Below are 57,671 nucleotides of genomic sequence, written 5' to 3' on the forward strand. Positions count from 1 at the left end.
TTTTTTCGTACCAGCCGAGATTAATCAGGTTGTTACCGGTCAGGCGACCGACCAGAAATTCCATCGAGATATAGTTAACGTGGCGGGTGATTTTTTTGCTTTTACTGCTGACCGGCTCGTTTTGCGGGGGAATTTGTTCCGCAACGGCGGCGCTGACCGCATGCCACCACTGGTGCCGGGTCATATCTGAAGCTGAAGTGAGTCCGAACGCTTGCCACTGGCGGGTGAGCGCCGCCAAAAAAACATCCTGCTTGAACGTGATCTTCGACATAGGGCAGTCTCTTTTCAGTCTGAGGGGACGGAATGCTTCCGTGAGAAAAAGTGTGATCGCGATATCTATGTATAAACCCTATGCTGGAAAAATGCTCACTGCGGGGATGAGGAAAAATGCATGAAATCATGTCGAAGGGATGGGGCGTTGCCATTAAAACCCCCTCCCCGCCTCCCCCTTCGCAGGGGGAGGCGCAAAAACTCGATCGGCTCCCTCCCCTGCGAAGGGGAGGGTTGGGGTGGGGTTTTAATGGCATCTCAATAGCGATTATTTCTGCCCGTAATACGCATCCGGCCCGTGTTTGCGACTGAAATGCTTGTGCAGCAAATAATCGTCCATCGGAGTTTGGTCACGCCGGATTGAACCGGTGATCCACGCCATTTTCGCGACTTCTTCCAGCACCACCGCGTTGTGTACCGCCTGTTCCGGCGTGATTCCCCAGCAGAACGGGCCATGCTGGGCGACCAGAATACCCGGCATATGCAGCGGATCGATGCCGGTCAGCGACGCGGCGATAACTTTGCCGGTTTCCAGTTCGTACTCTCCGCTGACTTCCTGACGCGATAAAGGCCGGGTGCAGGGAATGGCACCGGCAAAATAATCCGCGTGTGTGGTGCCGAGTGGCGGGATGGCGACGCCGGCCTGCGCCCATGACGTCGCATAGGTCGAATGGGTGTGCACGATACCGCCAAGCTGCGGGAAACGGGCGTAAAGTTCGAGATGCGTGGCGGTATCTGAAGAGGGTTTGTAATGCCCTTCCACGACGTCGCCTTGCAGGTTCAGCACGACCATATCGCTGACCTGCATTTTCTCGTATTCCACGCCGCTCGGTTTGATCACAACAATACCGCGCTCGCGATCAATACCGCTGACATTCCCCCACGTGAAGGTCACCAGACCAAAAGCGGGCAGCGCCATGTTGGCTTCAAATACGCGTTGTTTCAGTGCATCCGTCATCGGGTTTCCTCCATGTTAAGCCCGGCTTTCTGCATTTTATCGACCACCCAGGCGCGGGCGTTGCGCACTTCCTGCATCGGATCGGCGGCGGTTTCGCTCCACATTTCGATCAGGTACGGCCCGCGATAACCGCTTTTTTGCAGCGTGGCAAAGCAACGCTCGAACTCCACCACGCCGCTGCCAAACGGCACGTTTTTAAATACGCCGGGCTGCGTGTCTTTAACATGCACAGCGACGATATGCCCTGCGCCGCTTGCCAGTTCCATCTGCACGTCGTTATCCCATGCCGATAAATTGCCGATATCCGGATAAAGCTGGAACCACGGATTGTTCAGGTAATGACTGTAACCCAGCGCTTTGCTGATCGAATTCATCAGCGGGTAATCCATGATTTCCATCGCCAGCGTGACCTGCGCACGACTGGCCATTTCGACGGACTCCTGCAAGCCATCGCGAAAACGCTCGCGGGTATTTTCATTGGCCTGCTGGTAATACACGTCATAACCGGCAAGCTGGATCACGCGAATGCCGAGATCCTGCGCCAGCACGATGGCCTTGCGCATGATTTCCAGACCCTGATTGCGGGTTTCATCATCTTCTGCACCAAGCGGGAACCGCCGGTGTGCGCTCAGGCACATGGACGGAATGCGGATGCCGGTGCGTGATATTGCATCAACTACCCGCAAACGTTGCTCGCGTGACCAGTCCAGCCGCGCCAGCCGGTTGTCGGTTTCATCCACCGACATTTCAACGAAATCGAAGCCCAGCTCTTTCGCCAGTGTCAGGCGCATCAGCCAGTCTTCGCCCGCAGGCAGGGCTTTTTCATAGATACCGAGTGGAACGGCTTTATGCATCATTCGGTGTTCCTTAGCCCCAGAGCTGGCGAATGGATTTTTTGAACTGACGTGCTGCGTCAACCGGATCTTTGGCATCGCGGATACTGCGCCCGGCGATAAAGACGTGCACCGGAATGTCTTTAAATAGCGGCAAATCTTCCAGCGCCAGTCCGCCGGTAATGGTCACTTTAAAGCCCATGGCTGAAAGGCGTTTAATCGCCGAGATATCAGCATCGCTCCACGCCACCCCGGCGGCCTGCGCGTCGCGGCTGCGGTGATAAACCACCTGCCCGATGCCTGCGTCGTGCCATTCCTGCGCCTGTTCCCACGTCCAGTAACCGGTCAGCTCAATCTGCACGTCGCCGTTAAATTCTTTCGCCACTTCCAGCGCACCTTTGGTGGTGTTGATGTCGGCACAGCAAATCACCGTCACCCAGTCAGCATGGGCTTCGAAACACATGCGCGAGAGGATTTTTCCGGCATCGGCGATTTTGGCATCGGCCAGCACAATTTTTTCCGGATACAGCGCCTTAAGGTCACGCACCGCGCGCACACCTTCTGCGACACACAAAATAGTGCCGACTTCGATAATGTCGACTTCGCTGGCGATCAGACGCGTGGTTTTGTAAGCGTCGTCCATCGACTGGTTATCCAGCGCCACCTGCAACATCGGTAATGAATGAGACATAATATATTCCTTCTCTGCTAACGAATTAATGAACCGCCGTGGCGGAGGTCAGGTCGATCAGATCCAGCACCTGTTGCGCCGTGGTGCAGGCACGCAGGCGGTCAAAATTGGCTTCATCATCAAACAGGTTCACCACCTGCATGATGCCGATTTCCTGATGCGCATTGGCATCCACCGCCGCCAGCGTGATGAGGATATCCACCGGATCGTTATCTTCATGATTGAACACCAGCGGTTTTTTCAGCGTCACCAGCGCAAAACCGGTTTTCAGCACACCTTCTTCCGGACGGCCATGCGGCATGGCAAGCCCGGGCGCGATCACGAAATACGGCCCGAAACGTTCGACGCCGTCCAGAATCGCCTGGTAATAACGCGGCTCTACCACTCCGGCTTCCACCAGCATATCGACGCCAATTTTCACTGCGTCCTGCCAGGTTTCTGCTTCTGCGTTGAGGCGAATCGAGTTGTTTTCAGCCAGCGAATCTCGCAGTTTCATACATCGCTCCTTACTTTTTCAGGTCTGCGGAAAAGTGCGCGTTAATCACGTCCATCACTTTCGGACCGAAGTCCGCCGCCGACAGCATGTTGCGCACGCCGACCACGTATTTGTTGCCGCTGACGGTGATTTCATCCGCCACGTGCGTGGAGGCGACAATAATGTCAGCCCCGCTCAGCTCGGATTTGTATTCCCCCACCGCGCAGCTATTCATGGTGTGATCCACGCCTTCCTGCGTCAGAAACTGGCCGATTTTCATCTTCATGATCATCGAACTGCCTTGCCCGCAACCGCATACCGCCAGAATTCGTACTGTCATGGGAACCTCTTTGTTTGGTGATAAATCATTTGTGAGAAGTCATTAGTGAACAGTCATTAGTGAGAAACAGACTGATTAAGCGCCTGTTTTTCAGCATCTTCTTCGGCCCGCAATGCGCGACCCGCGAAGAACATGTAGAGCAGCACAATCACCGCAATGACGCCCATAAAGGCCATACCGATGCTGAAGAAGCCCTGCATCATTGGCGGTGCCAGAATCGACCAGTCTGCCATGCCCATCCAGGCGCTCAGGCCGGTGAGTTTGATGGCCCAGACGCAGCCGAAGATTTCGATCATCCCCATCACCAGACAGATTTTCAGCGCCGCGCGCCAGCCGCCGAAGTGATTGGCAAACACGCCGATGGTGGCGTTAGAGAAGAACATCGGGATAAAGCCGGGGATGATCATGATGGAAGAGCCCATGCCAAACAGAATGGCGACGGCAATCAGCTGGCCGATGGTGCCCCACATAAAGCCCCAGACCACGGCGTTCGGCGCAAAGCTGTAGATAGCCGCGCAGTCGATGGCCAGCACGGCACCGGGGATCAGGCGTTGGGAGATGCCGTTAAAGGCTTCGGTCAGTTCAGCAACGAACATACGCACGCCCTGAATAATGATGAAAATCGCCACTGCAAACATCAGACCGGTTTGCAGGATGTAAATCGTCCAGTGGGTTTTTCCGGCCATTTGCTGCAGGGTGTCGAGGCCGAAGGAACACAGAATGATGCCGAAGAACACGGTCATCACGATGGCGGTAGACACGATATTGTCATGGAAAATATTCAGCCAGCCCGGCAGTTTGAGATCTTCAACACTGTCTTCTTTCTTGCCGAGATACGGCGCGATTTTATAAGCGATCCACGAGGCAAATTGCTGCTGGTGACCAATCGAGAAGCCGCTGTTTTCGGTCACGGCCTGCGTCGGTTTGTACATCATGTTCGAGGTAATGCCCCAGTACAGCGATACCAGAATTGCGGTTGACCAGATGGTGGTCCACATCGGATAGCCCATGATGAAGAAGAACACCGCAATCAGCCCCGCCTGCTGGAACATGATATGGCCGGTCAGCATGATGGTGCGAATGCCGGTAATGCGGCGAAATACCACCATCAGGATATTCAGCGCCAGGGCGATCAGCACCGCGTAACCGACCCAGCTATAGGCCTCGCCCATGCGCTCCACCGTGGCCATCATTGAGGCATAGGTATCTGATATTGCACCGTTAATGCCATACACTTCTGAAAGTTTTGCCACCACCGGTTTGAAGGTACCGGTCAGAATGCCGGACCCCGCCTGCAGTAACATAAAGCCGATAATGGTTTTGATGGTGCCCTTGATAATCACCGTCGCGCTCTTCCTGAGCAGGATGTAACCGAGCATGGTCACAATACCCAGCAGCAACGGCGCGTTAGTCATTACCTGATTAAAAAATACGGTGAAGATGGTGTAGAGGAATTCCATAAGACTCTCCGTCTGACCTTGTTTGATCTCTTCAACGCACTTGAACATAACCGCTGCGCTAAAAAGTGAGGGACAAACGCACTCTAATGCTCACATCGAATCAAATAAAGATTCGCAATGATTATTTGTGAGCAGTCTCGCAAGATATCGTCATCGGCAGAATGAGCTAACAAACTAAATCACTCTGTTTTTATGATAAATATCAGCCATATACTACAAAAAAAGGCATGTGAAAACCGCCTGAAATCCTCCCATCCTCCTTTGTCACCCCCTGCTTAATGCTAAAAATCGCTCGTTTATAATCATTGTCATTATGAATTTTCGATGATAACTTCTCACAAACAAATCACATGTAATCACCAAATGATTTATTGTGACTCTATTTCAAAGCCAACTCAGATGAGGGAATACTATGAGCAAAGTAGAAACAATCAGCCGCGAATCCTGGATCCTCAGCACTTTCCCGGAATGGGGCACCTGGTTAAACGAAGAGATCGAGCAGGAAAAGGTCGCGCCGGGCACCTTTGCCATGTGGTGGCTGGGCTGTACGGGGATCTGGCTGAAGTCTGAGGGCGGCGCGAATATTTGTGTCGATTTCTGGTGTGGCGTCGGCAAGCAAAATCACAGCAGCCCGCTGATGAAAACCGGCCACCAGATGCAGCGCATGGCCGGTGTAAAGAAGCTCCAGCCGAATCTGCGCACCACACCGTTTGTGCTCGATCCCTTTGCGATCAGGGAGATCGACGCGGTGTTATCCACCCACGATCATAACGATCATATCGATGTGAACGTGGCCGCCGCTGTCATGCAAAACTGTGCTGCTGACGTGCCCTTTATCGGCCCGCAAACCTGTGTGGATTTGTGGATGAGCTGGGGCGTGCCCGCCAGTCGTTGCATCGTGATGACGCCGGGCAAAGTGGTGAGGATCAAAGACGTGGAAATTCACGCACTGGATTCTTTCGACCGCACGGTGCTGATCACCCTGCCCGCAGACCAGAAAGCCGCAGGGGTATTGCCGGATATGATGGATCAGCGTGCGGTGAATTATCTGTTCAAAACGCCGGGCGGTAACCTGTATCACAGCGGCGATTCGCACTATTCCAACTACTACGCCAAACACGGTAACGAATATCAGATAGACGTGGCGCTCGGCTCTTATGGCGAAAACCCGCGTGGTGTGACCGATAAAATGACCAGCGTCGATATGCTGCGCATGGCGGAATCCCTCAACACCAAAGTCGTTATTCCGTTCCACCACGATATCTGGTCGAATTTCCAGGCCGATCCGCAGGAAATCCGCGTGCTGTGGGAGATGAAAAAAGATCGCCTGAAATACGGCTTCAAACCGTTTATCTGGCAGGTCGGCGGTAAATTCACGTATCCGGATGATAAGGGTAATTTCGAATATCATTATCCGCGTGGCTTTGACGACTGCTTTACTACCGAGACTGATCTGCCATTCAAGTCTTTCTTATAAAGTATGTTATGAACAGGCGGAGGCAACAGACTCCGCTTTTTTATAAACCATGTAATTGCCATTACTGCTCGTTTATAATCACGCGGTAATCACCTATTTACCTGCGGAGCCACCATGACTGAGCCACAACGCCACAATGCTATTCTCGATCTGCTGCAACGTCAGGGGCAGATTTCCGTCGCTGATGTGATTGATCAGTTTGATATTTCACCCGCTACGGCGCGTCGTGACATCACCAAGCTCAACGAACTGGGCAAATTGCGGAAAGTGCGCAATGGCGCTGAAGCCGTGAATCAGCCACGCCAGAACTGGACACCGCTGAATATCCATCAGACGCACAATCTCAACGAGAAAATGCGTATCGCCAAAGCGGCATCCGAACTGTGCCAGCCGGGTGAAAGCGTGGTGATTAACTGCGGTTCGACGGCGTTTCTGCTCGGCCGTGAAATGTGCGGAAAAGATATTCAGGTCATTACCAATTATCTGCCGCTGGCCAATTATCTGATTGAACAGGAGCACGACAGCGTGGTGATCATGGGCGGTCAGTACAATAAAAGTCAGTCAATTACGCTGGCACCACAAGACGGCGATGCCAGCCTGTATGCCGGGCACTGGATGTTCACCAGCGGCGCGGGGCTGACAGCCGATGGCCTGTACAAAACCGATATGCTGACCGCGATGGCCGAGCAGAAGATGTTGAATTATGTTGGGAATTTGGCGGTACTGGTCGACAGCAGCAAAATCGGCCAGCGCGCGGGCATGCTGTTCAGCCGCACCGAACAAATCGATGTGCTGATCACCGGCAAAGAAGCGAATGATGAAATCATCGGACAGTTACGTCAGAAAGGCGTGCAGGTGATCCTGGTTTAGCCTTTATCCCTGTATTTCGTCTGGTCTTAGTTGTGCAATTATTGGGTAGAATGGCGGCATAACCTTTTATGAGGCAAGACCAGAATGGAACAATTTGAAGCAATCAGCGTTGAACAAGCACATTCCCGCCTGACCTCAGGCGAAGCCGTGATGGTCGATATTCGTGACCCGCAAAGCTTCGGCGCAGCACATGCACCTGGCGCTTATCATCTGAGCAACGACAGCCTGCCTGCGTTTATCCAGCAGGCCGATGCCAAAACACCGGTACTGGTGATGTGCTATCACGGCATCAGCAGCCGCGGTGCCGCGCAATTTTTGATTTCTCAGGGTTTCGAATCGGTCTACAGCGTTGACGGCGGTTTCGAAGCCTGGTCGCAAACCTTCCCGCAAGATATCGAAGCCTGATCCCCCTTTATTGACGCCGGCGCACGCTATAGTCTTTATAACCAGGCTAATGAGTTTGCGCCGAAAATGTTCTTAAGCTGAAAAAGCTACCTTTCTCCAGTGTTGATATAATTTCCGCCTACTATCGACAGGATTACAAGATGAAACATCTGAACACTTCACGTTCTTTAGGGATGCGTACGCTCGCCGTTCATGGCGGACAGCAGCCCGATGCCCTGACCGGCGCGATTGCGACACCTATCACCGCCGCATCGGCATTTTCATACCCGGATTTTGACAGCGGCGCACGCCGTTTCAGTGGTGAAGAACCGGGTTATATTTACAGCCGTTTCGCCAATCCGACGGTGGCCGTTTTTGAACAGAAACTGGCGGCGCTCGAAGGCGCAGAAACCGCCGTTGCCTGCGCGAGTGGCATGGCAGCGATCAGCGCCACGTTGTTTGCCCTGCTGGTTCCCGGCGATGAAATCATTCATATCGGCACGCTGTATGGCGGCACTGAAGGCGTGGTGCGTAACCTGCTGCCACGTTATGGCATCAAACCGGTTCACGTTACCCATGTGAGCGAACTGGAAGCGGCATTCACAAAAAACACCAAAGTGGTGCTGGTGGAAACCCCGGCTAACCCGGGACTGGATATCGCCGATCTGGCTGAAGTCGCCCGTCTGTCGAAAGCCGCCGGTGCAGTCAGTGTGGCGGATAATACTTTTGCCACACCGTACCTGACGCGCCCGCTGGAACTGGGCATTGATATCGTTCTGCATTCCGCGACCAAATACATCAGCGGCCACGGCGATGCGACCGGTGGCGTAGTGGCCGGTTCGGCGGCATTAATCACGCCAATCCGCACCCTGAGTCTGAAGCAGTTCGGCGGCAACCTGAGCCCGTTCGAAGCCAGTTTGCTGATCCGCGGCCTGAAAACTCTGCCGCTGCGCGTCGAAGCCAGTTCGCTGAGCGCACAGGCGGTGGCGGAATTCCTCGACGGCCACAGCGCGGTAGACACCGTGTTCTATCCGGGGCTGAAACAGCATCCGGGATATGCCACCGCCTCAAAACAAATGAAACTGTTTGGCGGGATTATGGCCATTGAGCTGAAAGGCGGCCTCAACGCCGCACGGACGTTCCTCGATAAGCTGAGCATCATCACGCAGGCGGTATCGCTCGGCGACACCGATTCGCTGGCCTGCCATCCGGCATCGACAACGCACAGCGCCGTCGCGCCGGAAGTTCGCCGCCAGAGCGGTATCACCGACGGACTGGTGCGCATCAGCATCGGTATCGAAGATACCGAAGACCTGATTGCTGATCTGCAACAGGCGCTGGAAGGGCTTTAAAGGCTCGATTTTGCAACACCGTCATCCGGCGGTGTTGCAAAAGACTTCGATCCTCATCACATCACCATAATTTTCTATTCACAGATAACCGCACAGCATTCCTAAATTCCCCTCCTTTACCCGTCTGACGTTATAATCGACATCCCCCACGCTGGCAGATAAGGTATTGCCCTAAAATGACGGCAACAAATCAAACAATTAGGGAAACCGCTAAACGCTATGGTGCGCATTCTTAACCTGAACAACCCCCGCCTGGCTCAGGCTTTTGTCGATTACATGGCAACCCAGGGTTTTACGCTGACGATGAAACACGAAAGTCAGGAAGTACAGCTCTGGCTGGAAGATGAATCCCGTCTGGAAGAGGCCGAGAAGCAGGTGGCGCTGTTTGTGCGCGATCCCCTGCATCCGCGCTATCAGGAAGCCAGCTGGAAAACCGGCAAGGCACAGCCACATTTAAAGATGTCGCACACGCCCTTCCTGAAAACCCTGCGCAGCCGCGCCGGGCCGCTGACGATAGGCATGATTGTGCTGAGTCTCGCGGTGTTTATCCTGCAACAGATGGTCGGCGACGAACTGGTGATGAGCTGGCTCGCCTGGCCGGACAGTTCGCGCGTTTTCCAGTTATGGCGCTGGTTCACCCCGGCCCTGATGAATTTCTCCTTTATTGCCCTGCTGATTAATCTGGCATGGTGGTGGTATCTCGCCAGCCAGATTGAGATGCATCTGGGCAGCGGCAAACTGTTCACCGTGACACTCATTTCGGCCCTGATCAGCGGCTGGGGCCAGTCGATGGTCAGCGGTTCGTGGTTCGGCGGATTATCCGGTGTGGTGTACGCGCTGATGGGTTACGCCTGGCTGACCGGCCAGCTGAAACCGGAAAGTCGTCTGTATGTGCCCGGCGGATTACTGGTCATTTCGCTGATTTTTATGTTCATTGGCTATGCTACGGGCGGCGCGGCCGTGTCGAATGCCGCGCATGCGTTTGGTCTGGGTCTCGGCCTGGTCATGGCATTTGTTGACACGCGCACTCCGCGCAACAAAAAAAATAAGTAGGGGATTCGGGTGAAACAAACACAACGCCATGATGCGATTATCGATTTAGTCCGCCAGCAGGGGTATGTCAGCACCGAAGAGCTGGTGGAGCATTTTGCAGTCAGCCCGCAAACTATCCGCCGTGATCTGAATGATCTGGCGGAACAGAATAAAATTCACCGTCACCATGGCGGTGCAGCCTTGCCGTCCAGTTCGGTGAATGCGGCATACAATGACCGTAAAGTGATGTGGTCGGAAGCGAAAGCGCGTATCGCCGAACGAGTCGCCAGCCAGATCCCTGACGGTTCAACGCTGTTTATTGATATCGGCACCACGCCGGAAGCCGTGGCGCATGCGCTGCTTAACCATAAAAATCTGCGCATCGTGACCAACAACCTGAACGTCGCGACGCTGCTGACAGCCAAAGAGGATTTTCGTTTGTTCCTCGCAGGCGGTGAAGTGCGCGCCCGCGACGGCGGCATCATGGGCGAGGCAACGCTCGATTTCATCTCTCAGTTCCGCCTTGATTACGGCATTCTCGGCATCAGTGGCATCGATATGGACGGTTCGCTGCTCGAATTCGACTATCACGAAGCCCGTACCAAACGCGCGATTATCGAAAACTCCCGCTGCGTGATGCTGGTGACGGACCATTCCAAATTTGGCCGAAACGCGATGGTCAACCTTGGCAAAATGGATCTGATTCATTATCTGTTCACTGATAAACAGCCGCCGGACAGCGTGAAGCAGATCATCGACAAGTACGACGTGCATCTCGAACTGTGCTGATTTGCCTGCATTTAAGGAGCGCTGCGGCTGGCGCTCCTGCTTTTCCTCCCTCCGCCCTGCCCGGCAAAACGAACAATTTCGAAAAATTCCACGCGTAGCGGCGTTCGGTTTCGTCCCCGCCTTGCTATTTTGCTCGAAACCGACACAAAAATGTTACCTTCATCACGCATAATTGTTTTTATTTGGTTAACGCTTGGCTTGTTTGTCGATTCTCGATTACAATCGTGAGCGAAAACGAACATAAAAGAGCTATTGCGAACATCTGGAGGAAGATGACGTGGAAACCAAAGACTTGATCGTAATTGGTGGCGGTATTAATGGTACCGGCATCGCAGTCGACGCAGCTGGCCGCGGGCTGTCTGTTCTGCTGCTTGAAGCGCAAGACTTGGCCTGCGCGACCTCTTCGGCCAGTTCTAAACTGATCCACGGTGGCCTGCGCTATCTGGAACATTACGAATTCCGTCTGGTCAGCGAAGCGCTGGCTGAACGTGAAGTGCTGTTGAAAATGGCACCGCATATTGCATTCCCGATGCGTTTCCGTTTACCGCATCAGCCGCATTTGCGCCCGGCCTGGATGATCCGCGCCGGTTTGTTCCTGTACGACCATCTGGGCAAACGCACCAGCCTGCCGGCCAGTAAAGGTCTGAAATTCGGCAGCGAGTCCGTGCTGAAACCAGAACTGACCAAAGGTTTTGAATACTCGGATTGCTGGGTCGACGATGCGCGTTTAGTGGTCGTCAATGCACAGGAAGTGGAAGAACGTGGCGGCGAAGTTCGTACCCGCACCCGCGTGACCCGCGCATGGCGTGAGGACGGCATGTGGATGGTGGAAGCCGAAGATATCGACACCGGCAAAACCTTCACCTGGCGCGCCAAAGGTCTGGTGAACGCTACCGGTCCGTGGGTAAAACATTTCTTCGACGACGGCCTGAAGCTGAAATCGCCATACGGCATCCGTCTGATCAAAGGCAGCCATATTGTGGTGCCCCGTGCACACAATCAGCCGCAGGCCTACATTCTGCAAAACGAAGATCACCGCATTGTTTTCGTGATCCCGTGGATGGATGAATTCTCCATCATCGGCACCACCGACGTGGAATATCACGGCGATCCGAAAGACGTGAAAATCGACGATAAAGAAATCGGTTATCTGCTGAAAGTGTATAACGACCACTTTAAGAAACAGCTGACCACCGAAGACATCGTCTGGACTTATTCCGGCGTGCGCCCGCTGTGCGATGACGAATCAGATTCACCACAGGCGGTGACCCGCGATTACACGCTCGACGTTCACGATCAGGATGGCAAAGCGCCGCTGCTTTCTGTATTCGGCGGCAAGCTGACCACCTACCGTAAACTGGCAGAACACGCGCTGGAAAAACTGGTGAAGTACTATCCGAAAGCCGGCCCGGCGTGGACCAAAACGGCCGTGCTGCCTGGCGGTAAACTGAACGGAGACCGTGATACCTACAGCGCCAATCTGCGTTCCCGCTTCAAATGGTTACCGGAATCACTGGCACGCCGTTATGCGCGTACGTACGGCAGCCAGACGGAGTTATTCCTGAATGACGCGACCAGTCTTGAATCGCTGGGCGAAGATTTCGGACACGGATTCTACGAAGCTGAACTGCGTTATCTGGTGGAAAAAGAGTGGGTTTCACAGCTTGATGATGCCATCTGGCGTCGTACCAAACTCGGTATGTGGCTGGATAAAACCCAGCAACAGCGCGTCGCCGAGTGGCTGGAAACGCACAAACAGCAGAAGAAACATCTGTCGCTGGCGTCTTGATTTAGTTAGCTCCTCCCCCTGCGAAGGGGGAGGCCGGGAGGGGGTTTAACAGACAAAACAAGTGCTTATGCACACTTAACATCTTGTTTTTGACCTTAATACCCCACCCCAACCCTCCCCTTCGCAGGGGAGGGAGCCACTCCTCTACAACTTCACCGGCTTAATGTTCCAGATCTCATCGGCGTATTCCTGAATGGTACGGTCCGAGGAGAAATAGCCCATGTTGGCGATGTTATGCAGCGTGCGGCGCGTCCATTCTTCCGGCAGTTTATACAGCTCATCGACTTTATCCTGCGTATCGACATAACTGCGGTAATCCGCCAGCACCTGATAGTGATCGCCGAGATTGACCAGCGTATCGAACAGGTTGGTGTAGCGCTTCGGCTCGCCTGGGCTGAAGACTCCGGTGGCGATTTGCGTCAGCACCTGATGCAGCTCAGCGTCCTGCTCGAAGTAAGTATGCGGGTTGTAGCCTTTGCGGCGTAATTCCTCGACCTGCGGCGTGGTATTGCCAAAGATAAAGATATTCTTCTCGCCCACGTGTTCGAGCATTTCAACGTTGGCACCGTCAAGCGTCCCGATAGTCAGCGCGCCATTGAGAGCAAATTTCATGTTACTGGTGCCGGAGGCTTCGGTACCCGCCAGAGAGATTTGCTCGGAAAGATCCGCCGCCGGAATGATCAGTTGCGCCAGGCTAACACTGTAGTTCGGAATGAAAACGATCTTCAGCTTGTTGCCAATACGCGGATCGTTGTTGATCACCGCCGCCACATCGTTGATCAGCCGGATGATCTGCTTCGCCGCATAATACGCCGAGGCCGCTTTACCGGCGAAAATCACTGTGCGTGGCACCCATTCGGCATCTGGCTCTTCGAGAATGCGGTTATAACGGGTGATGACGTGCAGCACATTCATTAGCTGACGTTTATATTCGTGGATACGCTTAATCTGCACGTCGAACAGGCTTTTCGGATCCACCACAATATTCAGCTTCTGGGCGATATACAGCGCCAGCCGCTTTTTGTTGTCCAGCTTGGCCTTGCGGATTGCTTGCAGGAAACTCAGGTAATCCAGATTCTGTTTCAGTTCCGCCAGCTGGCTGAGATCAGAACGCCAGGTCTGGCCGATGGCGTCATCAATTACCGCTGACAGCGGTTTGTTGGCCAGTGCCAGCCAGCGGCGCGGCGTCACGCCGTTGGTTTTATTACAGAAACGGTCCGGATAAATACGGGCGAAATCAGCAAACAACGACTGCACCATCAGCTCGGAATGCAGCTCAGACACACCGTTAACTTTGTGGCTGGCGATCACCGCAAGCCACGCCATCCGCACTTTGCGGCCGTTGCCTTCATCGATAATCGAGACACGCGACAGCAGGCCATTATCGTTGGGGATCTTTTCCGCCACTTCTTTCAGGAAGTGATCGTTAATCTGGAAAATAATCTCCAGATGACGCGGCAGGATTTTGCCGATCATGTCTACCGGCCAGGTTTCCAGCGCTTCGCTCATCAGCGTGTGGTTGGTGTAAGAGAACACGCTGCACACGGTTTGCCACGCGGCTTGCCACTCGAATTTATGCTCGTCGATTAACAGGCGCATCAGCTCAGGGATGGACAATACCGGGTGCGTGTCGTTGAGGTGGATGGCGATTTTATCGGCCAGATTGTCGTAAGTATGGTGCGTGGTGTAATGCCGGTTGAGAATATCCTGCACGGTCGCCGACACCAGAAAATATTCCTGACGCAACCGCAGCTCGCGGCCAGAATAAGTTGAGTCATCGGGATACAACACGCGGGACACGTTCTCAGAATGGTTTTTATCTTCCACCGCCGCGAAGTAATCGCCCTGATTAAATTTCCCCAGATTGATTTCGTTACTGGCCTGCGCGCCCCACAAGCGCAGCGTGTTGGTCGCGTCGGTGTCGTAGCCGGGAATGACCTGATCATAGGCGCAGGCGATGACCTCCTCGGTTTCCAGCCAGCGGGTTTTGATGCCTTCATGTTGCACCCGTCCGCCGAAACGCACTTTATAACGGGTATTGTAACGCTGGAATTCCCACGGGTTACCGTATTCCAGCCAGTAATCCGGCGCTTCTTTTTGCTCACCGTTGATGATGCTTTGCGCAAACATACCGTATTCATACCGGATGCCGTAACCGCGCCCCGGCAGCGCCAGCGTCGCCAGCGAATCAAGGAAACAGGCCGCCAGTCGTCCGAGACCGCCGTTGCCTAAACCAGGGTCATTTTCTTCACCGATCAGTTCTTCGAGATCAAAGCCCATTTCATCAAGCGCGCTTTTCAGGTCGTCGTAAATACCCATCGCCAGCAACGCATTGGAAAGCGTCCGTCCAATCAGAAACTCCATCGACAGGTAATAAACCTGCCGGACGTCCTGTGAGGTTTGCGCCCGGTTAGAACGCAACCAGCGTTCCACCATGCGATCGCGCACCGCAAACAATGTGGCGTTCAGCCAGTCGTGTTGTGTCGCAATAGACGGATCTTTGCCGATGATAAACATCAGTTTATAGGCAATAGAATGCTTAAGCGCTTCGACACTGACTGTCGGTGAGTTGTAATTAAACGGTGAAGTCATAGCGTTACATTCCCGATCAAGTTAGCTACGTTCAGGGTCAGGACAGCAGGCGGTTATACAGGGTGATATATTCCTGCGCAGCCACCTTCCAGCCAAAATCAATACCCATGGCGTGTTGTTGGACGTGTCGCCAGTGTTTCGGTCGGCTCCACAAAACAAATGCCCGGCGGATCGCATTTCCCAGCGATTTCCCCGTTGCTTCTTCAAAGACAAAACCACTGGCTGTTCCGTCGGCCAGATTTTCCAGTGCACAATCGACCACCGTGTCGGCCAGCCCGCCGGTGCGGCGCACCAGCGGCAACGTACCGTATTTGAGGCCATATAATTGGGTTAATCCGCAAGGTTCAAAACGGCTCGGCACCATAATGACATCCGCCCCGCCGATAATGCGATGGGAAAACGCTTCGTGATAGCCGAGCTGCACGCCGACCTGGCCAGGGTTGTCCGCCGCGGCTGCCAGAAATGCCTGTTGCAGCACCGCGTCACCCGCGCCCAGCAGCGCCAGCTGACCGCCGCGTTCGAGTAAATCCGGCAAGGCTTCCAGCACCAGATCCAGCCCTTTCTGGCTGGTCAGGCGACTGACGACAGCAAATACCAGCCGCGAATCATCCACATCCAGCCCCATCGCCCGTTGCAGATAGGCTTTATTGACCGCTTTCGAGCGTAAATCCTCCGCGTCGTAACGCGCTGACAGCAGCACGTCATCACGCGGCTGCCAGATAGCGTCATCGACGCCGTTAAGGATCCCCGTCAGCCGCCCTTGCATTTCACGTTCCAGCAGCAGCGATTCCATGCCATAGCCAAATTCCGGACGGGTGATTTCTTTCGCGTAGGTCGGGCTGACGGTGGTCACGTGGTCGGAATAGAACAGACCGGCTTTCAGGAAAGATATCTGGCCGTAGAATTCCAGCCCGTGCATCTGAAAGAACTCGCGCGGGATATACAGCTCATCGAGATGATGCGCGCCAAACAATCCCTGAAACGCCAGATTATGTACGGTGAAAACCGTCCGCACCGGCGCATTACGGGCGCGGATATACGCGGAACATAGACCGGCGTGCCAGTCATGAGAGTGGACGATATCGGGTTGCCAGTGTGGATCGAAATTCAGTGCCAGTTCGCAGGCCATCCAGCTCAGCAACGCAAAGCGCAGATGGTTATCCGGATAGGCAAACGACGATTGATCGTGATACGGGCTGCCGGGACGGTCATACAATCCCGGCACATCAATCAGATAAATACCCACGCCATCAAAGTAACCCAGTGAAAGGGTGACATGCCCGGCAAAAGTTGCCAGCGTGCCAATCACCTGTGTTTCCCCCAGTCCTTTTTTGACGTCAGGGAAAGCCGGAATGAGCACGCGGACATCCGCGCCTTCCGCAATCTGAGCGGCGGGTAATGCACCGGCGACATCCGCAAGGCCGCCCGTTTTTAACAGCGGAAACAGCTCAGAACAAACATGTAAAACCTGCATTCGCGCTCCTGATTATCCCGGTCATCCCGGCGTTCACCGGGATGACGAAAAGTCGTACTTCTATCGTCTGTTTATAGTTTCGCCAGCATTGCGCGGGTCACCAGCACCACGCCACCTTCCGAACGGTAGAAACGGCGGCTGTCTTCATCGGCATTCTCACCAATCACCATGCCTTCAGGGATCTGACAAGCGCGGTCAATGACGCATTTGCGTAAACGGCATGAACGCCCCACATTCACATCCGGCAGGATGATGGCCGAATCGATATTGCAGAAAGAGTTGACACGTACCCGCGGGAACAGCACGGAATGCACCACCACCGAACCGGAAACAATCACGCCACCGGCCACCAGCGAATTCATGGTCATGCCGTGGCTGCCTGAGCGATCCTGTACAAATTTGGCGGGCGGAAGCGGCTCCATGTGGGTACGGATCGGCCAGTCGCGGTCGTACATATCCAGCTCCGGCGTGACTGACGCCAGATCCAGATTAGCGCGCCAGTAGGCATCGAGCGTGCCGACATCACGCCAGTACGGCGGCGCTTCATCGTTTTGCGTGACGCAGGAAAGACCAAACGGATGCGCGCGGGCAACGCCCTGACGGGTCAGTTTCGGGATCAGGTCTTTGCCGAAATCGTGGCTCGACTCTTCACTCGCCATGTCTTCTTCGAGCATGCGAAACAGATAGTCTGCATTAAAAATGTAGATGCCCATGCTCGCCAGCGCCATGTCGGGATTGCCGGGCATCGGCGGCGGGTCTTTGGGTTTTTCGACAAAACTGGTGATGTGATAATCCTCAGTGACGCCGATAACACCGAATTCACTGGCCTCGGTGCGCGGCACTTCCAGGCAGGCGACGGTACATTCACCACCCTTCTGCACGTGGTCGATCAGCATCCGCGAGTAGTCCATCTTATAGATATGATCACCCGCCAGGATCACCACAAACTCGGCGTTATAGCGGCGGATGATATCCAGATTCTGATAAACCGCATCGGCGGTACCTTTGTACCAGTGCTCGGTGCTGTGGCGTTGCTGCGCCGGAAGTAAATCGACGAATTCGTTCATTTCTTCGTTAAGGAAAGACCAGCCGCGCTGGATATGCTGAACCAGCGTGTGTGACTGATATTGTGTAATCACGCCGATGCGACGAATGCCGGAGTTCAGGCAATTTGACAGGGCGAAATCAATGATGCGGAATTTTCCGCCAAAGTGAACGGCGGGTTTTGCCCGGGTTGCGGTTAAATCTTTCAGTCTTGAACCACGGCCCCCGGCAAGGATTAATGCCACGGATTTCAGCGGCAACTGCCTTGCCAGCATGACCGGGTCCCGGTTATCTAATGTCGCCATATCTGACTCCTTTGTTTTTATAATGACCGGCTCTGTGAAGTGAAATCTTGTAGGACACAGAGGGTTTTTGCTGCTGCCCGCCATTGCGAGCCTTCCATGACACGCCGGGGTTCCTCATCAAAAAGCACGCTGTTGAACGGTGCCACTGGCTGCCAGTTTCCCGGCGGCAGGTGCAAATCCACCTCGTGCAGTGAGGCATTAACGATAACCAACCAGCGCTGTGACAGGCAGATTTGCAGCCACTGCTGCGGCCCCTGCTCCCAGTCGCCGGGGCTCATCGGTTGCCCCTGTTGATTCAGCCATTGCACGTCATCGCTGCCTTCCTGCCACCAGCGGTTTTGCGTCAGTGCCGGAATTTTCCGGCGCAGCGCAATCAGCGCGCAGGTATAGGCTGTCAGGCTTTCATCGGCGTTCTCCCAGTCAAGCCAGGTCAGCGGATTGTCCTGACAATAGGCGTTGTTGTTGCCAGACTGGCTGTTACCGAGTTCATCACCGGCCAGCAACATCGGCGTGCCCTGTGACAAACAGAGCGTTGCCAGCAAGGCACGCTGGCTGAGACGGCGCTGCTGTAATACGCCTTCAGACGCCTCAAGCCCTTCTTCACCGTGGTTTTGGCTGAAATTTTCGTTATGGCCGTCGCGATTTTCTTCACCGTTGGCCTGGTTATGTTTCTGGTTAAAACTGACGAGATCGCGCAACGTGAAGCCGTCGTGCGCCGTCAGCATGTTGATGCTGGCGTAAGGCTCACGCTGCGCGGGGTTGAACTTGTCGGCGGAGGCGGCAAAACGCCCGGCAAACTGCCCCAGAGAAAGATCGCCATGCAGCCAGAACTGGCGCATATCGTCGCGCCACACATCACTCCATTCGGCAAAGGGTGCCGGGAAATTTCCGAGCTGATAGCCCCCGGCCCCGATATCCCACGGCTCGGCAATCAGTTTGATTTTCGAGAGGATGTCATCGTGTTTAATGGCCAGGAACAACGGCGATTGTGCGGTGAATTCCGGCGTTCTGCCGAGAACTGTCGCTAAATCAAAACGGAAGCCATCAACATGACATTCACGTACCCAGTAATGCAGGCAGTCGAGGGTCCAGGCGATCATGTCCTCGTCCATCAGCCGTATCGTGTTGCCGCAGCCGGTCATGTTGTTGTCGGAACCGTCGTCGTTAAGCCAGTACCCGCTGGCGTTATCAATGCCACGAAACGAAATAAACGGCCCGTCGATATCCAGCTCAGCGCTGTGGTTGAACACCACATCGAGGATCACTTCAATACCCGCCTGATGCAGCGCTTTAACCGCCGATTTAAATTCATTCAGCGCCGACACACCGCCCAGCCCGCTGGCGTAACGCGGTTCAACCGCGCACGGTGCCAGCACGTTGTAGCCCCAGTAATTACTCAGCCCAAGGTGTTGCAGGCGTGGTTCGTCGGCATGATGCTGCACCGGCAAAAGTTCTATCGCGGTGACGCCCAGATGCTGCAAATATTCAAGCATCACCGGATGCGCCAGCCCGGCATAGGTGCCGCGAAGGGCTGCCGGAATATGGGGATGCTGGCGAGTGAGGCCGCGCACATGCGCCTCGTAAATCACCGTTTCACCCCAGGGTTTCGCGGGCGGTTGATCATCACCCCAGTCGAAATTTCCGGCGACCACCACGGATTTCGGCGCAACCACGGCGCTGTCTTTATCGTCCGGCGCATCGGTGCCGCCGGTGAACCGTGCGTTGTCGAGCAGTACGCCGTCAATCGCACGTGCGCTTGGGTCGATCAGCACTTTCTTCGGGTTAAACCGGTGACCCTTTTTCGGGTCGAACGGTCCGTAAACCCGGTAGCCGTAGCGCTGTCCGGCTTTCAGCCCCGGCACAAATCCATGCCAGAGATGGCCGGTGCGCCCGGTCAAAGGCAAATGTTGCTCGCTGCCGGTCTCATCAAAAAGACATAATTCCACTTTCTCCGCATGCGCGGAGTACAGGCAAAAATTGACGCCGTTATCTCTGAGATGCGCACCAAAAGGCGCGGGCTGACCGGTCGCGAGCTGTTTCATTACGCCTCCCTTCGCAAATAAACCGTCGCCAGCGGCGGAATAGTCACGCTGATCGAATGGTCACGCTGATGATGGCCAATATTTTCACTGTAAATATCGCAGCCGTTGCCGACATTACTGCCACAGTAGAAATGCGAATCGGTATTGAGGATTTCGTGATAACGCCCAGGCTGACTGATGCCTATGCGATAATGCTCACGCGGAACCGGCGTAAAGTTACTGATGACGATCACTTCACCGCCATTTTCGTCACGGCGGGCAAAGGCGAAAATCGAGTTTTCGTGATCGTCGACCACCAGCCATTCGAAACCGCGCGGGTTGTAATCGAGCTCATACAACGGCGCATTGGCCTGATAGGTCTGGTTCAGGTCGCGTACCAGATGTTGTACGCCGCTGTGCCAGCCGCTTGGATCGTCAAGCAGATGCCAGTCGAGGCTGGCGTCAAAATTCCACTCACGCCCCTGCGCAAATTCATTGCCCATAAACAGCAATTTCTTGCCCGGATGTGCCCACATAAAGCCGTAGTAAGCGCGCAGGTTGGCGAACTTCTGCCACACATCGCCGGGCATTTTATCCAGTAAAGATTTTTTACCGTGTACCACTTCATCGTGGGACAGCGGCAATATGAAGTTCTCGCTGTAAGCGTAAAGCACGCCGAATGTCATGAGGTTGTGATGATATTTGCGGTGAACCGGATCAAGCTGCATATAGGTCAGGGAATCGTGCATCCAGCCCATATTCCACTTGTAATGGAAACCCAGCCCGTTAGCATCCGGCGGCATGGTGACGCCGGGATAATCGGTCGATTCTTCCGCCAGCGTCACCGCACCGCCGAGTTCACGACCAATGGTCTGGTTGGTGTATTTCAGGAAAGAAATGGCTTCGAGGTTTTCGCGGCCACCGTAATAATTCGGGATCCACTCCCCGGCTTTACGGCTGTAATCGCGGTAAATCATGGAAGCCACGGCATCGACACGCAGGCCGTCAATGCCAAACCGTTCAATCCAGTAAAAACCATTGCCTGCCAGATAGTTACGCACTTCATGGCGGCCATAGTTATAAATCAGCGTATTCCAGTCCTGATGATAACCTTCACGGGGATCGGCATATTCGTACAGCGCGGTGCCGTCAAACTGCGCTAAACCATAGGTGTCGCTCGGAAAATGTCCCGGCACCCAGTCGAGAATGACGTTCAGCCCGGCGTTATGCGCGGCATCGACAAAGGCTTTGAATTCCATCGGCGTGCCAAAACGACGGGTCGGCGCATACATGCCAAGCGGCTGATAACCCCAGCTCCCGTCGAAAGGATGTTCGTTGACCGGCATCAGTTCGATGTGCGTAAAACCCATCCATTTGGCATATGAGACTAATTGCTCGGCCAGTTCACCATAGCTGAGCCAGAAATTATCATCGGTATGACGACGCCAGGAACCCAGGTGCACTTCATACACGGAAACCGGCTGATTCAGCGCATTGGCTTTCTTTCGGTTTTCTGAATGCGGCACAACATCCGGTAATTTACGCACGCACGAGGCAGTATCCGGACGCATCTGCGCCTCAAAAGCATAAGGGTCGGCGCGCAGGCTGACATGCCCGCGGCAGTCGATAATTTCGAATTTGTACAGTTGACCTTCGCGGACGGCGGGAATAAAGAGTTCCCAGATACCATTTTCACGGCGCTGACGCATCGGGTGTCGGCGGCCGTCCCAGAAGTTGAATTCACCCACGACGGAAACCCGCGTGGCGTTCGGTGCCCAGACGGCAAAACTGACACCCTCGACGTCATCCAGCGTTTGCAGATGTGCGCCGAGTTTTTCGTATGGCCGCAGGTGCGTGCCTTCTGCCAGCAACCAGATATCCAGTTCCTGCAACAATGTGCCGAACCGGTACGGGTCGTCAATCACATGCAGATTCTCGCCCCAGCGGACTTCCAGCTTGTAACGAAAGGCATTTTTACGCCGCGGGATCAGGCCGACAAAGAAACCGCGATCATCGTAACGACGCAGTTCCGCCACCTGTTTACCTTTTTCTACATCAATAACCCAGACCTGATCCGCATCCGGCAACAGGGCACGCACTTCCAGCCCGGCGGCCACAGAATGCATACCCAAAAGAGAAAAAGGATCAGCGTAGTGGCCAGATATAATTTGGTTAATGACGTGCTGATCGGGAAGTACAGACATGTATTTCGTCCTATGATTAATTAAATCAATAAATCCAATAAAATCATTCAGGTATTCAATACGAAACGTGATCCCAGTGTGCTCCCCTTTTTATCGCCGCTTTGTGATCCGGCTGTGTTTCGGTTTTGCCAAAAAGTGCGCGATGACGCTTACGCTCACAATTTCCAAATAAGTGCTTATTTCAGCTTCTCAAAGAGGCATAGCTCTTCTACTAAGCATAGACAAAGGTTCGAAAAATCAGCGGGAAGAAACCGATGAATTTTTCGCAAAATGAAATACAGAGAGTTGCGCTGGAAAAAGGCGGATAAACGGTGAAGTGATTGATGACAGAATCAAAAACGGGACACCGTGCTGGTGTCCCGCGGGGAAATCTTTACAAAGAAAACAGGGCAGTTTTCAATATTGCATCGCGTTAGAGAAGAATACGCAGCATGCGGCGTAAAGGCTCTGCCGCGCCCCACAGCAGCTGATCACCCACGGTGAATGCAGACAGATATTGCGGGCCCATATTCAGTTTACGCAGACGGCCGACCGGTGTGTTCATGGTGCCGGTGACAGCCGCTGGCGTCAGTTCACGCATCGACAGTTCGCGGTCATTTGGGATCACGCGAACCCAGTCATTATGCGAAGCCAGCATCTGTTCGATTTCCGGAATTGACACGTCTTGTTTCAATTTCAGCGTGAAAGCCTGGCTGTGACAACGCAGCGCGCCGATACGAACACACAGGCCATCCACCGGAATAATGCTGGAAGTGCCGAGAATTTTGTTGGTTTCCGCCTGACCTTTCCATTCTTCTTTGGTCTGGCCGTTATCGAGCTGTTTGTCGATCCACGGGATCAGACCGCCCGCCAGCGGAACACCGAAGTTATCGGTTGGCAACGTACCGCTGCGGGTCAGCGCGGTCACTTTACGTTCGATGTCCAGAATGGCGGAAGCCGGGTTTTCCAGCTCTTTCGCCACGCTGCTATGCAGCATACCCATCTGGGTCAGCAGTTCACGCATGTGACGCGCGCCGCCGCCGGAAGCTGCCTGGTACGTGGCAACAGACGCCCACTCGATCAGGTCATTCGCAAACAGGCCGCCAAGCGACATCAGCATCAGGCTGACGGTGCAGTTACCGCCCACAAAGGTTTTAATGCCTTTGTCGATGCCCTGATGGATCACTGCGCTGTTCACCGGGTCAAGGATGATTATCGCGTCATCTTCCATTCTCAGAGAGGATGCTGCGTCAATCCAGTAGCCAGACCAACCGATTTCACGCAGCTTAGGATAGATTTCATTGGTATAATCGCCGCCCTGACAGGTGATGATAATGTCCAGCGCGCTCAGAGCGTCCAGATCATAGGCATCCTGCAAGGTTCCGGACTGACCCGTGAAAGAAGGCGCGGCCTGACCGTGCTGAGAGGTGGAGAAGAATACCGGACGGATAGCGTCGAAATCGCGTTCTTCAATCATGCGTTGCATGAGTACAGAACCGACCATCCCGCGCCAGCCAACGAAACCTACATTTTTCATAATATCTGTCCTGCCCTGAGGGTGATAACTGCTTAAAACGGCTTGAACGCGCGTTTGCACTAAGTTAGTGCCTGTTTTGATGCACTGTGCCCCGTTAACGCGCTGGTCTACCACCTTACAAAATGTAGTAGAAGTGGCAAGTGAATTTAATCAATAGTGCAGCTTTTAATAGCAGCGCAACTTATAACAGGCATTTTTTCTGAGGTAGTCATGACCGAAATGATTTCAGCAACCATTTTGCTGTTTTTAATTATGGATCCGCTGGGCAACTTACCGATTTTTATGTCGGTTTTAAAACATCTCGACCCGAAACGTCGCCGGGTCGTGTTAATCCGCGAAATGCTGATCGCACTGATCCTGATGCTGATCTTCCTGTTCGCCGGGGAAAAAATCCTGTCGTTCCTGAATTTACGTACCGAAACCGTGTCGATTTCCGGCGGTATTATTTTGTTCCTGATTGCTATCAAAATGATTTTCCCGTCAGAAGAGAAAAGCAGCAGCGGCCTGCCAGCCGGTGAAGAACCCTTCCTCGTACCGATGGCCATCCCGCTGGTTGCTGGCCCGTCGATTCTCGCGACGCTGATGCTGCTTTCGCACCAGTATCCGAATCAGATGAGTCATCTCACGCTGGCGCTGTTTATCGCCTGGGGCATGTCGATGGCGATCCTTCTGCTGTCGAACCTGTTCCTGCGCCTGCTCGGCGACAAAGGCGTCAGCGCCCTCGAACGCCTGATGGGCCTGATTCTGGTGATGCTCTCAACACAGATGTTCCTTGATGGGATCAGGGCGTATCTGAAGATTTAGCGGCAGAAAAAACGAAAAAGGCGAGCCACGCGTCTCGCCTTTTTTACATCTGTTTTAAATCGTTTTAAGCGTCTGGATAATTTGCGGATTCAGTTCGAGCATTTTCAATAATTTCAGCGCGGCGCCATTCGGCAAACGCTTTTGTTGTTCCCACGCCTGCACCAGCGAAGGAGATACACCGAGCAGTCGGGCAAATTCATCCTGCTTAATTCCCGCCTTTGTACGGATTTGTTTTACTTCGGGCATGGCAACACGCGTGATATGCGCAGGTGTCATTTCGCCTTTATGGATAGCGACCATCTCTTCAGCGGATTGTCGCAATTCTTCAAAGAATTCTTTCGTCATGGTCTATCTCCTGTGTCACGACAGACTTCGTACAATGTTTTTCAAAATCAATTTTTCGCTTTCCGTCAGTGAATCTTTCTCACTCTTCGGATAAACCAGCAGCATGAAAATCTGACCGTCAGCGCACAGGTAATAATAAATCGCCCGCACACCCGCACTTTTTCCACGCCTTTGATGACCCCAGCGGATTTTTCTGCATCCACCGGTGCCGACAATCAAAGCCCCTGCGTCGGGATAATGGGTGAGGTATTCCTGAAACTGGCGATATTCCTCCTCAGTCAGCAGCTCTTTGCATTTGCGGCTAAAGGTCGGGGTTTCGATAAACTCCAGATATTCCATATGACTCATTCCATGACTCAAGATGGCTGAATAATACTCTCACAGGGTAAGAGTTCAACGCGAGGTTTTTCTCGTCAGAAACGTAAAAGGCGAGCCACGCGGCTCGCCTTTTATATGCTAACAATTTGTCGTCAGACGACCATCGACAACAGCAGACATCCCGCCAGACCGCACAGGGAAATGATGGTTTCCAGCACAGACCAGGATTTGAAGGTTTCGACAATGCTCAGGTTGAAATATTCCTTGAACAACCAGAAGCCCGGATCGTTGACGTGCGAGAAAATCACGCTGCCGGAACCCACGGCGATCACCATCAGTTCAGGGCTGACGCCCGTGGTGGCGATCAGTGGCGCGGCAATACCGCCCGCAGTAATCGCTGCCACGGTAGCAGACCCCAATGCGATACGCAGAACCGCCGCAATGGACCAGGCCAGCAGGATTGGCGAGAGCGTGCTGCCGTCCATCAGAGCTGCAATGTATTTTTCAATACCGCTGTCCACCAGCACCTGTTTAAACGCACCGCCACCGCCGATGATTAACAACATCATCGCGATGATTTTGATGGAATCGGTCACAGTTGCCATCACATCTTCCATCTTACGGCCACGGTTCAGACCGAAAGTGAAGATAGCGATCAGCACCGCAATCAGCGTTGCCATCACCGGGTCGCCGAAGAATTCAGCATACGCCAGCACCGGATGCCCTTTCGGCAGGATCATTTCGCAAAGTGCGCGGAATGCCATCAGAATAACCGGCACCAGTGAAGTCGCGACGCTGACGCCAAAGCCCGGCATCTCTTCTTCCGTGAAGGTTTTCGGGTTAAACAGACCTTCAGGCACCGGTTTGTCGATACCTTTCAGGAAGCGCGCATACACCGGCCCTGCCAGAATCACCGTCGGCACCGCCAGCAGTGAACCAAACAGCAGTGTTTTACCCATATCCGCATGGAAAATCGTCGCAATCGCCGTCGGACCAGGGTGCGGAGGCAGGAACCCGTGTGTAACGGATAACGCAGCCGCCATCGGAACCCCGACATACAGCAATGGTAAACGCGCCGCCGCGGCCACAGTGAAGACCAGTGGCAACATCAGCACGAAACCGACTTCATAGAACAGGGCAAACCCGACGATGAAACCTGTCAGCACGATCGCCCACTGAATGTGCTCACGGCCAAACTTTTCGATAAGGGTGGTCGCGATACGTTGTGCGCCACCGCAATCCGCCAGCATTTTACCGAGCATGGCACCGAAGCCCATGATCAGCGCAAGACTGCCAAGTGTCCCACCCACCCCGTTTTTGATCGAGGTGATAACTTTATCGACCGGCATTCCCTGCATAATCCCCACCGCCAGCGCGACAAGAATCAGTGCAATGAAGCCATTAAGCTTAAATCGGATCATAAGTAACAACAGCAGTGCGACACCCACCGCTACAATAACTAATGGCATATTCTTCCCCTCACGCAGTCACCCGGGTATGACTAAAAACCGGGTGAAGCATTGTTTTTAATTTTCAAGATGTTGTAGGAATTAACAGTGCTACGGGTACAGACCGCGACCGCTAAAACAGCAGTGCATTCCTTTGTGATATTAGTCACATCTCCATTTGTTACCGGTATCATGATACCGGTAACATGGTAATATTAGGACTCACTACGCAGTCAAAATGTTCATTTTGGGATAGAGATCATACTTATGGCAGGACAAAGCATCATTCTGATGGGCGTGTCAGGCAGCGGTAAATCCACCGTCGGCGCGGCACTGGCCCGTGAAATTAACGCGAAATTTATCGACGGCGATGATCTTCATCCCCGCGCCAATATTCAAAAGATGGCCAGCGGCACGCCACTGAACGACGATGACCGCGCGCCGTGGTTATTGCGTCTCAACGACGCGGCTTACAGCCTGCGCCATAAAAATGAAACCGGCATCATTGTCTGTTCTGCACTGAAGCGTCGCTACCGTGACGCCCTGCGTAAAGACAACGAAGGTATGGTGTTCATCTACATGAAAGGCAGTTTTGAAGTGATCGCCGAGCGCCTTAAAGCGCGTGCCGGACATTTCATGCCGACCGATTTACTGCGCAGCCAGTTCGATGCGCTCGAAGAACCGGGCGAAGACGAACCGGATGTGTTGCGCGTGAATATCGATCACAAGTTTGAAGGTGTGGTAGATCGCTGCGTTGCAGCCCTCAAAACAATTCAGAAGTAAGACTTTCTCCTCCCCCTGCGAAGGGGGAGGTGGGGAGGGGGTTTTAATGGCTGAGCTGTCATCCGCAAAACCAACACCCCATCCCGGCCTTCCCCTCGTGAGAGGGGAAGGAGCAAACAAATCAAATACTTCCACCCGCAGATATCGTAAACCCGACATCCACCATTCTCGGCACCACTTCTTCGCCGCGAAGTCTCGCCAGCAGGCGTTCGGCGGAGATTTGCCCCATTCTTTCGCGCGGTGTCAGCACGCTGGCGAGTGGTGGCTCCATCGCCTGCCCCATGTTGTGCCCATGAAAACCGGCAATCGCCATTTGTGAAGGGATTTTCAGACCCTGACGCTGACATTCAAAAAATGCGCCCGCCGCGAGGTCATCGTTGGTACAGAAAATACTGTCGATTTGTGGCCAGTCTTTTTGCGCCTGACGCAGTAATTCCGCGCCGCCACTGTAACTGGAAGAACGGCTGGTCATCACACTGTAAGGCTCCAGACCGGATTCACGCATCGCCTGTTCATAACCCTGCTGTTTGATAATGGTTCGCTCATCCTGACGAGCGCCGAAATACACCACATGACGATGGCCGCGCGCGATAATTTGTTGCGTCATCTGCCGCGCGGCTTCGAAGTTGTTGAAGCCGACCGCCAGATCCACACACGGCGACACACAGTCCATCATCTCCACAACCGGAATACCGGCCACTTCAATCATCTTCAGCGTACGCGCGGTGTGATGGCGTTCGGACAAAATCAGTCCGTCGATATTGTAGGAAAGCAGTGAAGTCAGACGCTGTTCTTCGCGCTCCTGGCTGTAGCCGTAGTGCGCCAGCATGGTCTGATAACCGTGGATATCAGTCACGCTTTCGATGCCGCGCAGCACTTCCGCAAACACCTGGTTGGTCAGCGACGGCAGCAGCACACCGATGGCGCGGCTTTTAGCGTTAGAAAGAATGTCCGGTGCGCGGTTGGGGATGTAGCCCAGCTCGTCGAGCGCCGCAGAGATTTTTTCCTGCAACGCGCCGGAAACCTGTTCAGGGTTACGCAAATAACGGCTGACCGTCATTTTGGTGACGCCCACCTTGTCGGCAACATCCTGGAGTACGGGTCTTTTTTTCTTCATATTCATCAAAGAGATGGGCCGCTGAAAAGGTTAAGGGATCAGAGCGTGATGTTAGCAAACAATCGCGCAGGCGGATATCCGTTGCTGCGCGACATGAGAGGTTTATCAGGAAGGCAGGGAAAGCTGCCCGCGAACCGGTGCGCTGAGGTTCGCTGAGAGCTGGCCGGTCAGCAGCGCCATCGCGCGTTGTGCCAGGGTTTCCAGCGGATAGGCAATCGCCGGAACAGCAGAAACGCCCGGTGGCAGCGTACTGTCGAGACTGAACACCATCACATTTTCAGGCACGGCGCGCCCGTGCCGGGCGAGCTGACGGAGTGCATCCTGCGCGGTGGCATCGTCCGGCACCAGCAGCGCATTGAACGGCACGTTCTGTGCCAGCAGTTTCGTCAGCGCATCTGCGCCGCTGTGCTCCAGCCGCCGGTCGTAAGGCAGCAGGAACTTCTCCAGTGCCAGATGATATCCCTGCAAGATTTGTCCGGCGGTTTCGCTGTTTTCCGCGTTGATCAGGGCAATCTGCCGGCGCCCTTGTTTGAGCACATACTGGCAGGCAGTTTCGGCGGCAAAGCTGCGGTCAAAGTGAATGCTGCGTGCTGAATCCGCATCCAGACAATCAATGGTGATCACGTTTTCCGGCAATGCCGGCAGCGGAAAACGCGCACCGATCACAATCATCGCATCGCACAGACCGCGGCCAATTTCAGCTACGGAATGCGTCAGGCTCGCTGCGTCGGTGGCAAAGCGCAGCAGCAGATACTTCTGATTCAGCCGCAACTCTTTTTCCAGCGCGTGGAGATAACCGGTGGACTGATTGATGTTTTCGGTCGCACAAATCACGCCGATACAACCGGTAGACTGCGTGGACAGCGACTGCGCAATCACGCTCGGTTTATATTGCAGTGTTTCCACCGCCTGCATCACAGCCAGGCGGCTTTCTTCTTTGACACCGCGGCTGCCACTCAGGACACGGGACACCGTCGCTTTCGACACCTTCGCCAGCCGCGAAACGTCGCTAATGTTTGCCATGTCTTTCCTTGTGTTAATCGAAACCGTTATTTTTAGACACCGCCGCGAACCATTCGCCGCTTTTCTTCACCGTACGCTTCTGCGTTTCCAGATCCAGCTGGATGAAACCATACCGGTTTTTATAGGCATTCATCCATGACCAGCAATCAATAAATGTCCACATGTGATAACCCAGACAACCACTGCCTTCCTGCAAGGCGCGGTGCAGCCATTTCAGGTGCCCGCTGACAAACTCGATGCGGTAATCATCATCAATCCGCCCCGCCTGTTCAAAGCGCAGTTCATTTTCCACACCCATGCCGTTTTCGGAAATGAAACAGCGCGGATTGCCGTAGTTTTCACGCAGATTGGTCAGAATATCGTAAATGCCCTGCTCGTAGATTTCCCAGCCACGGTGCGGGTTCATTTTACGTCCCGGCATGACATAGTTATCGAAGAACCATTCCGGCATAAACGGACTTTCCGGATTAACCATACTGTCGCGACACTGAATACGGCGCGGCTGGTAATAGTTAATGCCGAGTAAATCCACCACACCCTGTTGCAGCAGTGCTTTATCGCCCTGCTGGCAGGCCGGAAGCTGATCGTATTTTTTCAGCAATTCCACCAGTTCCTGCGGATATTCACCGCGCAGCGCCGGATCGAGGAAGCTGCGGTTAAACATCAGGTCCGCAATGTTAGCGGCTTTCAGGTCAGCCTGATTCTGTGATCGCGGATAAGACGGCGTAAGGTTAAGAATAATGCCGATTTCACCGCCAGAATTGCGGGCGCGATAGGCCTTCACCGCCAGCGAATGGGCCAGCATAGTGTGATACGCCACGGTGGCAGCCCGTTTGAAATCCACTACGTTCGGGTAATGGAAATCATACAAATAACCGCCTTCCACCGGCACCACCGGTTCGTTGAACGTAAACCAATGCTTCACGCGGTCACCGAACAGCTCGAAACAGGTATCGGCGTATTTTGCGTAAGCCTGCACGACGTCGCGGTTTTCCCAGCCGCCGATTTCCTGCATCGCCATCGGCATATCAAAGTGGAACAGATTGATAAACGGCTGTACGCCCTGCGCCAGCATTTCGTCGATCACCTGGTTATAAAACGTGACCGCTTCCTGATTCACTTCACCACGCCCGTTGGGGATCAAACGCGCCCAGGAAATCGACGTGCGGAAGGTGTTGTGATTGAGCTGTTTCAGCAGCGCGATATCTTCGCGCCAGTTTTTGTAAAACGTCGAGGTATCCTGCGGACCGACGTCATTGTGAAAGCGCGTCGGCTGTTGTGAATACCAGTGATCCCACACCGTCGCGCTTTTTCCGTGGCTCAGGGTTTCACCTTCCGTCTGCGGCGCTGAACTGGCACTGCCCCACCAGAATTCTTTTGGAAATGCGTATTTCATCGTCATCCTCGCTGTCCGTTAGCTTTACGTTTTTAACTGAATTATTTGACTGTTTAGCTGTTTGCCGGCACGGCATTACCCGCCGTCTGTGCCAGGGCTTTTTCCGCTTCCTGTTTCAGCAACGTACGTTCATAGGCTTTCAGGAACGGATAGTACATAACGGCTGATAACACCATACAGAACAGGCACATAATTACCGGGCTGAATGCCCAGTTTGCGGCCCATGACGCACCAATCGGCGCAGGCGTTGTCCAGGGTGTGAGCGAGACCACCTGTGCAACCCAGCCGAGTTTGGTGGCGGTGTAAGCAAAAATAGCGTTCAGCATCGGCACCAGCGTAAACGGCAGGAAGAATACCGGATTCATGATAATTGGCGTGCCAAACAGGATCGGTTCATTGATGTTAAAGAAGCTCGGCACCACCCCCATCCGGCCAATGGTGCGCAGGTGCACGGCCTTGCTGCACAGCAATAAAATCGCCAGCGGTAAGGTCGACCCCACGCCGCCAATTAACAGATAGTGATCCCAGAATCCTTGCAGATAAATGTGTGGCAATGGCGCACCGGCCTGCAACGCCGTCTGGTTGAGTGCCAGATTGGTCATCCAGAACGGGTTCATGATGCCGGTGACAATCAGCGCGCCATGAATCCCCGCAAACCACAGTACCTGACAGATAAACACTGAAATCAAAATCGCTGGCAGGGAATCCGACGCAGAAACCAGCGGTGCCAGCAAATGCATGATGGCTTCAGGAATTATCATGCCGGTGGTGGACTGAATAAACAGGTTCAGCGGGTGCAGCGTGGCGACAATCGCCACCACCGGGATCAGAATTTCAAACGAGCGCGCCACGCCGGTCGGCACTTCTTTCGGCAGGCGGATGGTGATATTGCGGCGTTTGAGCAGCGCATACACTTCGGCGGCATAAATCGCCGTCAGGATCGCGGTGAAGATGCCTTCGCCGGAGAAATACTGCGTCGAGATTTGTTTGTCATGATACGGCGCAGCCACCAGCAGAAACGCCATAAACGCCAGTAAACCGGTCATGATCGGATCAAGCTTGTAGTGTTTGCCGAGGCTTGCGCCAATGCCTACCGAAATAAAAAACGTCATCACGCCCATGCTCAGATACCACGGCAACATCAGCTGCTCGCGGTATTTCAGCGACAGATCCAGCCACCCGCGCGCAAATCCCATGGTGGTGTCCGGCGAGAATGGCGGGAAAATAAAGACCAGCATGAACGAGCCGATAATCATAAAAGGCAGCGCAGCGATAAAGCCGTCGCGGATGGCGATCACATGCCGCTGCTGGCCAACGCTGCCCGCCAGGGGCGTGATGTGTTTTTCGATGACGTTAACCATCGCCTGATAAAGGCCACTCATACGCGGCTTCCTTCCTGTGCGATCAGGCCATAAGCGAAGTCGAGCACGTTATCGCCGCGCTGCATGCCGTAATCCATCATGTTGATGGTTTCGACCGGAATGTTGAATTCTGCCGCTCTGGCAGATAAATCAGCCTGCATGTAACGCACCTGCGGTCCGAGCAGTACCACCTGATAATCACGGAATTTTTCATCAAACTCGCTGGCACCGAATGCATCAATCTGCACCTCTTCTCCGCGTTCCGCCGCCACTTCTTTCATCTTGCGCACCAACAAACTGGTCGACATCCCCGCCGAACAACAAAGCATGATTCTTTTCATTTTGCTTCACTCCGAGATGATTAATGTTCTGCCCTTTTTAGCCTGTTGAGGGTATTTGAGGCTTTATGGAAACCGGTTTCCATGGCTTCAGGGAAAATGTGCGAACCTGTTCATAAAATTTCACGGTGATTGTCCGGCAATGTGAAACGTTTCACATTTTGCGCATTTTTCATTCGCGCAGTAAGAAACTCACGCTACAGGAAAAACCAGATAACAATTATCACGGAGGGATTAAATTACTCATCAGCAGGATATTTAAAACCGTCAAAAATCAAAATAAGACCTGATTAATATCACGCACTATGTGATGTTAAAAATTGATATGGAATGATTTTGTCGGTGGGAAATTAATCAATACATTGTCCGGCATTCACCGCTTATTATCTTTAAGGAATGCCTGATGCCGGCGTTTAACACCTGTAAAATTACACGATGTATTCTGCTGGCGTGTTGCCTGCCCAATATCGCCATCATGAGCGCCAGTGCGGCAAATTACACCCTGCCACTGCTGCTGACGAACAATCAAAAGCTGACCTTATCCACCAAGGATAACGAAAACATTGTTGCCGATAACCCGCTGATAAAATATGGCATTATGGTGAAAAATGGCGCAGAACTGACCCTCCTGGCTAACACGTTCAACGCGTCCGGCAGCCAGCTTGGCTCCTCCCTTTCCGCTCAAAATGGTGGGATAATTAATATCGGAAAGGATTCTGTTGTTAATCACAACAGCACGTTATCCGGTATTTCTCATGCCATCACGGTCCAGGATGAGAACAGCGTATTAAATATTAATGAAGCCACGGTAAATTCCAATAATGCCGCCGTGGTGATTAATGATAACGCCTCGGCAAATATGCTTAACGCCACAATTAACGCCAATAACGCGGATAATGCCGTTGAGGTGAATAATGGCGCCACGCTGAATGCCACCGGGCTGACTGTTAATCATCTTTCGGGAATGTCCAGCAGTTCGGCAATAGCCATCAACAATGCCGATGCCACATTACTCAATACGTCACTTTTGTCTCAGGTTCGTCAGGGCATAAGTATCGACGGCTCCGCTGACCGCTTCTCAAATGTCACTTATGATCGCGGAACCATCATCACGCAGAAAGATCAGAGCAATGCCGTGATGTTGTCGTTCGGTAATTTACAAATGAAGAATGTCGACATCCACACCTCCGGGCAATATGGCAACGGCGTGATGCTGGAAAACGACAGCAATGTACGGATCAACGGCGGATCCATTACCACGAAGGCGACGTCCACTAACGGCATAACATTCCTCGGCGCTAACAACCTGATTCTGGAAAATGAACTGCTTATTTCCACACCGGGCAATGCCTCCGTCGGCCTGTCACTGAGCGGCGCCCCCATGACAGACGATCAGTGGCAAAACGTTCGCATTGATAACGCGACCATAAACAGCGGCAATATCGGCATCAGCAAGATTTACAACGGTAATGCGCAACTGATCATCGAAAATACCGCTCGCATTGTCGGTATTAACGCGGCCATGACCTTTGCCGATAACGGCATCAGTACGGTGAATGTCAGCGGCAAAAGCCAGATTATCGGCAATATTATCAATGCGACGACGGCGAAAACCGATGTCACACTGGATGCCTCCGTGCTGACCGGCTCGGTGCAAAACCTCAATTCACTGGCGCTGAATAATCAGTCGGTGTGGAATCTGACTGGCGATTCCGTCCTCGGTAATTTATCGCTCGATAACAGCCTGCTGAACTTCACCCAACCGCAGCAGGGGGCATTCCACACACTTACCGCCAGCACGCTTTCCGGCAACGGTGCCCTGAATTTCAACACGCAACTGGGCAGCGATAATTCCCCCACCGATTTACTGCATGTTCAGGGTAACGCCAGCGGCAATTTTGGGGTGCTGGTGCGCAATGCCAGGGGCAATGGTGCGCTGACGACAGGCGACGGGATCCGTCTGGTGCAGGTGGATGGGGATGACACATCGTCGCTGAAATTGCTGAGAAAAGTCAGTGCGGGGGCATACGATTATTATCTCTATAAAGGCGGCAGTACGTCGCCAAAAGACTGGTATCTGCGCACCTGGCTCGAACCGGTGCCGCCGCCGGAACCAGTGCCTGATCCTGACCCGACCCCTAACCCGACACCGGAGCCCACACCGCAACCTGCACCCACACCTAAACCGGTGATCGCCTACCGGACGGATGTCGTGGGTTACATTGCCGCGCCCTTCCTTAACCGGCAGTACGGCTTTAGCTCAATGGGGTCTTATCACGAACGTACCGGCGATAGCGTCAAACGTGCTCAGGATGGCACATGGGCACGCGTCGGCGGATCGCATGATAATTATGATGTAGGTCGCTTCAGTTTTGACAGCGACATTCGTTATATCCAGATCGGCAAGGATTTGTATCAGGATGAGACACCGCGCGGGAATAATGTGCATGCCGGGGTGATGATTTCGCTGGGGGATCAGAAAACCAGCAGCTCGGACAGCGCCCGCGGGCTGGTCGGTGAATCCACCGATACCGGAGATGTGTCTACCGATGCTTACGGCATTGGCGGCTATTACACCGTGAAGACCGACAGCGGCGCGTATCTGGATTTCGTCGGGCAAGTCACCGATTACCACACCGAATTCCAGAGTGAAACGGAAGCTAAACAGGACGGCTACGGCGTGGCGCTTTCAGCGGAAAGCGGCATTCCCTTTGCAATAACCCAAAGCTGGAGACTCGAACCCCAGGCGCAGGTGATTTATCAGTATCTGCATATGAGAGGGTTCAATGACGGTATTGCCGAGGTAGCGAAAACCGTCGACAACAGCGTACAGGCACGCGGCGGTTTGCGGCTTTCTCATCAGCCTCAGGTAGATCAGCCCAACATTACGCCATACCTGAATATCGACGCAGTATCGACGCTCAGCGATGCGCCCGCCGTCACCATCGGCAGCACTGAGATTTCGCCTGATTTCTCGCAAAGCGCCTGGAAAGCAGGTGGCGGGATCACGGCGCCATTGAGTAAAAATGCATCGTTTTACACCAGCGTGAATTATCAGCGTGGCTTTGACGGAAAACAGGAAGGTTACCGGGGCAATATCGGTATTAATGTCAGCTTCAAATGACGAATGAATGATGCAAAAAAAGGCGATGCCGGAGCACCGCCTTTTGCTTTTGACTTCACCATGATCAGACTGGCGGCAGGTCAAACAGCAGAATTTCGCTGTCTTCCTCTGCGTGAACGGACAATGCCGTTTCATCCCAGATCGCCAGCGCATCACTCTGCCCGGCTTTCTTACCGTTGATGGACACGGTGCCTTTTACCACCTGGATCCACACGCGGCGGTCAGCCTGAATCTGATAAACCGACTGTTCATCTTTTTTCAGCGCCCAGCGGGACAACTCCATATCCTGGAACACTTTCAGCGAACCGTCGCGGGCATCCGGTGAAAGCACTAACTGGCGACCCTGCGGCGCATCGAACATGCGCTGTTCGTAACGCGGTTCCAGCCCTTTTTGATTCGGGATAATCCAGATCTGATAAAGGTGCAGTTTACGGTCGCTGTTACCGTTGTATTCAGAGTGTGTCACCCCGGTCCCGGCGCTCATAATCTGGAATTCCCCCGCCTGGATCTGTTCTTTATTGCCCATGCTGTCCTGATGTTCCACGGTGCCTTCCAGCACATAGGTCAGAATTTCCATGTCTTTATGCGGATGCTTACCAAAACCCTGTCCTTCATCGATAAAGTCTTCATTGATCACCCGCAGTGCGGAGAATCCCATGAATTGTGCATCGTAATAATCGGCGAAAGAGAAGGTGTGCCAGCTTTCCAGCCAGCCGTGACTGGCGTGACCGCGTTCTTGTGCCTGACGTAAATAGATCATGTTCAACTCTCCTCAATGTTTTCTCTAGTCTAGTCAACGCCTGAGAATAAGAAAGCGTAAAAACTTCACCCCTCTGTTCAAAAAATATGAACAAATGCAGGTGACTCAATCCAAAGGATTTGAGGAAGGTTGAGGTAAATTGTTCTTGTACAGGTTGCTTAATTACCCATCGGTACAATACTCAAAGAAGAAACTCCTTAAGGTAAATTAATGTGACATCTGTTTCCGGAAATTATCATGATTAACCGCCGCGAGTTGATCGCGGGAATAACCGGTGGTGTAGTGTCGGCGGGATTATTTAAAGCCGTTGAAATTAATCCGGATAAAATGATTAGCGCGAGCAACATTATGGCGTTAAGAAACCTCTCTGCGCCTGCTGACCGGACCTGCGCGATGGTTTTGGGATATTACTTTGCCGGAGATGGTGCGCCAAAACTGGTTTACTGGGATGCGAACAGTGAGAAAGAGGCCAATCAGGGCACCGTTATTTCCTCGTTAAAATCCGCTAAAGGCCGCTGGTTGCAATTACATAACGGCGTCATGGATTTTCGTCAGTTTGGTATAGTTAACCGACAAAATGCTGCAGATGCGGCACTGAAGGCGATGATCAGTGATCCGCTTATTCACCGGATTGAAGCACATACCTCGCTGAATTTCATGTCGCGCCATCGCTTTAACCGTTCGAATATCACCCTCGATTTTAATGGCCAGACAGTGACCGCGACAGGACTGGAAACCCTGGCAGATGCCAAAAATAATTACCTCTCCGCTATTTTCTCTTTCAGGGGAATAGCAGAAGAAAAAACATCAATATCCCTTCTCAGGGATCCTTTGCCTTTATTGTCAGAAATCTATCCGGTAGATGACAGCAGCTTATATCCTGTCGGCCAGTGGTATTGCCTGGAATCGGACAAAGTCTCCGGCCACTGGGAACGCAAAATACAACGACTGGTGCAGGTGACAGAATACATTGATGAAACGCATATCCGGCTCAATTACAGAAGCGGCTGGGCGCTGGACGCCCAAAGTCAACTGCACTGGCGCAAAGTCACGCCGGTTGAAAATGTCTGTATTCAGAACATGCAATATGTCGCAGAGGGGCAGCTGGCTAATAGCAGTTCCCAGCCGGTCGCCTTCGAATATGCCATTTATTGCGATGTTCTGAATGTTCATGCTCAGGGGACATTCTGGTCAGTCATTTTCCGTCGCTGGAACACCTTCTTTCGCACTGAACAATGCTCGCTGACTAATCCACCTTCGGTTTCCTGGGGCGGCGCAGGCTATCTGACTCAGCAAATTTACTGTCAGTATGGCGTGATTACGGACTGTACGGCATCCAATGCCCGGCATCTTAACGATTTCACCGCCAGCTCTTCCTGCGTGGTAAAGCACTGTCACAGCAACGGTGACAGTTCCGGTGCTTTCGTCACCCACGGTCAGTATGAACATGATCTGCATTTTACGGCCAACTCCGGCATCCTGACACTGGCCAATTCCGGCAAACCCTGGGGACAGTCGGCGGCACGTATTGTCATCAACCAGCACCATTGTTCTATGCTGACAGCCGACACGCACGTTACTGATCTGACCTTAACGGATGTGCACATTTACCGGAGTGTGGAACAGGATAATCTCGGCATATTGCGCCTGAATTGCGACGGACTGACGGTGCAAAACTGCAGCCTCAGCGGAGAACTGACATTACTGCAAAACAGTCAGCGCAGTATCAAAATGAACGTATTCGAAAACTGCGGGTTCGTACTGGATCCTCGCCATGATTCCACTATCAGTAACCTGGCGCCGGATGACCCGTTTATTGTTTCCCATCCGGCGGCCGAAGCCCGGAATTCCATTAATGGCCGTTCGCTGCTGTATTTTTCCCATTGCCAGTTTAAAGGAACGGACAAAGATGTTTCGCTGTTAATTAAAAATAAAGAAGTTAACTTTAACGCCTGCCGTCTTGAAAATGTGTCCCTTATTTTAACGGCTGATGAACCTCAGAAAATCGTTATTAATGGTGATTCCACACTGTCCAGTGATCAGGCCTCCCGGCCTTTACTTTCACGGACCGGCGAACATCCTGTGACCTGGCGATTAGGCCCAATGCAAACTGAAGTGACCGGTGACGATCAGCTTCATATTCACATTACCGCCGGTATTAATCATTATCAGGCGCATCACGTGACATTCACGCACGGTAAGCGGTTATTCACAGATAAGGCATTTTCCCGTCCGTCTTATTTTATTGAACAGAACAATATCATGATAAATACCCGATCCGTTGTGCCAGCCAGTACAGGGCCGCATATTGTGGTTGAAAATACGGAGATATAACAAAATAAAGTGGCTCACCTCTGAGCCTTAAAAGGATTCACCCATGAAAACATTCAATTCTGTATCCGCGCTGAAGAATCATAAAATACGTCTGGATCATAATGTCTTCGTTAATGGTTATTTTCAGGCCGGTGACGGCGGCGGCGGTCATTATCACTGGGACAAAAACTGCGTTCTGCCCGCCAATAACGGCACAGTCATCCCTTCTGACCACTCGGACACCGGACGCTGGCTGCTTATCCATCAGGGCGTGGGCGATTTCCGCACTTTCGGTATTCTCAATGCTGAGCAACCCGCCGACGATGCGCTGGATGCATTAGTCAATGACCCGGCCATCAGCCAGATCTTCGCTTTTTCAGATTTGCTTTTTCAGCGCCGCCATCGTTTCTCACGCTCAGACATCACCCTGGATTTCCAGAACAACCGGGTTTTCACCACCGGCATTGCCAGCGCACCGGTCAATGACCCGTTTGCCGCCGTACTGTTCTTCCGGGGCACGGTGACCGGCACCCCCGTCTCCTTCACGCTGACAGAAACGTTGCAGGAGCAAACGGATATTTTCCCGGTCGCGGATTCGTCACTGTTCAGCGTGGGCGACTGGTATGCGGTGCAGGTTGCACCGGTGAAAGGCGCGGCGGAACGCGAGCTGCAAAAGCTGGTGGAAATCATCGCGATTCCTGACAGCACGCATATTCAGATTGGCTATTACAACGGCTGGGAACTGCTGGCCGGCAGGGTGATCAGCTGGCAGAAAGTCGAACCGGTCGCATTCGTCACCATCAAAAATATGCAGTTCTTCGGGGCGGGGGCTGATCAGATCACCGGCAGCCATCCGGTGGCGTTCGAATACGGTGTTTACACCAATGTCGAAGGGATCCATTCGACGGGCTCGTTCTGGCCGGTGGTGATGCGACGCTGGAATACCCATTATCTGACGCAGCAGTGCTCTCTCATTAATCCGCCGAACACCGCCTTTGGCGGTGCCGGATATCTGACACAGCAAATCTATTGTCTGTATGGACATGTCAGTGATTGCAGCGTGGCGAACGCGCGGCATTTAAATGATTTCACGGCGTCGGCATATTGCCTGGTCGAGAATTGTCACGCCAGCGGACAGAGCGCGGAAAAAGGCCCGTTCGTGACTCACGGTCAGTACGAACATGATCTCACCTATACCGGCAACTCCGGCCTGATGACCTTTGCCAATTCCGGTGCCACCTGGGGAGGCAGCGCCAAACGTATCAATGTACGTAAGCACGTCTGTCCGTGGTTTGTCGCCCGCTCCGGCGTGAGTGAACTGACGCTGGAAGATCTGGTGGTGATCACCAACGAAACTATCCCGCAGTCCGGGATGTTGTGGGTGAATGCCGACGGTTTGCAGATGACCGGCTGTACCGCTGACCGCACCCTGATTATCAGCCAGGCATCGCAACGCGCTGCGCGCCCGAACGTTATTCGTCAGTGTCAGTTTTCCCTGCAGGAGGACGGCGCGCCGGTAGTACAAAGCAACGTCACTGCCGCCATCACCTTTACCGATACGGTATTTAATGACATCAACGGGCATTCATTTGACAGCACGGCGCCGGTGAATTTTGTCCGCTGTACGTTTAATGCCACCACCGAATTTGCACCGCTCACGCTGAAATCCTCCACACTGTCGGTTCAGGCATCGCAGTTTAATCAGGTCGGCTTCACGCTTTCCGGCACTGCGCCAAAGCAAATCGATATTCTTTCCTCAACCCTGACGCAGGCAACGTTCGACTTCACCGACGTCGCCGCACAACCCGCCAGTTCACTGATGTTCCTTAATAACCGTTTATCCGGCAGCACCGTCATCGCCCAACCACCCGCCGGAGATCGGGTGATATGGCAGCAGAATATGAGTTTTCCCTGAAGCAGGATTTTTCGAAAGAATGTGAGTCGCAGGAACGCGGCCAGCGAGCGACCCCATAATATGAAAGGAAGTTTTTTCGAAATAGTTTGAGTGACAGGAAGGCGGCAAGCGAGCGAATCCCCGGGAGCATACACAAGTATGTGACCGGGGTGAGCGAACGCAGCCAACGCATCCACAGCTCAAAATATGAAGAAAAAAAAGCCAGCACCCGGCTGGCTAAGTAATACTGGAAGCAATGTGAGCAATGTCGTGCATTCATGGGGACCCGTTTGACCTTGGTGTGAGGCCATCCCCGGAACGCATGGCAATAATAATCATTATCATTCGCACTTGTAAAGCGTTTTTTTCACCAAACATTCGATTGACAGTTTTCCTATTCCTGATAAATGTAGAGGATATTCAAACAGTAACCACAAAAATAGGAGTGTCGCCATGAGCGAAATAGTCATTCGTCACGCTGAAGCCGCAGATGCAGAGGCGCTTCAACACCTATACGCTCAGGTTCCTGTTTACAGCGACACCCTGCAACTCCCTTATCCACCCGCCACGCTATGGGAAGACCGCCTTGCCAATGCCGCACCCGGCCGGTTCGCGCTGGTTGCGTGTATCGACGGCAAACTGGTGGGCAATCTCACCCTGATGGTTGAGCAGCCGTGGCGACGCCGCCATGTGGCGACTTTCGGTATTGGTGTGGATACGCAATTTCAGGGAAGAGGCGTCGGCAGTCAGCTGATCGCTGCTGCCCTTGAGTTGTGTGACAAATGGTTGCACGTGATCCGCGTCGAGCTGACGGTTTATGCCGATAATGATGCCGCAATCGGGCTGTACAAAAAGTTCGGTTTCAGCGTTGAAGGCCTCAGCCCGAGCTACGCAATGCGCGACGGCGAGCTGGTGGATACGCTGCATATGGGGCGCATCCGTGGCGTACGGCAACCGGTTTAATCAGCACTGACAGAGGCACTGGTTTCAGCCGGAGGCTGACGTAACAGCAACCGGACGACCAGCGCCAGCGCCATCAGCACCAGCAGTGCCGAGCCAAGATAAATCGCATCAATGCCAGCCTGCGCCATCAGCACACCGGCCAGCGGGCCGGTAATCCCCAGAGATAAATCAAGAAATGCCGAATAGGTCGCCAGCGCGCTGCCCTGATTTTCCTGCGGCAACTTTTTGACTGCCACCACGCCCAGCGCCGGATAGACCAGCGAGAAACCCACACCGGTAATGAAAGCACCGGCCATTGCAGCCCACGCCGTCGGGGCGAAAAACACCATAATCAGCCCGGCAATCTCCACCACAAAACAGGCCAGCGCCACACGCAATCCGCCAAAACGGTTGATGCTGTTGGGCAATAACAGCCGCATGCCGACAAAGGCCACACTGAAGAATGTCAGGGAAAATGCCGCGCCCGGCCAGCCTTTCGCGGCATAAAACAGGGTGATGAAGGTGGCAATCACCCCAAAGCCGGTGGACGCCAGCGCCAGCATCATGCCATAAGGCAATATTTTCCCCAGCACCTGGCGGAACGGGATTTGCGCCGGGGCTTTTGTGACCACCGGCGGCTTGCGCCACGCGGTGATGAGCGCCGTCAGCGCCACCAGAATGATGCACACCGACAGCAGCGTCAGGCCGCCGAAACTGAAAATCAGCACACCGAGTGGCGCACCGATCGCCATCGCACCGTAAGTGACCACCCCGCTCCATGAAATCACTTTGCCGATATGCAGGGAGCCGACCACGCTGATGCCCCACAGCGTCGAACCGGTTCCGGCAAAACTTTGCCCGGCACCAAGCATCACGCGCCCGAGACATAACAACGCCAGACTGACCGCCGGTGTGGCGTCAAATCCCAGTGCCAGCAGATAGAACACGCCGCTGAGCAGGCAGCCGCTCAGCCCGAATATCACCACCTTTTTTGGCCCGACTTTATCCGCATAACGCCCGGCATAAGGGCGGCTCAGCAGCGTCGCGAAATATTGCAGGCTGATGACCAGTCCCGCCCAGAAAGCACTGTAGCCGAGATGCTCATGTACATAACCCGGCAGGATCGCCAGTGGCAGGCCGATGGTCAGATAGTTGGCAAAATTGAACACCAGAATCGAGAGAATTCGCAGCGTGGTCTTTGACGGACTGGTGGCAGTCAGGTCGGGCGAAGCAGCGTCAGGCATGGAAAGTCGCGTCTCACAAAAAAGGGTTCTGGCATGTTACAAAGCCGTAAATGAGTGTTTGACTTTATTAGCAATGGCTTGCTTTCGCAACAAATTGAACCGTTGTTTTACTCAGGCTTCCCCGTACTGCCATCAAAGTGACACATCACTGTCATGCGCGCTGATTATGGTCGGGAGACTTCAACCGGAGGACATCCTATGTTCAGCATGGATACCCTGTTTCAGGATCTCGACCCGCAGCAGAAAACCCCTTCCTGGCAACGCAAACTGTTAAAAATCCTGTTCCGCGAAAAAGAGTTTCACCGTTTCGCCGATCAGTATCCGCACCTGAAAGGCATTGATATGGCCGAGCAGGTACTTGAACATTTTAATATCCGCTGTGAACTGACCGAGCGCGACCGGGAGCAAATCCCGAGCTACGGCCCGGTAGTTATCGTAGCGAATCATCCGATTGGCACGCTGGACGGACTGGCGATATTACATGCGGTGGCGTCGGTACGTCCGGATGTCAAAGTGGTGGCGAATCAGTTGCTGTCGCTGGTGTCTTCGCTCGGCAGCCTGATGATCCCGGTGGATAATATGGGCAACCGCACGCGGCGCAATCAGGTCACACAGATGCAGGAACATCTGGAGAATCAGGGCGTGCTGATTGTCTTCCCGGCGGGTGAAGTATCCCGCATGAGTTCGAAAGGTGTGCGCGACGGAAAATGGCACACCGGATTTATCCGCCTCGCCGCCAAAGCCCGTGCACCGGTGGTGCCGGTGCATATCAGTGGCAGCAACAGCGCGCTGTTTTATCTCAGTTCCATGATTTACCGCCCGCTCAGTACGCTTTTACTGGTACATGAAATGTTCGGCCAGCGCGGCAACAGCCTGACGCTTAAAATCGGTGCGCGCATTCCGTATACCAGCTGGCACGATGGACAAATGCAGGCGGGCGATCTGGCAGCGCGTTTTCGTAAACACCTTTACCGCCTCGGCGCTGGCAAGCCGGGTTTGTTCCACACCGAAACATCGATTGCCCGTGCGGAAAACCGTGCGGTACTAAAACACGCGCTGGAAGCCAGCGAAGTGCTGGGCAACACGCCGGACGGCAAAATGATTTACCTCTATCGTCGTCACGGTGAAGACACTGTGCCGATTTTGCGCGAGCTGGGGCGTTTGCGCGAAATCGCGTTCCGCGCCGTGGGCGAAGGCAGTGGTCGCCGCCGTGATCTCGACGGCTATGATGATGATTATTATCACCTGGTTTTATGGGATCCGCAGGCGCTGGAAATTGTCGGTGCTTACCGGTTCATCCCGACCGCAGAACAAGTCGCCAGCAAAGGGCTGAACGGGATCTACAGCCAGAGCCTGTTCCACTATGGCCATCAGATGGACCCGATTCTGGCGCAGGGTATCGAACTCGGGCGCAGCTTTATTCAGCCCGCTTACTGGGGCAAACGCGGGCTGGATTATCTGTGGCTCGGCATCGGCGCGTATCTGGCGAAATATCCGCAGACCCGTTATCTGTTTGGTCCGGTGTCGATTTCCGGCGGAATGCCGCTGCCCGCCCGTGATTTACTGGTGGCGTTTTACCGCCTGTATTTCTCCCCGGCATTACCGCTGGCGACATCACGACGTCCGTATCCGGCTTCGCTGCCTGATGTGTTAGCACAGTTTTGCGGCGATGATTATCAGGAAGACTTGCAGCGCCTGAAACGCCTGCTGGCGAATCTCGGGTGCAGCATTCCGGCGTTGTATAAACAATATTCCGAGCTTTGCGAAACCGGTGGTGTGCAGTTTATTGATTTCGGCAGCGACCCTGAATTCAACAACTGCATCGACGGGTTAGTGCTGGTGGATCTCAGCCAGTTAAAACCGGCGAAGTTTGAGCGGTATATTGCAGTGCATCAGGCAGAATAGATCACCGGGCTTCTCCCTCTTTAACGGGGGAGGAGAAAAACGTCTCTTTCCCGCAGGTTGCCTTATAGTCATCCGCCATTGCCATTTTCAGCAGTAAATCATGACCAATGTAATTGCTCCAGTTGAAGGTATTCTGTAAAACCACTACCGCATTTTTATGCTTCTTATCAAAACCAATATAACTGGAATAGCCGCCGATATAACCGACCTGGTAAGTAATAATCTGGCCATCTTTATAATCCGTGACCCAGGCAATATTGGCCGCTTCTATTTTTCGCTGGAAATAGACTTTTTCCGTCACCTGAATGGCGTCACTGAGATCGCCTGGTTGTGAATCATCAATATGCGCCCGCAGATATTTCAGCAAGTCATCAGCATTACTGTAAAGGCTGGCCGCCGCTACCATATTATTCGAGAAATGCCAGTCGGGGACGACCTCGCCACGGCGGATAAGTTTAGGCTGATCTCCCGCATGTCCAATCGCACGATACGGATAGGCTTTTAACTGGCTGGCATAAAAACTGGTGTTACCCATTTTTAAGGCATTAAAAATAAAGGCATAAGATAATTGCTGGATATCTTCACCAGTTTTCAATTTCAGAATATAACCGAGCAGTGCATACCCTAAATTAGAATATTGCGGCACAAGCAATAATGGCTTTTTAAATGATGACAGATTATCCACAACGGCGTCGCTGTCCAGTTCATGATAGAAGTTGTCGCCGGTATATAAATACCTGAGAAAACTTTCCAGCATATCTTTGGTCATTTTCTGACGGGGCAATCCCGAAGTATGCGTCGCCAGTTGCAGCAGAGTGATATTTTTGGCGTCCTCGCTCAGCGGAATATTTTTTGGCAGTAAATCTGCCAGTTTGTCATCCCACTTTAGCTGCCCTTTGTCGACCAGCCCCGCCACCACTTCTCCCGTCACGCCTTTACTGACCGAACCAAGCGCAAACAGCGTTTCGCCATCAATCTTGTAGCCGTTCACCGCGTTGGTATAGCCATAACCCCAGGTTCTGGCCGCGCCGTTATTTCTGATGATCCCGACCGCCATGCCGCTGGATTTTTCTCTGTGCAGATATCGCTGCGCGACGGTATCCACCATGTCGTCAAGATTTTGGCTACAGGCAAGCTGCTTCACTTCATGAGGATTTTCCTCCACCTGCATTTCAGAAAGTGTACCGCATGACGTCAAAAGCAGAGGAAGCATGATGCTTAAACCGGTAAATCGTCCCGTCATTCTTTTCATTTCATTGATTTATACAGCGCAATAGCACGGTAACAATTATGGGTAAACATCAGATGACCTTGTGACAGAGAAAGAGACATGCCGGATGGCGCAGTGCAGGCCGCAGACTGGGTTATTTCTTCGCGCTTTTCAATGAGAAATTGCTGTGTTCCTGATGTTCTTTTCAACAAACCTTCCTGCCCCTTCGGGAATAATTCAAAAACCGACTCAATGAGAATGAAAAATTTCTTTAAATGCATAAAAAATCACTTTAAACATGCCCACCACGAACACTGCATTAACGTAAATTGTTGAATTAGATCGGTTTAATTAATGTTGACGCAACATTTGCCGATAACCTTGATTCACATCCTGCCGCTTTCCTGAAGGCGGGACTTTTAAAATCAGGGGAAAATATGAACATCACACAGCGTCTTTTACTGACGTTCTCGCTGCTTTCTGCGGCCCTTATCACAATGGGCATCGTCGCGATCATGTTGATTTCGGGTTTCCAGAACCGGTTTGAATATGTTCAGGTCAATACGATCCCTTCAATTAAGGATCTCAATAATCTTATTGATCAAAGCAATAAGCTTTCTCTCACCCTCTATAAACATCAGAGCCAGACTGATAACAGCAAAATGTCTGAAGTAGAAACCCGCATTCAGCAACAGATTACCGGGTTAAAAACGCTGACAGATTATTATCTGCAGCACGACATCTCAGATGCTGAAGATGAAAGGCTGACGCACGTGGCTTTCGACAATATTCGTAAAGTGGAGGAGGCGCTTCCCGCCTTTCTGACCTCTTCACGGGCACATCAGGACGAGGTCACTCTGGCAATGATTGAGGGCGATGACAGCATCGGCGGGGCTATCCGTCAGCTCATCTCCGATTACCGAAAGCAGCTTACCTTAAATATCAACATTGGTGAGGAGCTGCGGGCCACCAACCACAGCATTTTCAGCACCACACTGTGGGGAATGGGCGGCAGCGTAACGATCATTATCCTGCTGTTGGGATCCCTTGCACTGGCCACCATCCGTCGGGTACGAAAAAGCCTGCTGGACATCGGGGGGATTATGGCCGTTGCCAGCGAGCGGCTTGATCTGACAGTGAGCGCCGATGACAGCCGTCATGATGAAGTGGGCAACATGGCCCGCGCGTTCAACAACCTGATGCAACGCGTATCCGGAGCGCTGCTGTCTGTGAGCGCGGCTTCCCAGTCCGTCAGCAGCGCCTCGGCACAAATCGCGGCCGGTAACGAAGATCTCTCCTCGCGCACCGAGCAGCAAGCGGCCTCTCTGGAACAAACGGCCGCCAGCATGACCGAGCTCAGTGAGACGGTTCGCCAGACGGCTGACAACACGCGTCAGGCCAGCCAGCTGGCGGGTAACATGAATGCGCTGTCGGAGAAAAGTGCATCATCACTTGAGACGATGCTGGGTACGATGGGTGATATCCGCAGCAGTTCGCGCAAAGTCACTGAGATCATCACGCTTATCGAAGGCATCGCCTTCCAGACCAATATTCTGGCGTTAAATGCTGCCGTAGAAGCAGCACGAGCCGGTGAGCACGGTAAAGGCTTTGCTGTTGTTGCCGGTGAAGTCAGAAATCTTTCACAACGTTCGACCACCGCCGCGCGTGAGATCAAAGAACTGATCGACCTTTCCTACAGCCTGATCGAAGCCGGTGCCCATCAGGCGGGCGATGTCGGCGAGAACATGAACTCCATGGGTAATGCCATCCGTCAGGTGACTGATTTGGTCAACGAGATTGCCGCAGCGGCAACAGAACAGAGTCAGGGAATTTCTCAGGTGCATCAGGCGGTCAATCAGATGGATGACGTGACCCAGCAGAACGCCGCGCTGGTTGAAGAAGCCTCTTCAGCCTCGCGCTCGTTGCAGGATCAGGCGGATGGCCTGGCGAGACTGGTCGGCGAATTCCACCTCAGCAACGCCACGGCTCAGCATCAGTCCCTGGCAAAACCGGCGCAGGCACTTGCCGCCCTTCCACGCAAAGAAAAGCCGGGTGCGCTCTCAGCCAATGAGGCCGACTGGCAAAGCTTCTGATCAGGCTTTTACCGTCGTCTTATTACCGGGAGAACGTCATTATGGAAAATCTTCAGGAGCATACCGGCCATCTGGAAAAACACAGGGCGCTGGTAGAGAGCTTCGAACAGATGGCGGCGCTGGTGAATCAGCTTGCTACGGGAGAATACCGGTCGCTGGATTTGTACATTAATAACTGCCGCCATTTTCGCGATCGCAGTCTGGAAGTTCAGGCGATGCTGGCAGATAAACGTTTTGAAACATACCTGATGCGCAATGATATTACGCTGTATTACAGCATTCACAGCGTAAATATGGCCTTCGGCATGATGACCAACATGCTGGAAAATTTGAAAGGTTTTTTGTCCTGAGAATGTGTTACCGGGGATACGGTAACGCGGCACGGGGTATTTTTTAATCTTTCCCCTGAAGGATCACTTGCTCCTTCAGGGGGATTTTTAATTCACCGCGCAGACAGCACGTCCTGATGACGATATGGAATAAATAGTTTTAACTGCCACGAACAGCCACCAGATCCTGCGCACATGCCCACGCCGAGCTCCATGCCCACTGGAAATTGTATCCGCCCAGCCAGCCGGTCACATCCACCACTTCGCCGATGAAATACAGGCCGGGGACTTTCGCTGCCGCCATCGTTTTTGAAGATAATTCTTTGGTATCGACGCCGCCGAGTGTGACTTCCGCCGTGCGGTAACCTTCGGTGCCGTTCGGCTGTACCTGCCAGTTTTGCAGTTGCTCAACCAGTTCGGCCTGCTGCGGCACGTTCAGCTGTTTCAGCGTCACGTCCGGCAACTGCCCCAGCGTTTGCAGGCATTCGACCAGACGCTTCGGCAGTTGCATTGCCAGCGTGTTTTTCAGACTCTGATTTGGGTGTTCCTGACGCTGTGCATTCAGAAACGCCGCCAGATCGACATCAGGAAGTAAGTTAACGCTCACAAACTCGCCAGGCTGCCAGTAACTGGATAGCTGTAAAACGGCCGGGCCGGACATGCCACGATGGGTAAAAAGAATGCTTTCACGGAAGACAGTGCCGTCTTCAGCAGTAAGCACCACCGGGACTGACACCCCGGAAAGCGTCTGCAAGTGATCGAGCAGCGGCTTGTGCAGGGTAAATGGCACCAGACCGGCGCGGGTCGGCAGTACTTTCAGGCCAAACTGTTCCGCCAGACGGTAACCGAAGGGTGTCGCGCCCAGCCCTGGCATGGAAAGCCCGCCGCTGGCAATAACAAGTGAGTGAGTGCTTACAGTTGAGCCATTCACTTTGATAACAAAGCCATTTTCGGTTTTCTGCACGTCGGAAATCTCGCTGCGCAAGCGCACATCGACATTGCCCTGCTCGCATTCTTTATCGAGCATGGTGACGATTTGCTGCGCCGAGTCGTCGCAGAATAGCTGCCCGAGCGTTTTCTCGTGCCAGGCGATGCCGTAACGGTTGACCATATCGATGAAATCCCACTGAGTGTAACGTGCCAGCGCGGATTTACAGAAATGCGGGTTTTCGGAAAGATAGGCAGCGGGTTCGGCATAAAGGTTGGTGAAATTGCAGCGTCCGCCGCCTGACATCAGAATTTTTCGCCCGGTTTTTTTGCCGTTATCCAGCAGCAGAACACGGCAGCCACCCTGTCCGGCCTGTGCTGCGCAGAACATGCCTGCCGCACCTGCACCAATGACTACCACATCAACCTGTTCCACTTTTGGCCTCTCTTTTCCGGAAATTCAACTACGTTTTAGATAAGGTTTGCCCTGTTAACCGGGGCTTTGAGTCGCGGATTGTAAGGGACGGAGGGCTGTTAAACCAGCCAGACAGACTGCTTGCCGGACGTCGTAAGTAAATGTTTCTGCGTTCAAAGGAGGAATAACATATTGATAGATAAATATTTAATTGAAATAAAGCCAAACATTGAACTGTTTTTAGTCAAAAAAATGTCATATTTTCCTTTTCCCGTCCCCCTGTTCTCGCAGATAATGCGCGGCGTTCATGACCACTAACTGGCGTAACAATTATGCTGCATCTATTTGCCGGATTGGATATTCATACCGGTTCGTTATTGATTCTCGCGTTACTGTTTGTTCTGTTCTATGAAGCCATTAACGGTTTTCATGATACGGCCAACGCAGTGGCAACCGTCATCTATACCCGGGCAATGCGTTCGCAATTAGCGGTCGTGATGGCAGGGGTATTTAACTTCTTTGGCGTCCTGCTCGGTGGTTTGAGTGTGGCCTATGCCATCGTTCATTTACTGCCAACCGATTTGCTGCTCAATGTGGGTTCTGCTCATGGCCTTGCCATGGTGTTCTCTATGTTACTGGCCGCGATCATCTGGAACCTCGGTACCTGGTATTTCGGCCTGCCGGCGTCCAGCTCCCACACCCTTATCGGCGCCATCATTGGCGTAGGGCTGACCAATGCATTAATGACTCACACTTCCGTGGTCGATGCGTTAAACATCCCTAAAATGATTGGTATTTTTGCTTCGCTGATTATCTCTCCGCTGGTCGGGATGATTATCGCCGGTACCATGATTTTCCTGCTGCGCCGTTACTGGAGTGGCAATAAGAAACATGCCCGTATCCACCTGACACCGGCGGAACGTGAGAAGAAAGACGGCAAGAAAAAGCCGCCATTCTGGACACGTACCGGTCTGATTCTGTCGGCTATCGGCGTGAGTTTCTCTCACGGCGCTAACGATGGTCAGAAGGGTATCGGTCTGATCATGCTGGTGCTGATTGGCGTGGCGCCAGCCGGTTTTGTGGTGAATATGAACGCGACCGGTTACGACATTACCCGTACCCGCGACGCCGTGACACACCTCGGCCAGTATTATCAGCAACATGTTGATGCCGTGCCGCACGTGGTTGCACAGACGCCAATGGTGCCTGCACCGGACGTCAATATCGCACCGACCGATGAGCCTAAAGTGTTCCACTGCGACAGCAGCCACGCACTTGACGCTATCGGCCGCGCGCAAACCCTGCTGACCAATCTTCAGTCTTACAGCGACCTGGCACCGGAAGAACGCAGCCATATGCGTCGCCTGCTGATGTGTGTTTCTGATACTGCGGATAAAGTGGCCAAGCTGCCGGAAACCTCTCCTGCGGATAAGCGCTTCCTCGGCGAGCTGAAAACAGACATTCTGCAAACCGTCGAATACGCGCCTATCTGGATCATTATCGCTGTGGCACTGGCACTGGCGCTGGGTACGATGATTGGCTGGAAACGTGTCGCAACCACTATCGGTGAGAAGATTGGTAAGAAAGGCATGACCTACGCACAGGGTCTGTCTGCACAGCTCACGGCGGCGGTCTCCATCGGCGTAGCCAGCTATACCGGCATGCCGGTATCCACCACGCACGTGCTGTCTTCTGCGGTCGCAGGAACCATGATTGTCGATGGTGGCGGTGTGCAGTCGAAAACCGTGAAAAACATCGCGATGGCGTGGGTCTTAACCCTGCCTGTGTCGATTGTGCTCTCCGGTGTCCTGTACTGGATTGCACTGAAGCTGATCTGATAATTGTCTGACCGGCATGAAATAAAAAGGCGACCTTGCTCAGCAGGTCGCCTTTTTTGTTTCCTTTTTCACGCATCCTCCCTCGCGTTTCTTTCCGTTTCTAATACCAAATCAGCATGGCTAACATACTGATTAATATTAAACCGACCAATGCTGTTGTCAGGATAAACTGACCGCGAACCCGTTCACAACGGCGGATAAACTCAGGATCGTGATGTTCAACGTAGCGCTGAGCATAAATATAGCGTACCAACCTTATTTGCTTGCTGGGCTGACCGTGAGATGTAAAAAACCCTCCTCCATCAACGTACTGATACAGCAGCGGATCACACCCTCGCAGAACCACCAGCAATGCGCGCAAAGAAGAGTAATAGCGCAGCATATTCACTACACACACAAAACATAAAGCCCAAAACAGCGCAACGGGACTGATCATGATTCCCCCTCAAGGCGAACTGACACCGCGCAATGCGCCCGTCGTGCTGGCACACACCCGGCGTTTCGCCCTGCCTTTCCGCAATTTCACACCCCCGGGCTACGTTCGCCCGCCCTCTTGCCCTATCACAGAAGATTGCCAAAACAGGAGACGCCTGCATTATTCAGTGTAGGAAACGAATCCGTAACTGTTCATATTATTTATATCTATACATAGCCGGAAACGGAAATGGGATCTGTATGCTTGATTTATTTAACCCTTTTGGCGCTATACTGAAGTCATGAGTTTTGCATGATGCTGATATTGCTATTAACCGACTTATGGAAGGAGTTTTCTTATGGCTTACAAACACATACTTATTGCTGTGGACTTGTCACCGGAGAGCAAAGTTCTGGTCGAGAAAGCCGTTTCCATGGCGCGTCCGTATAACGCCAAAGTGTCCCTGATCCACGTTGATGTAAACTATTCAGACCTGTATACCGGTCTGATCGACGTTAATCTGGGTGACATGCAGAAACGTATTTCCGAAGAAACGCATCACGCGTTGAACGAACTGTCGCAAAATGCCGGCTATCCGATTTCAGAAACCCTGAGCGGCAGCGGTGATTTAGCGCAGGTGCTGGTGGATGCCATCAACAAATATGGCATGGACTTAGTACTGTGCGGCCATCACCAGGATTTCTGGAGCAAACTGATGTCCTCCGCACGCCAGCTAATCAACACCGTTCATATCGACATGCTGATCGTGCCGTTGCGCGATGAGGAAGAAGAAGAATAAGAGGCGTTGTTGCTACTTTAAAAAAGCCCGCTGGTTTTCACCTGCGGGCTTTTTTTTATGACAGTAGTGGAAAGACGTTACAGCAGCGGCTTTCTATAACGGCGTATAGATATCAAACCGGTGGCTCTTGGTCACCACGGCGGCCTGTGCGGGGATGTCGGCCATCGGCGGCGCATAGTCCGGGCGTTTCACCACAATACGTTTGGTCGCTAAACGGCGTGCCGGTTCCAGCAAGCCATCGGCATCTTCGTCCGGGCCGACCAGTCCCTGAAATACCCGCATCTCTTTCTTCACCAGCGCACTTTTCTGTTTGTGCGGATACATCGGGTCGAGATACACCACTTCCGGCTTTGGCGAAAGCTCAGCAAGCGCCGTCAGGCTTGAGACGTGCAGCAGTGTCATACGCTCGCGCAGCCACGGGCCAATTTCTGCATCGCGATAACCACGCGCCAGCCCGTCATCAAGCAGTGCCGCGACCACCGGATTACGCTCCAGCATCCGCACTTTGCAGCCCAGAGAAGCCAGCACAAACGCATCGCGGCCCAGCCCGGCGGTCGCGTCGACAACATCCGGCAGATAGCGCCCCTTGATGCCGACAGCTTTGGCCACCGCTTCACCGCGTCCGCCGCCAAATTTGCGACGATGCGCCATCGTGCCGCCGACAAAATCGACATAAATCGCGCCGAGTTTTGGCTCATCACGCTTACGTAATTCCAGACGTTCAGGCGTCAGCACCAGTGCCATCACGGCATCCGGGTCAGACGTCAGATTCCAGCGCTGCGCCAGAACAGATAAGGCGCCTTCATCGGCGCCTTCTTCACACAGTAAACACACACTCACAGGCAGAGGTTATCCTTTAATTCCGTAGTGGCGCAGCATAGCATCCAGCTGCGGCTCACGCCCGCGGAAGCGTTTGAACAGCTCCATCGGCTCTTCGGAACCGCCGCGCGACAGAATGTTATCCAGGAACGACTGACCGGTTTCGCGGTTGAAAATCCCTTCTTCTTCAAAGCGGGAATAGGCATCTGCAGACAACACTTCCGCCCACAGATAGCTGTAGTAACCGGCCGCATAACCGCCTGCAAAGATGTGGCTGAAGGCATGCGGGAACCGGCCCCATGAAGGTGACGGCACCACGGCAACCTGTTTCTTGATTTCAGCCAGCGTTTGCAGGATTTGCGCGCCTTTAGCCGGGTCATATTCCGCATGCATACGGAAATCGAACAGGCCGAATTCCAGCTGACGCAGGATAAACAACGCCGCCTGATAGTTTTTCGCCGCCAGCATTTTATCCAGCATCTCTTTCGGCAACGGTTCGCCGGTTTCGAAATGACCGGAGATGAACGCCAGTGCGTCCGGCTCCCAGCACCAGTTTTCCATAAACTGGCTTGGCAGCTCGACGGCATCCCACGGCACACCGGCAATACCGGCGACTCCCGGCGTGTCGATGCGGGTCAGCATATGATGCAGGCCGTGACCGAATTCATGGAACAGCGTCGTGACTTCGTTATGGGTAAACAGCGCCGGTTTGTTGCCGACCGGACCGTTAAAGTTACAGGTCAGGTACGCGACCGGTTTTTGCAGTTCGCCGTCGGCTTTACGCATGCTGCCAACGCAGTCGTTCATCCATGCGCCACCGCGTTTGTGTTCGCGGGCATACAGGTCGAGATAGAAGCTGCCGCGCAGGTCGCCGGTTTCATCGAACAGGTCGAAGAAACGCACGTCTTTATGCCAGGTTTCTACGTCTTTACGTTCTTTGGCGGTGATGCCGTAAATGCGTTTCACCACTTCAAACAGCCCTTCCAGCGCACGCTGCTCAGGGAAGTAAGGACGTAACTGTTCGTCGTTGATGGAGAACAGATGCTGTTTCTGTTTTTCGCCGTAGAACGGCAAATCCCAGGCTTCCATTTCGTCCACACCGAAATGTTCTTTGGCAAAAGCACGCAGTTGGGCCAGTTCCTGCTCGCCCTGCGGACGCGCACGGGTTGCCAGACCGCTCAGGAAGTCGATCACCTGTTTCGGGCTTTCGGCCATTTTGGTGGCGAGAGACATATCCGCGAAGGAATCAAAACCTAACAACTGAGCCAGTTCGTGACGCAGCGCCAGTTCTTCGGCCATGACTTCACTGTTGTCCCACTTACCGGCATTCGGACCCTGATCGGAGGCGCGGGTAGCGAATGCGCGGTACATCTCTTCACGCAGTTCACGGTTTTCGCCATAGGTGATCACCGGCAGATAGCTCGGGATATCCAGCGTCAACAGCCAGCCTTCCTGCTCTTTCGATTCTGCCAGCGCTTTCGCGGCGGCCAGCGCACTTTCCGGCAGACCTTTCAGGTCATTCTCATCAGTGATGAGTTTGCTCCAGCCCATCGTGGCGTCGAGCACGTTGTTGCTGTAGGTCGAACCCAGTTCAGACAGACGCGCGGAAATTTCGCCATAGCGTTTTTGTTTATCCATCGGCAAACCAATGCCGGACAGCTCGAAATCACGCAGCGCGTTATCAATGGCTTTTTTCTGTGCCACGGACAGCGTGCTGAAATGTTCGCTGTCTTTTAAATCGCGGTAGGCCTGATACAAACCGGCGTGCTGCCCGGTCCAGGTGCTGAATTCAGACAGAATCGGCAGGCACTGCTCGTAAGCTTCACGCAGTTCCGGGCTGTTTTTTACGGCATTAAGATGCCCCACCGGCGACCAGATACGGCTCAGGCGGTCATCACTTTCGGCCAGCGGTTGACACAGATTTCCCCAGGTATAAGGCGCGCCCTGCGCGACAACACGTTCGATCGTCTGACGGCTTTCTTCGATAGCGGATTTCATCGCAGGGACAATATGTTCAGGCTTGATCGCAGAGAAAGGAGGCAGGGAGAACGGTTTTAAGAGCGGATTCGACGCGTTTTGCTGTTCAGTCATAGGGCCAGTCCTTCGTAATAGCGTTTGGGGCTGATGCGCCTGTGGCGCACCACGCCGTGAATTCGGGTCGTCTTAAAGATGACGTAACTTCTAACATGCGGTCAAGTTATGGGGAAATCAATGGGTGGCGGCGGGATAGTCTTTAATGGATAATGCCGCGAAGCCGCAGGAGAAGCCGCACATGTTGAGTTACCGCCACAGTTTTCACGCCGGCAACCATGCCGATGTACTGAAACACACCGTTCAGAGCCTGATCATTGAATCTCTGAAAGAAAAAGAAAAGCCCTTCCTTTATCTCGACACCCACGCGGGTGCCGGGCGTTATCAGCTGAGCGGTGAACATGCCGAACGTACTGGCGAATATCTGGAAGGCATCGCGCGCATCTGGCAGCGGGACGATATTCCTGAAGAACTGGCGGCGTATATGTCCGTCGTCAATCACTTCAACCGCAACGAGAACCTGCGTTATTACCCGGGTTCACCGCTGATTGCCCGTCAGCTGTTGCGCGAAGACGACAAACTGCACCTGACCGAACTGCACCCGAGCGATTTCCCGCTGCTGCGCAGTGAATTCCAGAAAGATGACCGTACCCGCGTTGCGCGTGCCGACGGTTATCAGCAGTTGAAAGCCCAGTTGCCACCGCCTTCACGTCGCGGGCTGATCCTGATGGACCCGCCGTACGAAATGAAAACCGATTATCAGGACGTGGTAAAAGGCATTCAGGAAGGCTACAAACGTTTTGCCACCGGCACTTACGCGTTGTGGTATCCGGTGGTGATGCGCCAGCAAATCAAGAAAATGCTGCGTGATCTCGAAGCGACCGGCATCCGCCGTATTCTGCAAATCGAACTGGGCGTGCGTCCCGACAGCGATCAGCGCGGCATGACCGCTTCCGGCATGATCGTGATTAACCCGCCGTGGAAACTCGAGCAGCAGATGAACAACGTACTGCCGTGGCTGCTCAAAGTGCTGGTGCCTTCCGGTACCGGTCACACCACGGTGAACTGGGTAGTGCCTGAGTAAGTAAAGAATTTCCCTTCGCTGAGGCCTTTTTCTAAGGTCTCAGCTATCAAACCTATTGCAGCCATCGATCCAAACTTTGCGACAAAACGCATTCACGCGCTAAACTCACAAGCAATTTTTAAGATTAGCGACGCCGGTATGGCGTTCTTCATTTTTGACAACTCATGGAAAATCCGATGACCAAACATTATGACTATCTGGCAATTGGCGGCGGCAGCGGCGGTATCGCATCAATCAACCGTGCAGCCATGTATGGGAAAAAATGTGCGCTGATCGAAGCTAAAGAGCTGGGCGGCACGTGCGTCAACGTGGGTTGTGTCCCGAAAAAAGTGATGTGGCATGCCGCGCAAATCGCTGAAGCGATCCGCAACTACGGCCCGGATTACGGCTTTGATACCACCGTGAACAGCTTCAACTGGAAAACGCTGGTCGCCAACCGTACCGCCTACATCGACCGTATCCATACCTCGTACGATAACGTGCTGGGCAAAAATAACGTTGATGTGATCAAAGGCTTCGCCCGTTTCGTTGACGATCATACTGTGGAAGTGAACGGTGAGAAGATCACGGCAGATCACATCCTGATCGCTACCGGCGGACGCCCGAGCCATCCGGATATTCCGGGTGCTGAATACGGCATCGATTCAGACGGTTTCTTCGATCTGACCGAAATGCCAAAACGCGTTGCGGTGGTTGGCGCAGGTTATATCGCGGTAGAAA

At 53.3% G+C, this 57,671-nt stretch carries 49 protein-coding genes (2 of these 49 running past the window's edge); 20 read left to right on the forward strand and 29 right to left on the reverse strand.

Annotated elements, in window-relative coordinates:
* The 7 genes from malP to ulaA form a co-directional block, all read right to left on the reverse strand.
* On the reverse strand, positions 1–271 hold the start of the coding sequence (malP, locus tag EX31_RS04935) for a maltodextrin phosphorylase (protein ID WP_037033703.1). The gene continues 2,144 nt to the left of window position 1, outside the view; the window shows 271 of its 2,415 coding nt (coding positions 1–271); its start codon is at positions 269–271; the stop codon falls past the left edge of the window.
* A gap of 267 nt (positions 272–538) precedes the next feature.
* Positions 539–1,228 carry an L-ribulose-5-phosphate 4-epimerase gene (locus EX31_RS04940; RefSeq protein WP_013573569.1) on the reverse strand — a complete coding sequence of 230 codons (690 nt, stop codon included), beginning with the start codon at positions 1,226–1,228 and terminating at the stop codon, positions 539–541.
* Positions 1,225–2,085, reverse strand: coding sequence for an L-ribulose-5-phosphate 3-epimerase (locus EX31_RS04945; protein WP_037033705.1), 861 nt, complete (start codon positions 2,083–2,085; stop codon positions 1,225–1,227). Before EX31_RS04945 ends, EX31_RS04940 begins: the two co-directional genes overlap by 4 nt.
* 10 nt (positions 2,086–2,095) lie before the next feature.
* Positions 2,096–2,752 (reverse strand): 3-keto-L-gulonate-6-phosphate decarboxylase UlaD, encoded by a 657-nt coding sequence (locus EX31_RS04950; RefSeq protein ID WP_013573567.1) that lies wholly within the window; start codon positions 2,750–2,752, stop codon positions 2,096–2,098.
* Positions 2,753–2,777: 25 nt separating this feature from the next.
* Positions 2,778–3,248, reverse strand: a complete 471-nt coding sequence (gene ulaC, locus EX31_RS04955; protein ID WP_013573566.1) for a PTS ascorbate transporter subunit IIA — start codon at positions 3,246–3,248, stop codon at positions 2,778–2,780.
* A 10-nt stretch (positions 3,249–3,258) separates the two neighbouring features.
* Positions 3,259–3,567: a PTS ascorbate transporter subunit IIB gene (gene ulaB, locus EX31_RS04960; RefSeq protein WP_037033708.1), complete on the reverse strand. Its 309-nt coding sequence runs from the start codon at positions 3,565–3,567 to the stop codon at positions 3,259–3,261.
* Between the two features lie 56 nt (positions 3,568–3,623).
* Complete coding sequence (gene ulaA, locus EX31_RS04965; RefSeq protein WP_014411492.1) at positions 3,624–5,027, reverse strand: PTS ascorbate transporter subunit IIC; 1,404 nt, start codon at positions 5,025–5,027, stop codon at positions 3,624–3,626.
* Between the two features lie 412 nt (positions 5,028–5,439).
* Between ulaA and ulaG the strand changes: the two genes are divergently transcribed.
* The 7 genes from ulaG to glpD all read left to right on the forward strand — a co-directional run bounded on the left by ulaG (position 5,440) and on the right by glpD (position 12,720).
* Complete coding sequence (gene ulaG, locus EX31_RS04970; protein ID WP_037033711.1) at positions 5,440–6,504, forward strand: L-ascorbate 6-phosphate lactonase; 1,065 nt, start codon at positions 5,440–5,442, stop codon at positions 6,502–6,504.
* 114 nt (positions 6,505–6,618) lie between these two features.
* Positions 6,619–7,374 carry an HTH-type transcriptional regulator UlaR gene (gene ulaR / locus EX31_RS04975; RefSeq protein WP_013573562.1) on the forward strand — a complete coding sequence of 252 codons (756 nt, stop codon included), beginning with the start codon at positions 6,619–6,621 and terminating at the stop codon, positions 7,372–7,374.
* A gap of 84 nt (positions 7,375–7,458) precedes the next feature.
* Complete coding sequence (gene glpE, locus EX31_RS04980; RefSeq protein ID WP_037033715.1) at positions 7,459–7,779, forward strand: thiosulfate sulfurtransferase GlpE; 321 nt, start codon at positions 7,459–7,461, stop codon at positions 7,777–7,779.
* A gap of 140 nt (positions 7,780–7,919) precedes the next feature.
* Positions 7,920–9,110, forward strand: coding sequence for a trans-sulfuration enzyme family protein (locus EX31_RS04985; protein WP_037033717.1), 1,191 nt, complete (start codon positions 7,920–7,922; stop codon positions 9,108–9,110).
* A 219-nt stretch (positions 9,111–9,329) separates the two neighbouring features.
* Positions 9,330–10,163, forward strand: a complete 834-nt coding sequence (gene glpG, locus EX31_RS04990; protein WP_037033718.1) for a rhomboid family intramembrane serine protease GlpG — start codon at positions 9,330–9,332, stop codon at positions 10,161–10,163.
* A gap of 9 nt (positions 10,164–10,172) precedes the next feature.
* Entirely contained in the window at positions 10,173–10,931 is a 759-nt protein-coding gene (locus EX31_RS04995) for a DeoR/GlpR family transcriptional regulator (RefSeq protein ID WP_013573556.1), read from the forward strand.
* A gap of 277 nt (positions 10,932–11,208) precedes the next feature.
* Positions 11,209–12,720, forward strand: a complete 1,512-nt coding sequence (gene glpD / locus EX31_RS05000) for a glycerol-3-phosphate dehydrogenase (protein ID WP_013573555.1) — start codon at positions 11,209–11,211, stop codon at positions 12,718–12,720.
* Positions 12,721–12,864: 144 nt separating this feature from the next.
* Here glpD and glgP read toward each other — a convergent pair whose 3' ends face one another.
* The 6 genes from glgP to asd form a co-directional block, all read right to left on the reverse strand.
* Complete coding sequence (gene glgP, locus EX31_RS05005; RefSeq protein ID WP_037033719.1) at positions 12,865–15,312, reverse strand: glycogen phosphorylase; 2,448 nt, start codon at positions 15,310–15,312, stop codon at positions 12,865–12,867.
* A gap of 37 nt (positions 15,313–15,349) precedes the next feature.
* Positions 15,350–16,786, reverse strand: a complete 1,437-nt coding sequence (gene glgA / locus EX31_RS05010; protein WP_013573553.1) for a glycogen synthase GlgA — start codon at positions 16,784–16,786, stop codon at positions 15,350–15,352.
* A gap of 71 nt (positions 16,787–16,857) precedes the next feature.
* Positions 16,858–18,135: a glucose-1-phosphate adenylyltransferase gene (gene glgC / locus EX31_RS05015; protein ID WP_013573552.1), complete on the reverse strand. Its 1,278-nt coding sequence runs from the start codon at positions 18,133–18,135 to the stop codon at positions 16,858–16,860.
* 17 nt (positions 18,136–18,152) lie between these two features.
* Entirely contained in the window at positions 18,153–20,177 is a 2,025-nt protein-coding gene (glgX, locus tag EX31_RS05020) for a glycogen debranching protein GlgX (RefSeq protein WP_037033720.1), read from the reverse strand.
* Positions 20,177–22,360, reverse strand: coding sequence for a 1,4-alpha-glucan branching protein GlgB (gene glgB, locus EX31_RS05025; RefSeq protein WP_037033721.1), 2,184 nt, complete (start codon positions 22,358–22,360; stop codon positions 20,177–20,179). Before glgB ends, glgX begins: the two co-directional genes overlap by 1 nt.
* 412 nt (positions 22,361–22,772) lie before the next feature.
* The gene (asd, locus tag EX31_RS05030; protein WP_013573549.1) at positions 22,773–23,876 is read right to left on the reverse strand and encodes an aspartate-semialdehyde dehydrogenase; all 1,104 of its coding nucleotides are present in this window, start codon (positions 23,874–23,876) and stop codon (positions 22,773–22,775) included.
* 210 nt (positions 23,877–24,086) lie between these two features.
* On the opposite strand from asd, the gene EX31_RS05035 reads away from it, so the two are divergent.
* The gene (locus tag EX31_RS05035; RefSeq protein WP_013573548.1) at positions 24,087–24,680 is read left to right on the forward strand and encodes a YhgN family NAAT transporter; all 594 of its coding nucleotides are present in this window, start codon (positions 24,087–24,089) and stop codon (positions 24,678–24,680) included.
* A 54-nt stretch (positions 24,681–24,734) separates the two neighbouring features.
* On the opposite strand, the gene nadS is transcribed toward EX31_RS05035, so the two are convergent.
* From nadS to gntT, 3 genes are all read right to left on the reverse strand, one after another.
* Positions 24,735–25,025 carry a NadS family protein gene (nadS, locus tag EX31_RS05040; protein WP_013573547.1) on the reverse strand — a complete coding sequence of 97 codons (291 nt, stop codon included), beginning with the start codon at positions 25,023–25,025 and terminating at the stop codon, positions 24,735–24,737.
* A gap of 15 nt (positions 25,026–25,040) precedes the next feature.
* The gene (locus EX31_RS05045) at positions 25,041–25,364 is read right to left on the reverse strand and encodes a type II toxin-antitoxin system RelE/ParE family toxin (protein WP_014411485.1); all 324 of its coding nucleotides are present in this window, start codon (positions 25,362–25,364) and stop codon (positions 25,041–25,043) included.
* Between the two features lie 131 nt (positions 25,365–25,495).
* Positions 25,496–26,812 (reverse strand): gluconate transporter, encoded by a 1,317-nt coding sequence (gene gntT / locus EX31_RS05050; protein WP_013573545.1) that lies wholly within the window; start codon positions 26,810–26,812, stop codon positions 25,496–25,498.
* A 246-nt stretch (positions 26,813–27,058) separates the two neighbouring features.
* Here gntT and EX31_RS05055 point away from each other — a divergent pair, with 246 nt between their 5' ends.
* Entirely contained in the window at positions 27,059–27,574 is a 516-nt protein-coding gene (locus EX31_RS05055) for a gluconokinase (RefSeq protein ID WP_037033722.1), read from the forward strand.
* A gap of 121 nt (positions 27,575–27,695) precedes the next feature.
* Here EX31_RS05055 and gntR read toward each other — a convergent pair whose 3' ends face one another.
* From gntR to EX31_RS05080, 5 genes are all read right to left on the reverse strand, one after another.
* Positions 27,696–28,691 (reverse strand): gluconate operon transcriptional repressor GntR, encoded by a 996-nt coding sequence (gene gntR / locus EX31_RS05060; protein WP_014411484.1) that lies wholly within the window; start codon positions 28,689–28,691, stop codon positions 27,696–27,698.
* Between the two features lie 105 nt (positions 28,692–28,796).
* The gene (locus tag EX31_RS05065; protein ID WP_037033726.1) at positions 28,797–29,714 is read right to left on the reverse strand and encodes a LacI family DNA-binding transcriptional regulator; all 918 of its coding nucleotides are present in this window, start codon (positions 29,712–29,714) and stop codon (positions 28,797–28,799) included.
* Between the two features lie 13 nt (positions 29,715–29,727).
* Positions 29,728–31,110, reverse strand: a complete 1,383-nt coding sequence (locus tag EX31_RS05070; protein ID WP_037033897.1) for a glycoside hydrolase family 1 protein — start codon at positions 31,108–31,110, stop codon at positions 29,728–29,730.
* Positions 31,111–31,163: 53 nt separating this feature from the next.
* Positions 31,164–32,492 (reverse strand): PTS cellobiose transporter subunit IIC, encoded by a 1,329-nt coding sequence (locus EX31_RS05075; protein WP_013573540.1) that lies wholly within the window; start codon positions 32,490–32,492, stop codon positions 31,164–31,166.
* The gene (locus EX31_RS05080; RefSeq protein WP_013573539.1) at positions 32,489–32,812 is read right to left on the reverse strand and encodes a PTS sugar transporter subunit IIB; all 324 of its coding nucleotides are present in this window, start codon (positions 32,810–32,812) and stop codon (positions 32,489–32,491) included. Before EX31_RS05080 ends, EX31_RS05075 begins: the two co-directional genes overlap by 4 nt.
* Positions 32,813–33,212: 400 nt before the next feature.
* On the opposite strand from EX31_RS05080, the gene EX31_RS05085 reads away from it, so the two are divergent.
* Positions 33,213–35,933 carry an autotransporter family protein gene (locus tag EX31_RS05085; RefSeq protein WP_037033728.1) on the forward strand — a complete coding sequence of 907 codons (2,721 nt, stop codon included), beginning with the start codon at positions 33,213–33,215 and terminating at the stop codon, positions 35,931–35,933.
* 64 nt (positions 35,934–35,997) lie between these two features.
* Here the strand turns inward: EX31_RS05085 and EX31_RS05090 are convergent, their stop codons facing one another.
* On the reverse strand, positions 35,998–36,693 hold the full coding sequence (locus tag EX31_RS05090) for a pirin family protein (RefSeq protein ID WP_013573537.1): 696 nt from the start codon (positions 36,691–36,693) through the stop codon (positions 35,998–36,000).
* 237 nt (positions 36,694–36,930) lie between these two features.
* Between EX31_RS05090 and EX31_RS05095 the strand changes: the two genes are divergently transcribed.
* From EX31_RS05095 to EX31_RS05105, 3 genes are all read left to right on the forward strand, one after another.
* A complete protein-coding gene (locus EX31_RS05095) occupies positions 36,931–39,027 on the forward strand; it encodes a hypothetical protein (RefSeq protein ID WP_037033730.1) in 2,097 nt (698 codons plus the stop codon).
* Positions 39,028–39,070: 43 nt separating this feature from the next.
* On the forward strand, positions 39,071–40,921 hold the full coding sequence (locus tag EX31_RS05100) for a hypothetical protein (protein ID WP_051930994.1): 1,851 nt from the start codon (positions 39,071–39,073) through the stop codon (positions 40,919–40,921).
* Positions 40,922–41,353: 432 nt separating this feature from the next.
* Complete coding sequence (locus EX31_RS05105) at positions 41,354–41,863, forward strand: GNAT family N-acetyltransferase (RefSeq protein WP_037033731.1); 510 nt, start codon at positions 41,354–41,356, stop codon at positions 41,861–41,863.
* Here the strand turns inward: EX31_RS05105 and EX31_RS05110 are convergent.
* Positions 41,860–43,086 carry an MFS transporter gene (locus tag EX31_RS05110; protein ID WP_037033732.1) on the reverse strand — a complete coding sequence of 409 codons (1,227 nt, stop codon included), beginning with the start codon at positions 43,084–43,086 and terminating at the stop codon, positions 41,860–41,862. The genes EX31_RS05105 and EX31_RS05110 overlap by 4 nt on opposite strands.
* Positions 43,087–43,284: 198 nt before the next feature.
* Between EX31_RS05110 and EX31_RS05115 the strand changes: the two genes are divergently transcribed.
* Positions 43,285–44,991, forward strand: coding sequence for a bifunctional ornithine lipid synthase OlsF (locus EX31_RS05115; protein WP_037033733.1), 1,707 nt, complete (start codon positions 43,285–43,287; stop codon positions 44,989–44,991).
* Between the two features lies 1 nt (position 44,992).
* On the opposite strand, the gene EX31_RS05120 is transcribed toward EX31_RS05115, so the two are convergent.
* Positions 44,993–46,243: a serine hydrolase domain-containing protein gene (locus tag EX31_RS05120; protein ID WP_051930995.1), complete on the reverse strand. Its 1,251-nt coding sequence runs from the start codon at positions 46,241–46,243 to the stop codon at positions 44,993–44,995.
* Positions 46,240–46,482, reverse strand: coding sequence for a hypothetical protein (locus tag EX31_RS05125; RefSeq protein WP_013573530.1), 243 nt, complete (start codon positions 46,480–46,482; stop codon positions 46,240–46,242). The genes EX31_RS05120 and EX31_RS05125 overlap by 4 nt, the downstream gene beginning before the upstream one ends.
* A gap of 156 nt (positions 46,483–46,638) precedes the next feature.
* On the opposite strand from EX31_RS05125, the gene EX31_RS05130 reads away from it, so the two are divergent.
* The gene (locus tag EX31_RS05130) at positions 46,639–48,294 is read left to right on the forward strand and encodes a methyl-accepting chemotaxis protein (protein WP_037033735.1); all 1,656 of its coding nucleotides are present in this window, start codon (positions 46,639–46,641) and stop codon (positions 48,292–48,294) included.
* A 41-nt stretch (positions 48,295–48,335) separates the two neighbouring features.
* Positions 48,336–48,644, forward strand: a complete 309-nt coding sequence (locus EX31_RS05135; RefSeq protein WP_037033736.1) for a hypothetical protein — start codon at positions 48,336–48,338, stop codon at positions 48,642–48,644.
* 139 nt (positions 48,645–48,783) lie between these two features.
* Here EX31_RS05135 and EX31_RS05140 read toward each other — a convergent pair whose 3' ends face one another.
* Positions 48,784–49,986: a BaiN/RdsA family NAD(P)/FAD-dependent oxidoreductase gene (locus EX31_RS05140; RefSeq protein ID WP_037033737.1), complete on the reverse strand. Its 1,203-nt coding sequence runs from the start codon at positions 49,984–49,986 to the stop codon at positions 48,784–48,786.
* A gap of 311 nt (positions 49,987–50,297) precedes the next feature.
* On the opposite strand from EX31_RS05140, the gene pitA reads away from it, so the two are divergent.
* A complete protein-coding gene (gene pitA / locus EX31_RS05145) occupies positions 50,298–51,803 on the forward strand; it encodes an inorganic phosphate transporter PitA (RefSeq protein WP_037033738.1) in 1,506 nt (501 codons plus the stop codon).
* 100 nt (positions 51,804–51,903) lie between these two features.
* Here pitA and uspB read toward each other — a convergent pair whose 3' ends face one another.
* Positions 51,904–52,239 carry a universal stress protein UspB gene (uspB, locus tag EX31_RS05150; protein WP_013573525.1) on the reverse strand — a complete coding sequence of 112 codons (336 nt, stop codon included), beginning with the start codon at positions 52,237–52,239 and terminating at the stop codon, positions 51,904–51,906.
* Between the two features lie 337 nt (positions 52,240–52,576).
* Here uspB and uspA point away from each other — a divergent pair, with 337 nt between their 5' ends.
* Positions 52,577–53,017 (forward strand): universal stress protein UspA, encoded by a 441-nt coding sequence (gene uspA, locus EX31_RS05155; protein WP_013573524.1) that lies wholly within the window; start codon positions 52,577–52,579, stop codon positions 53,015–53,017.
* Positions 53,018–53,110: 93 nt separating this feature from the next.
* Here the strand turns inward: uspA and rsmJ are convergent, their stop codons facing one another.
* On the reverse strand, positions 53,111–53,857 hold the full coding sequence (gene rsmJ / locus EX31_RS05160) for a 16S rRNA (guanine(1516)-N(2))-methyltransferase RsmJ (RefSeq protein ID WP_037033739.1): 747 nt from the start codon (positions 53,855–53,857) through the stop codon (positions 53,111–53,113).
* 9 nt (positions 53,858–53,866) lie between these two features.
* Entirely contained in the window at positions 53,867–55,927 is a 2,061-nt protein-coding gene (prlC, locus tag EX31_RS05165) for an oligopeptidase A (protein ID WP_037033741.1), read from the reverse strand.
* A 181-nt stretch (positions 55,928–56,108) separates the two neighbouring features.
* Between prlC and EX31_RS05170 the strand changes: the two genes are divergently transcribed.
* Together EX31_RS05170 and gorA are read left to right on the forward strand one after the other, a co-directional pair.
* Positions 56,109–56,951: a 23S rRNA (adenine(2030)-N(6))-methyltransferase RlmJ gene (locus EX31_RS05170; RefSeq protein WP_013573521.1), complete on the forward strand. Its 843-nt coding sequence runs from the start codon at positions 56,109–56,111 to the stop codon at positions 56,949–56,951.
* 176 nt (positions 56,952–57,127) lie between these two features.
* Positions 57,128–57,671, forward strand: the 5' portion of a protein-coding gene (gorA, locus tag EX31_RS05175) for a glutathione-disulfide reductase (RefSeq protein WP_037033742.1). It continues 809 nt past the right edge of the window; the window shows 544 of its 1,353 coding nt (coding positions 1–544); its start codon is at positions 57,128–57,130; its stop codon lies off the right edge, out of view.

Source organism: Rahnella sp. WP5 (genome assembly GCF_000745615.1).
Lineage (GTDB): Bacteria > Pseudomonadota > Gammaproteobacteria > Enterobacterales > Enterobacteriaceae > Rahnella > Rahnella aceris.

Bases quoted from the DNA above. Each gene is read 5' to 3' on its own strand.
- EX31_RS04940 (WP_013573569.1), bottom strand. From the start codon at position 1,228: ATGACGGATGCACTGAAACAACGCGTATTTGAAGCCAACATGGCGCTG.
- EX31_RS04945 (WP_037033705.1), bottom strand. From the start codon at position 2,085: ATGATGCATAAAGCCGTTCCACTCGGTATCTATGAAAAAGCCCTGCCT.
- EX31_RS04950 (WP_013573567.1), bottom strand. From the start codon at position 2,752: ATGTCTCATTCATTACCGATGTTGCAGGTGGCGCTGGATAACCAGTCG.
- ulaC (WP_013573566.1), bottom strand. From the start codon at position 3,248: ATGAAACTGCGAGATTCGCTGGCTGAAAACAACTCGATTCGCCTCAAC.
- ulaB (WP_037033708.1), bottom strand. From the start codon at position 3,567: ATGACAGTACGAATTCTGGCGGTATGCGGTTGCGGGCAAGGCAGTTCG.
- ulaA (WP_014411492.1), bottom strand. From the start codon at position 5,027: ATGGAATTCCTCTACACCATCTTCACCGTATTTTTTAATCAGGTAATG.
- ulaG (WP_037033711.1), top strand. From the start codon at position 5,440: ATGAGCAAAGTAGAAACAATCAGCCGCGAATCCTGGATCCTCAGCACT.
- ulaR (WP_013573562.1), top strand. From the start codon at position 6,619: ATGACTGAGCCACAACGCCACAATGCTATTCTCGATCTGCTGCAACGT.
- glpE (WP_037033715.1), top strand. From the start codon at position 7,459: ATGGAACAATTTGAAGCAATCAGCGTTGAACAAGCACATTCCCGCCTG.
- EX31_RS04985 (WP_037033717.1), top strand. From the start codon at position 7,920: ATGAAACATCTGAACACTTCACGTTCTTTAGGGATGCGTACGCTCGCC.
- glpG (WP_037033718.1), top strand. From the start codon at position 9,330: ATGGTGCGCATTCTTAACCTGAACAACCCCCGCCTGGCTCAGGCTTTT.
- glgP (WP_037033719.1), bottom strand. From the start codon at position 15,312: ATGACTTCACCGTTTAATTACAACTCACCGACAGTCAGTGTCGAAGCG.
- glgA (WP_013573553.1), bottom strand. From the start codon at position 16,786: ATGCAGGTTTTACATGTTTGTTCTGAGCTGTTTCCGCTGTTAAAAACG.
- glgC (WP_013573552.1), bottom strand. From the start codon at position 18,135: ATGGCGACATTAGATAACCGGGACCCGGTCATGCTGGCAAGGCAGTTG.
- glgX (WP_037033720.1), bottom strand. From the start codon at position 20,177: ATGAAACAGCTCGCGACCGGTCAGCCCGCGCCTTTTGGTGCGCATCTC.
- glgB (WP_037033721.1), bottom strand. From the start codon at position 22,360: ATGTCTGTACTTCCCGATCAGCACGTCATTAACCAAATTATATCTGGC.
- asd (WP_013573549.1), bottom strand. From the start codon at position 23,876: ATGAAAAATGTAGGTTTCGTTGGCTGGCGCGGGATGGTCGGTTCTGTA.
- EX31_RS05035 (WP_013573548.1), top strand. From the start codon at position 24,087: ATGACCGAAATGATTTCAGCAACCATTTTGCTGTTTTTAATTATGGAT.
- nadS (WP_013573547.1), bottom strand. From the start codon at position 25,025: ATGACGAAAGAATTCTTTGAAGAATTGCGACAATCCGCTGAAGAGATG.
- EX31_RS05045 (WP_014411485.1), bottom strand. From the start codon at position 25,364: ATGGAATATCTGGAGTTTATCGAAACCCCGACCTTTAGCCGCAAATGC.
- gntT (WP_013573545.1), bottom strand. From the start codon at position 26,812: ATGCCATTAGTTATTGTAGCGGTGGGTGTCGCACTGCTGTTGTTACTT.
- EX31_RS05055 (WP_037033722.1), top strand. From the start codon at position 27,059: ATGGCAGGACAAAGCATCATTCTGATGGGCGTGTCAGGCAGCGGTAAA.
- gntR (WP_014411484.1), bottom strand. From the start codon at position 28,691: ATGAAGAAAAAAAGACCCGTACTCCAGGATGTTGCCGACAAGGTGGGC.
- EX31_RS05065 (WP_037033726.1), bottom strand. From the start codon at position 29,714: ATGGCAAACATTAGCGACGTTTCGCGGCTGGCGAAGGTGTCGAAAGCG.
- EX31_RS05070 (WP_037033897.1), bottom strand. From the start codon at position 31,110: ATGAAATACGCATTTCCAAAAGAATTCTGGTGGGGCAGTGCCAGTTCA.
- EX31_RS05075 (WP_013573540.1), bottom strand. From the start codon at position 32,492: ATGAGTGGCCTTTATCAGGCGATGGTTAACGTCATCGAAAAACACATC.
- EX31_RS05080 (WP_013573539.1), bottom strand. From the start codon at position 32,812: ATGAAAAGAATCATGCTTTGTTGTTCGGCGGGGATGTCGACCAGTTTG.
- EX31_RS05085 (WP_037033728.1), top strand. From the start codon at position 33,213: ATGCCGGCGTTTAACACCTGTAAAATTACACGATGTATTCTGCTGGCG.
- EX31_RS05090 (WP_013573537.1), bottom strand. From the start codon at position 36,693: ATGATCTATTTACGTCAGGCACAAGAACGCGGTCACGCCAGTCACGGC.
- EX31_RS05095 (WP_037033730.1), top strand. From the start codon at position 36,931: ATGATTAACCGCCGCGAGTTGATCGCGGGAATAACCGGTGGTGTAGTG.
- EX31_RS05100 (WP_051930994.1), top strand. From the start codon at position 39,071: ATGAAAACATTCAATTCTGTATCCGCGCTGAAGAATCATAAAATACGT.
- EX31_RS05105 (WP_037033731.1), top strand. From the start codon at position 41,354: ATGAGCGAAATAGTCATTCGTCACGCTGAAGCCGCAGATGCAGAGGCG.
- EX31_RS05110 (WP_037033732.1), bottom strand. From the start codon at position 43,086: ATGCCTGACGCTGCTTCGCCCGACCTGACTGCCACCAGTCCGTCAAAG.
- EX31_RS05115 (WP_037033733.1), top strand. From the start codon at position 43,285: ATGTTCAGCATGGATACCCTGTTTCAGGATCTCGACCCGCAGCAGAAA.
- EX31_RS05120 (WP_051930995.1), bottom strand. From the start codon at position 46,243: ATGAAAAGAATGACGGGACGATTTACCGGTTTAAGCATCATGCTTCCT.
- EX31_RS05125 (WP_013573530.1), bottom strand. From the start codon at position 46,482: ATGCATTTAAAGAAATTTTTCATTCTCATTGAGTCGGTTTTTGAATTA.
- EX31_RS05130 (WP_037033735.1), top strand. From the start codon at position 46,639: ATGAACATCACACAGCGTCTTTTACTGACGTTCTCGCTGCTTTCTGCG.
- EX31_RS05135 (WP_037033736.1), top strand. From the start codon at position 48,336: ATGGAAAATCTTCAGGAGCATACCGGCCATCTGGAAAAACACAGGGCG.
- pitA (WP_037033738.1), top strand. From the start codon at position 50,298: ATGCTGCATCTATTTGCCGGATTGGATATTCATACCGGTTCGTTATTG.
- uspB (WP_013573525.1), bottom strand. From the start codon at position 52,239: ATGATCAGTCCCGTTGCGCTGTTTTGGGCTTTATGTTTTGTGTGTGTA.
- uspA (WP_013573524.1), top strand. From the start codon at position 52,577: ATGGCTTACAAACACATACTTATTGCTGTGGACTTGTCACCGGAGAGC.
- prlC (WP_037033741.1), bottom strand. From the start codon at position 55,927: ATGACTGAACAGCAAAACGCGTCGAATCCGCTCTTAAAACCGTTCTCC.
- EX31_RS05170 (WP_013573521.1), top strand. From the start codon at position 56,109: ATGTTGAGTTACCGCCACAGTTTTCACGCCGGCAACCATGCCGATGTA.